The organism is Leptospira perolatii (assembly GCF_002811875.1).
GTDB lineage: Bacteria > Spirochaetota > Leptospiria > Leptospirales > Leptospiraceae > Leptospira_B > Leptospira_B perolatii.
In genome coordinates this window covers 1-57,126 of record NZ_NPDZ01000016.1, presented here as the reverse complement: position 1 = coordinate 57,126, position 57,126 = coordinate 1, and the positions used below count along the sequence as shown (strand labels likewise).

Genomic DNA, 57,126 nt, shown 5'->3' with positions numbered 1-57,126 from the left:
GATGAATTGGAGCAAATTAGAATTCTATCGAGGGCGGCGACCGGAAAGATCAGAATACTTTATGTATCTCCGGAAAGAGCAACTTCTAGATCGTTTCTGGATCTACTTCCAAAGTTTCCCGTACGATTGATCGCAGTCGACGAGGCACATTGTGTTTCGCAATGGGGTCACGATTTTCGCCCAGAATATCGCAGGTTGTACACTCTAAGGAATCACCTTCCTGCGAGCTTGCCTTGGGTGGCGCTAACAGCTACTGCAACGGACCGGGTCAAAAAGGATATTTCTGATAGCCTGGGTCTGGTCTCTCCGGTTGGTGTACAAGGCACTTACGCAAGACCGAACTTACGTTTTCAGATCCGATTTCCCCAATCGGAGAGAGAGAAAGAAGCAGATCTTTTGAGTATATTAGAATATAGTAATTTTAGAAAGCTTTCCTCCGGAAAAGCGATTATCTATTGTTCGACCCGAGCCAAAGTGGATTCACTTTACGAATTGCTCAAGAAGTCGGGTTATAAGATTGGAAAATATCATGCAGGCAGAACCGATTCCAGTCGGGAAAAGACACAGGACGGTTATTCTTCGGGGAAAACGAATGTACTTGTTGCGACGAATGCATTTGGAATGGGTTTGGACAGTCCGGATGTAAGACTAGTTTTACATTATCAAGTTCCTTCTTCTTTAGAAAGTTATTATCAAGAAGCGGGCAGGGCGGGAAGAGACGGCAAACCATCCGATTGCATTCTGTTTTTTCATCCGAGCGATTTGAATGTGCAAAATTTTTTACTTTCCAAAGAAGCGAATTACAAGGGGGGAGATACGCTGCTCTCACATGTAAAGTCGTACGCCACTTCTTTGGAATGCCGACAAAGATCCCTTTGCGGTTATTTTGGAGAAGAAACCGAGCCTTGTAATCAATGCGATATCTGTTTGGAAGCGAGCAGAACCGAGTCCGGAAGAGAAGCGTATATAGAAAGAGAAAGAATCAAATCAGAAAAGAAAAGAGAAAAACAATCTCACGAGTTTAGTAGCGAAGAGATACAGAATATAGAAGGTTTATTAAGCGAATACCCGGCAAGATTCGGTAAAAAAATAGTTTCTAGTGCTCTAAGGGGATCCAAGTCCAAAGAAGTACTTAGAAGGAGACTAGATCGATCTTCTTTTTATGCAACTCTTTCTCACGTGCCGGAAGAATCCATTCAACTCATCTTGGAAAAATGGCTTTTTGAAAAAAAGTTATTAGTGAAAGGGCAAAAGTACCCTAAGTTGTATCTCGCGAATCTAGGAAAAAATTTTTCAGGCAAAAAGCGAAAATCGGAAATCGCTGACCAGAAATCGCCTTCTACTTTGAAAAAGGCAAAGTCTTCTTCCCCTACAAAAGTACTTCTCAATGAATTGAAGAATTTTCGAGACAGAACCGCGAGAAGACGTAAGTGGAAAAAGTTTATGGTTTTGCAAAATCCGGTTCTAGCTAGAATCGCGGAGCAAATGCCGGACTCACTGGAAGAACTGAAATTGATCAAAGGGATGGGAGAGTCGAAGGTGGCTCAGTATGGAGCTGAGATCTTAAAGATCGTCGAAAGCCATAGGTTCTAGAGTTTCTTCCTCAAAATGAAACAAAGAACCTGCAAAACCATCTTCTAAATCTTTGTTCGAACTTTCTGGATGAGACAAACTCAAACCCAGTAGGCGGATCGGAACCGCAGAAGTTCCGTTCTCTGTCAAAAATTCTTCGAGCATTTCGAGAGAGACTTTTAAGAATGCTTCTTTTGTTCTAGGAGCTTCTGTAAAAGTTCTACTTCTGGACTTCACGGTAAAATCCTTGAACTTGATTTTTAAGCTGAAGGTCCTTGCACTAAAATTGCTCTTCAATAGTCTTCTTTCCAATTCTTCGGAAATCGCTTCTAACTCGCTGACCAAATCTTCTTTTTGGATCAGGTCTTGAGAGAAAGTAGATTCTGCTCCTAAGGATTTTCTCAGGCGCGAAGATTCCACTTCTCTTTCGTCGATTCCTCTTGCTACATTGTAGAGCCAGTTTCCCATTTTTCCGAAATGTTTGAGCAATTCTTCTCTAGAAGTCTTTTTCAAATCAGTTCCGTTCCGTATTCCAATCTCTAGCATTTTTTTGTGCGTGACTTTTCCGACTCCGGGAAAGCTTTCGATAGGCAAGGATTCTATGAATGATAGCGTATCTTCTGGTCTTACCACTGTCATTCCGTTCGGCTTATTTCGATCCGTAGCAACTTTCGCGACGAATTTACTAGTTCCTACTCCTGCAGAGGCTGTTAGGTTTGTGCTCTCAAAGATTCTAGATCGTATTTCTTTTGCGATGGAAGTAGCGTATTGGATTCCTTTTTTATTCTCAGTGACATCCAAGAATGCTTCATCCAAGGAGAGCATCTCCACTTTGTCTGTGTATTCCAAAAAGATTTCTCGAATTTGCCGAGAAACTATTTTATAAATTTCGAATCTAGGTCTTACGAAAATCGCAGATGGACAAAGTCGATATGCCTGAGAACAAGGCATCGCGGAACGGATTCCGAATTTTCTTGCTTCGTAACTTGCTGCGCAAACGACTCCTCGGGAATTCGGAGGACCTCCCACTACGATCGGTTTCCCTCGGTAGTCCGGATTGTCCCTTTGTTCCACCGAAGCATAGAATGCATCCATATCAATATGAAGGATCTTTCGAGTCATGTGGAGCCGAAATGCAATACTATACGCTTATTAAGTTTGGTCAATCTCATTCGAGGGTGCGAAGATAGGTTAGGACTAGAATTTTTTCCGCCCCGTTGTCTCTTAACAATCTGGATACTTCGTTTATACTCGCTCCGGTAGTAAATATGTCATCTAGCAACAGGATATTCTTCGGGATCTTACCGATCCAGTTTGTTTTGATTTTCCAAGATTTTCGCGCGTAAAAAAATCTTTCCGAGTAACTTTTGCCAGCCTGCCTTTCTCGGTTCAATTTTTCTAAGACATCTAACTTCGGAATTTGTAATATTTCTTTTGCCCGTTCATACAATTCCGTGCATACGTGAAAGGGACGGGTGGAAGAATTTCCCCACCATTTTGCAGGAGCACTCGGCAAGCAGATACACGCATCCAAATTTTCCGGCATCCATTTTAAGAATTGTCTTCTAGCTCCAGTGGATAAGTAGATGCTCGGGCCGTAAGAATATTCCTTCTTAATTCGATTTAGAATTTCTGCATGAAGTTCGTCTCTGTTTCTGAGAAAACGAGCTTCGGAAAAGAATATATTTCTAGTAGAGCAAATTCTACATTCTTTCACATTCAAAGGGGAGGAACAGACCCTGCATCTTAAGAGATCTTTTTCCTGATTGGAAATTGGCTTTTCGCTACAAGGGCGGCAGATCCCGATCGTTCTCGCAAAGAAATCTTCTTTTCCGCAAATTCCGCAACAGAGCGGAAAAATGGTTCCGGTCAGGGTTCTGGTTAGTTTTTTCCAAATTCTGGGTCTCATTTCCAGTAACAGGTTCACCTTTCCGAAACTCGCAGTACTTTTTTCGAAAGTTTGCTATTTTCCGATTTGGATTCGGTTGATTTTAGAAAATTCACTCTATAGAATCATTTTTTCATAAAGTGGTATATATGAATAAAATCGATTTCAGACTTGGGGTTCTTTTTACCCTCTTAATTTTCTTCGTTTTCGATGCTGGGGCACAGACATTCAAAAAAGAATCTGCATCGCAATTTAGCATCATCCTCGATATTACGAATCCTTTGGAAGTCTATTCGGAGCCAAAAGTAGACAAGGAATCAAGGCTGAACTGGAATCAGTTTCCTGAAGAAGTTTCTCCTACAAAAATTTTCCCGGTAAATTCGACTTCGCTTAGCAACAAGGAGTGGAGGGATTCTTGGTTCGAGATTAAATACGGAGAAAAATCCGGTTGGGTGCAGGGGGCTGATGTCTTGGCGTTTGACATAAAGCCATTGGAAGGAAAGGAGAACATTGGCGATCTTTTGCTAAAGTCAGAGTGGACAGGCACAGAATCACCGAGTCAGGATCCATCTCTAAAACAATCCAAAATCTATTTTTCTAAAAACGGAAGCGCATTCGATTTTCATTATATCACTAGAGCGGGAGAGGAATTTGCGACGAAAGGATTGAAGCTAAGAATCAGCAAAAACGTATTCTTCTTTGAGCCACCTGATCCAAAGGAACGATTTTCTAGCATGGTTCTACAATACTTTCCCGAGAGTAAGATCCTCTATGTCAGAAAATCACCGATGTACAGAGATTTCGGCCAGTCACCTGCCGGCGCAGTTAACTTTGTTTCTTTGGGCAAAGACAGGACTTATATTCGAAAGTAACACAGATACTGCGATTTTGCACCAGTTTTCTTTCTAGATGCAAGAGACTGTAGAATATCTTGCATCTGGAAATCTGGAGATAGCCGAAGTCATTCTCCTCCGACTAACACTACGATGGTGGTTAAAAACCATGTGCCGCAAAAAGTGTAGAACTTCCAGTTAAACGTATAATCTTCTTCTCTTAAAAAACTAACAAAGAAAAAATCAGGAAGCAATGCGCCTAGTACCAAAAGCAATCCTAAGAATCCTTGCGAAATTCTCAATGCTTTGAAAAGCCATTCACTTCTCCAAAATCCTCCGAAAAAAAATACAAAGGCGGAAGGAAGGATAAAAAAGATATTAGAAGCTACTCGGATACTTTCCGTTTCTTCCATGCCGAGATAGATTTGGTAGCTGATCCAGCTTGTTAGGCTGAAGCCCAGCTGAAAGAAAGAGACCAGGAATAGTGACTTTTCTTTTCCATTCTTATTCGACCAGAATTCCGCGAATCTACCGAGCAATTCCTTGTAGAAACGAATCCACGCTTTGAGCAGGATTGGTATTGCGGGGAGAGCTATTGTCAGATCTTTAAGTAACGATTTTATCATGTATTAGAACTGTCATTTCCACTTCGATTGGCGATCCGAGAGGTAACGCAGAGCAACCTACTGCGAATCTTGCGTGCCTTCCTGCTTCTCCGTAAATTTCTAAAAGCAAATTTGATGCATGATTTGCAACTAGGTGTTGTTCGGTAAAAGTAGAAGCTGACGCAACATAAACTCCAATTTTTACAATTTCCTTAATATGTTCCACGTCTCCGACTACACCAGAAATAGCGGCCAACGCATTTAGGGTAGCTTGCACCATGGAGTCCTTTACGTCGTCTACTCCCAGATCCTTTCCCAGAATTCCGGTTTGCATCAGTTTTCCATCTTTTAGAGGCAATTGCCCGGAAGTAAAAACAAGCTGTCCGGCTTTTGATGCAGGAATATAGGCGGCGATTGCCTTTGGCGGTTGAGGCAACTCGTAGCCTTTGGATCTGATTTTTTCGAGGATACTCATGAAGACAATTATTCCTTTTTCTTCGATCTACGCTTCAATCGGAGGTACCCCTGTGTTTTTTTCAAGCAGTTTCAAGGCTTCGCACTTTAGGAATCAAGGAATCACAAATAGCTTTACGCGACTGTTCCTCCGGATATTCTAACGAATAGCACCCGTATAGAATGAGCGCGATTTTCGACCTGGTTCCACATCCTAAGTTCCCGGAAACCTATCTGGTATGCCGAAAAACTGGAGTGCACTTTTATCTTCCCGCAAAGGTTCGAAAATATGAAGATTCCTATTTTCAAGAGGAATACAAAAATCAGTACAAAAAGACTTACTATGAGGACGAGCCCCAGCTTCGTGAGCTGGCAAAACGTAGAATAAAGATCCTTCGAAAATTTCAGGAACCGACCAATAAGTCCTTGTACGAAATCGGCTGCGCTTCCGGATTCTTTCTAGACGAGGCCAGAAAAGAAGGTTATTCTGTAAGCGGTATAGAGCTTTCAAAAACAGAAGTTCAGTTTGCAAAGAAAACTCTTTCTCTGGATGTAGTTTCCGGTTCATTTTTAGAGACCGAATTTTTGCCAGATTCTAAATTTGATACTGTATGTGCTTTCTTTGTAGTGGAGCATTTTCCCGAGGCAGAAAAGGCATTTCAAAAAATTGCGGACCTAGTCAAACCGGGAGGTTTTCTATTTTTAGGATTACCCTCCATGCAAGGACCTACCTACGTAACTGATCCTAAAGAGTGGTTGAAGACTCACCCTTCGGACCATTTTTGGGATTATTCACCAGAGTCTCTGAAAAAAATGTTGAAATTGTACGGTTTCACTTCGGTATATAAGAAACCCATGTCCTACCACCCTAAAAGAGATAAGGGCTGGAAAGGAAAATACCTGAATCACCGATTGTTTGCCTTCTACGCGGACGTTGCCTGCTACGGTGACACATTTCATTTTCTCGCACAAAAAAAACTATGAAGTTCAAAGAATTACAGCTCGAGCCGAAATTACAAAATGCAATCGAAGAAGCCGGTTTTGTCGAGCTCACCCCCATTCAAGAAAGAGCGATTCCATTTGGGATCGAAGGAAAAGATATCACCGGTCTTGCACAGACCGGAACTGGAAAGACCGTCGCATTTTTGGTCCCAGTCATTCAAAATCTGATCAGTAAAAATATCACCGGAATCAGTACGCTCATTTTAGCTCCTACAAGAGAATTGGTGATTCAGATCGCCGAAGAGGCTCAGAAGCTGTTAAAAGGATCAGAGCACAGAGTAGTTTCGATCATAGGTGGTACTGATTATAAATCACAAAATCGTGATTTAGAAAAACTGGATGGAATCATCGTAGCTACACCCGGAAGACTGATCGATTTGGCTCGAAGTGGAACCGCAGATCTGAATGCGGTGGAATATTTCATTTTGGACGAAGCTGATCGTATGTTGGATATGGGGTTTATCAACGATATTCGATGGCTTTTGCATAAATGCAAGAATCGAAAACAAACGATGTTGTTTTCGGCGACTCTTTCAGTGGAAGTGATGAGACTTGCTTACAGGTTTATGAACGAACCTGTAGAAATTCAGATCAATCCAGAAAAAATCATTACGGAAAGAATCGATCAGAAGTTGGCGCACTTGGGAAGAGAAGAAAAGTTGCCTTACATGGTGAACATGATTTTGCTTTCCGATGTTGATGGACAAGGAATCATATTCACGAATTTTAAAGCGAATATTCCAAGAATCGTTCATACTTTAAGAAAATATGGAATTCCTGTCACAGGGATTTCGTCCGACCTAGACCAGAAAAAAAGACTCAGATTAATGAGGGACTTTAAATCCGGAAAATTCAAATATATGGTCGCGACGGATGTGGCGAGTCGAGGAATCGACGTAGAGAATATCGGAATCGTATTCAATTTCGACCTTCCCCAGGATACCGAAAACTATGTGCATCGAATCGGAAGAACCGCGAGAGCAGGCCGAATGGGAAAATCCGTAAGCTTTTGCTCTGAGTCGGATTATACCGAGCTCGAAAAGATAGAGAAATACTTAAAACAAAAAATAGAAATTATACAAATAGATGAGAAATTACTAATGTTCCCAGAAGGCGAATTTCAAGCATTTGTGGGCGGAGACGCCTACGATCATACGTTCGGAGAAAAACACGAACGAAACGGCAAAAGACCTCATGGCCGCGAGGACAGAGATAGATCTCGAGATAATAAGAATGGCGGCTATCAGAAAGGAAAAAGCAGAGACCGCAGAAACGATTCTAAAGGTGCTAAAGGTGCCGCGCCTCATCCTCACAGAAGAGATAGGTTTGGTAAAAAGAGACCAGAAGCTGCAATTGAAGAAGCGGAACAGTTCCTTCAAAAGGCGGATTCTATGTTGGGCGGGCCTTCGGACAGGAGAAAATCCGAAAACCAATCCCAAGGAAGGAAGAAAGGAAAACCTAAGAGTCACGGAAAAGAGAACTTTCAACCTTCAAATCAAAAGCAAAGAAATTACGATAAGAAAAAGAGAAATCTGTTCGATATCAACGAACACAAAGTGAAACAACCGAAAAAGAAGGAATCGCTTTGGAAAAAAATCAAATCCTTCTTTGGCTCTTAGCGGTTTCTTTCTTTTTTTATGTTGGCCCAATTCTTGGGCAGGAACGGATACAAACGATCGGAAAGTATCGTTATGTAAGGTTCAAAGAAATTAGAGAAAAGATTCCGACTTTAAAATCCGAGTTCGACCCTGCCACAATGGTCGGGTCTATTTTGCATTCCAAGGGAGAGATCCGTTTTAGAATCGGTTCCACCTTTTACACAATCAACGGCTGGATCGAAAAGACAAGCCTGCCCGTTTTGTACTCCGATAAGGATTTTGTGATTCCTCCGGAAGTGGTGGAATCGATTTTTGTTCAGTTGCTCCCCGAAGATGTAAAATACGAGTTTCTGGAATCGGAGCTTGTTTTTGAAGTTAGCAACACTCTGGAACAATTGCATATCTCCACAATAGTGATCGATGCTGGGCACGGTGGAAAAGATCCGGGGACTTCCTCCAATTACGGAATCCAGGAGAAACAAGTTTCGTTAAAAGTAGCTCGTGCTCTTAAGAAATTTCTAAATAAAGTATATCCCGAAATCCAAGTGGTTCTTACTCGTTCGGAGGATGTATTTATAGAACTGGAAAGAAGATCCGAACTTGCCAATTCGCAATTAAAGAAGGGTGGGACAGCACTTTTTTTGAGCCTGCATTGCAATGCGTCTATTGCGGAGGATGTAAACGGTTTTGAAGTCTACTATTTATCCCAGACACCATCCAGTGAATCAGGAAGAGAAACAGCTATTTTAGAAAATAAGATCGGCGGTCTGAAGGGTAGGAACACCTACAAAAAAATACAGGCCGGAATGTTGTCCTCTCTTATCCAGAGAAGGAGTCGTCTCCTGGCACACAGAGTGGAAACGGAGATGAAAAAAAACCTTGGTTCAAAGATATTGTCAAGAGGGGTCAAAAAAGCTGACTTCTCCGTATTACGGGGAAGCTTAATGCCGGCTATTTTGATTGAAATGGGGTATTTGACTCATCCTCGGGAAGCTAGACTTTTGGAAAATCAAGCCACTCAGGTTCGGATTGCCAAAAGCGTTGTGGAAGGTATTAGAGCCTATGAATTGGCAAAAGATTAAGGAAGGTTTTCGAAAAGTTTGGGATCCGATCTCGGCGAGATGGGCTGCTCTTTATGGTAAGATCTTTCAGATTGCAACTCTTCCTGTTTCTAGTCCGGAAGGAAAAAGAATCCTTTTCTTAACCTACTCTTGGATCTTAGTTTCATTATTTATTACGGGCTTCGTTCTCGCCGGTAAAAGTCCTTTTAAACTTCTAATTCCATTCTCTTTGTATGACCTTCCGAACTCGGATCCTAGAAAAGAAGTGACACTGTACGGATCGGATGGGGAAGGAAGTGTCTCGCCGATTCGAAGAAAAGTTTTATTAACCGGAGACGACTTCAGACATGATGCTCTTTCCTTAATCGGAGAGGTCGGAGAATCTAGCTACTTTGATCACACGGTAGGTCAATCTTCGAATCAGTTCAAAAGTTTGAAAAAACTTCCGAATCTCCAGTTTTCAGTCATAGCCCTTTGGAAGAGAGGAAATGTGCTGATCATCGATTTGAGAAAGTCCAGCTTAGAGGATATTCTTTCCGAAATGAAATTCCGAATCGACTATACGTATGCGAGCCAGATGACTGAGGAAGCGAAAAGTTCCGAAATCAATCGCAGAAAGCTAGCCTTGCTCTCCTCCGCCTTTCTTGCCGCGGAGAAGACCTTATTTGAGAATTTTCCCGATTTGCAAACGATTGAATATCGTTTGAGCGGTCAATTGGACCAGATCTCTGGATTATCGTATTCATTAAACGAAAAACACGTTAGGTAAAATCCTGATACTTCGATATCTCCACTTGTTTCGGGCCTTGATTTGGCCGATAAGAAGTACCGGATGTTGTCGGAGTTTTCTAGAAAAATCGGCTTTTTTGCATTACCATTCCTGAGTCTTAGTCAGGTTTTGGGGGTGGATCTGCAAACTTCCCCGGATGTAACGAATATCACTGATTTTCGCACAGATCGGCTCGCATTTCATTATATACAGCTAGTGGATTCGGAGGGAAGGTCTCTTCCTGATCGCAATTTATCCAAAGACAATTCTTTAGCAACCTTGGTAATCATAGACAGAGGCCAACTCACTCTCTTGAAGGATGGGTATGACGATCCATCTCAGGTCAAAGGAAAGGAAAAAGAATATCTAGGCAAGATCTACAGGTTTACTCGACTAAAGGAACTGGACGAAGAATATTACAAGTTGCCCGAAGGAGAAAGATCCATCGGTAAAAAAAGTCTGGATGCGCATCCGGAGCCCGGCGGAGCTAAGACTCCTGAGACGCAAGGCGAAAACCCACAAAACAATACTGCACCGATTTCCGAACCTGAGCCAAAGTCCAAGGAATTCGATCTGCTTCTAAAATATGACGACGATTTGCTAAAAGCGTATGCTGCAGAAAAAGCTGCTTATGCGGAATATTCGCGCGCGGAAAGAATCTACGGCAAGGACTCACCTCGAACTAGTGCATTACGAAATCGTTTTGTAGAATTTGCTTCTAAAACTAGAGAAAGGAAGAATGTACTGCTTCAATTTTTGAGAAATCCAGGTCCGGAGACAAATCCCTACCCTGGAGACCGAAAGGACCAAACCTTCTATACAAATCAATTGAATGGGCAGCCGGATTACTATTTGCACTCGACTAGCCCTAGGGAAGTCGATGGGCAGATGCGAGGAGAAGAAGAAGTCGGGAAAAAGTACGGAGATATTTTTCGAAAAGGAAGAGACAGACTCTTGGAAACTCACATCGAAAAACTCTATTATTATCTTTGGAACCGGGACATGACCAATACTAGGATCAAGGTGGAAAATTACCTGAAGGGAAAAAAGGTCACAGTGATCACTGGGGATTCCACTGTTTATACGATGATGGACAAGGAAGGGGACGGGATTACCGAGTCATTCTTTGTAGATTCTCCCGGTCTTAGATTTTCCTGGGACAAAGAAATTCCGAATATTATTTCCATCTCGAATTGTACCGATCAATCTATCCTTACAAAGATCAAAGGTCTTGCAGATGATGTCGCCATGGGAAGAGTTCCTAGGAAAGTGGACAAGCTCGACCTTACGATTCCAGAAGAACAGGTTTTATCTGAGTTAAAACCTCTATTAAAAAATCTTTAAATTTAAGCTTCGTCTATCTCTACATTTTCAAGAGTATCAAAGAAACCGGTCTGGAGTAAAGGTCCAAAATCTACCATATCCTCTGCAGAAAGCTTAAGTCCGTTCTCCATAGAGTAAGCTTGAAGAAGCGAAGCACATGCAAGATGACTTTCACCTAATTGTGCATGTGCTCTTGCTTTGATGACCAGAATGTCGGCGTCTCCATCTCCGAAATATTTAATATATAGATCAATGAATTTCAGAGCGTTCTTATGATCTCCTACCTTCAGATAACATTGGGCCACCATATCGTAATGTAAGAAATGTTCCTCTTCGTCCATTCTCATGGCGGTCTTAAGAGAGGCCAAGGCAGAGTTATAATCACCTCTTTGGAAATATAAATATCCAAGTTCCGCCCAGATATCCTTTCTTTTGATTCCTCTACCCCTGGAAAGTTTCTCTTGAGCCAAGGCTTGTTTGAGCACAGTAATCGCCTCGTTGGATCGATCTGTGTCCTTTAACAAACTTGCTAATGTAAGATAAAGTTCTAGCTGGTCCGGAAATGCCTCTACCGCCTTTCCCAAAATTTTTTTTGCCTGTTTGTAGTTATGGACCTTGATCAGGTAGTTTGCGTAATGCAGACGACTTTCAGGATGGGTAGGGAAGTTATCCATCAGTTCCTGGAAGAGGTTTAAGGTTTCGCGCGTGTTCCCGATGAAATACTGACACCAAGCTTGGCGGTTCTTAATTTTTAATACAGTCTTTGGATTACTGGTATGACGCAGCGATTCTTTGTATAAATTGAAGGCTTTTGTGAATTCCTTCTGCCTTTCTCTTTGGATAGCGCTTCTAATGAGTTCCCTAAATCTCACGACCTGGACAGACTAAAAAAAAAGGAAATTTTATCAAGTTTTACGCGGTATTACCGATGATCGGAATAGGGGGAACAGAAAGAGAAACTACCCGAAAACCTTTAGGAAAGTGTGAATATGGAAATCACAAGCCAAGCCAATCAGTCATTAATTCTGGAAAGAGTGGCAAATTTACCACGAGAAATCTTCCAGGCTCAAGCAGATCTAAATTCCAAACTGTTGAAGTTAGGCGTAGAATCGCAATTACAAGCTAAAGAAAGCGAAGGCAGATCCAGACTACTCGATTTGTACGTTTAAACTTCCGTTCGTATTTTTATTGAATTCTGGCCGTCTTCTTTCTCTGAAAGAATACATTGCTTCCCTGAAATCCCGGGAATCCATAAAGCTGGAATTCCACACTGCGACGTAGTTTAGGCCCGCATCAAGAGGTTTGCCTTCCGCGAAGTTTAGGACTTCCTTCGCACCTTGGACTACAATCCTAGGATTCGCTGCAATTTCAGAAGCAGTTTCCAACGCTCCACTCAGTAATTCTTCATAATTAAGAAATACTTTGGTGATCAATCCGATTCGATACGCTTCGTCTGCGTCTATATCTTTTCCAGTATAAGCGAGTTCTCGTGTATGACCCTGTCCTATAATCGATGGCAATCGATTGATGGACCCCATGTCTGCCACGATTCCTACTTTTGCCTCTCTCAGAGAGATTGTCGCGTCCTTAGTCGCATAACGAATATCGCAAGCCGAAATCAAATCCAAGGCGCCTCCGATACAATGTCTATGAACCGCCGCAATGGACGGCTTCGGAGATTGATAAATCGCGTTGATTCCTTTTTGCATTCTAAGAATCAGCTCGTAAAATACCTTTCGATCGTCCCCGAAAGTACCCTGAACAACTGTGCCGAATTGTTGAAAGAAGGAATCTAAATCGAGTCCAGTGGAGAAGGATTTTCCTTTCGCGGCGATTACGAAAGCATTGATCTTCGGGTTCGAATTGATTTCTTCTACCACGAAAGGTAGGTCTCTCCAAAAGCTCCAATCCATTGCGTTTCGTTTATCAGGACGGTTTAAATAAACGATCGCAGTGCTATCTTCCCTTGGTTCGATCTCAAAGAATTCAAACGATGTCTTCATTAGATCAGATTCCGACCACGAAGAACCTAGGGAAAGGACTTTTTACGGCGATTTTCGAGATATAGAAAGATAGATATGCTCGGATAAGTTGTCAGCCGCCTAAGCATGGTTTGGGTGGAAAAGGCGAACCAGAGATAATTTCAGTTTTATTTGGACTCTACTTCTTTTTTTATCGGAAAGCTTAGTTTCACCAAACAACCGGAATCGTTCTTGATTTCTAATTTTCCTTGTAGCAGTTTTACGAAAGAGTCTACTAAAGATAGCCCGAGAGACCCCGGGGATTTGGTTCTATTTTGCGGGTCTGGTAGTCCTACCCCATCGTCTTTTACTTCTAAGACATATTGATTCTTTTCTTTATAGAATCTGACAATGATTTCGCCACGTTCTCTTCCCAATAATCCGTGCTTAAATGAGTTAGTGAGAAGTTCGTTAATAATAAGTGCACAGTTCATTCCCGCCTCGCTGGGAATTTTGGCTTCACGAATATCTAATATAAGTTTGATTTTGTTTCTGTCTACTTTGTAAACTTCGAAAAGAAGATCCGTCAGCTTTCGTACATACAAATCGAAACTAATGGAAGACAGATCATGATTTTCGTAAAGCACCTCATGTAGCAATGCTACCGCGTGTATTCTATGCTGACTCTCCCTGAAAATTTCCATGCTCTCCTGATCTTTCAAATTGGAGGCATTCATGCTCAAGAGGGAAGAGATGACTGTTAGGTTATTCTTGATTCTATGATGAATTTCTTTTAGATAAGCTTGTCCTGGTTCATTATTCGCTGTATTCGGTGATCTTAATACAGTGATTGAACCAGTTGCGATACCTGAGGAATTCAGGATAGGAGAGGAACTCACCGCAACTGGATTTCTCTTTCCGTTTGAATCTGTGAGAAGTACTTCTCCCCATTCCAACATCCGATTTTCACCCAGGATTTGATCGATAGGAAGTTCTTTTGGACCTCCGTCCTTGGATTCCAACTTTAAAATTTTGGAAATTGGTTTTCCGACACATTCTGAAATACTATAACCTGTAAAAATTTCTGCGGCAGGATTCGAAAATAGCACCAAGCCTTTTTCGTCCGTGGTTAGAATCCCGCTCTCGATTTGGTTCAGAGTGGATTTTAGATTTTCTTCGCTCTTCCTGTGCTGAAATTCTACTTCATTTTTATATAATGCAACCTCTATAGAGGAGCGTAGTTGGTCCGACTCGAAAGGTTTTACAATATAGCCCAAGGGCTGGGTTCTTTTTGCCCTGTTTAGAGTGTTTTCGTCTGCATATGCAGTGAGATATATTACAGGAGTTTGAAAGCGATTTCGAAGCACTTCTGCGGTTTGAATTCCGTCGAGGTTGCCTTCGATATTGATATCCATGAGCACTAAATCTGGATGATTTTCCTCTGCCTTTTGAATTGCTTCCTCCCCGGAAGAAGTGATGCCGACTAAATCATAACCTAATTTTTTTAGCTTTTGGCCGAGGTTGACTGCTACTATGATTTCATCCTCTACCACAAGTATTTTAGGTTTTGTGAGCATTACTATAATCTACGAAAGAAACCTCGAGTTTCAACCATATAATTATGGAATGATTCACAATTTTGTGTCGAAACTGCGGCACAGAAAAATTACTACTCGTTTCGTCCAGAGAAGCGAATGGAAAAAAGAAAAATCTCGTCTTCGGATTTGCCAAATTCGAAAACGAACGTCTACCGAAAACAAAAAAAGTGTATTCAATTTTTGTAATATCGAACAAGCGTTATTTTAACGCCGATTGTTAAATCATGCTAGTTCCGAAGTACGTAATTTTCGTTTCCTAAAGATTTTCTAATAAAGAGTCTCTTCTCTGCACTCATTCCCAAGAGTAATTGATAAAGATCGGTAAGAATAGGCCGAGAGGAGTAGTATCCGTGTCCTAGAGAAATGATCGAGGAATCGATTGGATTTACGTTGATTACATCCACTCCTGGAAATTTGGAACAGGTGCCTAGGCGTCCGGTTTGATGGATTTGAGAAGAAGCGATTAATGCGGAGTCTCCGGGCGAACAATACAGAGTAATCCTTTCTGCTGATTTCTTAAGGGCATCCATGAGCATGATAAATTCTCCAGTATCAAAGTCCGGAGCGTTCAGGATCAATTCCTTAAGTAATGGAGAGCCGGATTCCTTTGCTAATTCTGCAATCGCAGGAAGTACCACTTGGTGGCCCATGGAATGAACGATTAGATGGAGTTTTTTATCTGTTTTGGAAATTCTGCGTAGGAAGTTTTTAAACGATTCCCGGCTGCTCTGGGCAGAAACCAAATTTTTTTCATAGGTGGATTTTAGCATGAGCTGGCTGAGAACTCCTACATCTCCGCCCGCCGGCCAAGAGTACGCGATCATTCTTCCAGGAAATTTTAGATCAAACTGTATCTGAGCCGCTCTTAGGATTGCTTCTTCGAATCCTACATTGAATCCATGAACGAAAATTAATATCTCCTGGCTGGCGTCGGACTCTACTTTTTTCCACCAATTTGCTTCTTCCGATCCGTCAGGGGAAATTCGATGATCTAAGAATTGAAATAGCTTTTCACGATTTCCTAATCCGAAAGGGATCGCTCCGACTGTGTGATCTACGGGCACGTTTACGATGCAGGATCCAGTCTTTGAAGTTTGATTTCCGAACACCATAAAATATGCGTTAGAGCACGCTACCTGGGAATTCGAATTCGTCGCCCTTGTGGTAGAAAACATGATTTCCAAGGATTGCGTGTTCGCATAAGAATTTGAAATTCTTGTTTCTAAAAGTTCTCCTACAGTTTTGCTGCAGGAAAAGTAGAATAGGAAACAAAGTAGTACGGCAAAACGAATCAGTTGACGGAAGCGATTCTCGGAGAGCGGAGACAGTTTCATAGAATTTACCTTAAGAATCCGGCACAATTCTGCAAGTAGAAAGGTCTATTCTAATATTTGAAAATTGTTAGGAGAAAGACGTCTTTTAGTGGTTCGGTTTGGAACCTTTTTTGTAAGCCAATCCCTTCAAATATTTCGCAGGATTTACCGATTTGCCTCGGTGGATCACTTCAAAATGCAGATGAGGTCCAAAGCAATATCCGGTGCACCCGGATGTCGCGATTTTCTTTCCTGCAATCACATAATCTCCGCGCTTTACGCTCAATCTTGAGTTGTGGGCATACAAAGTTTTGAATTCGTCGTTGTGTTCGATCACGATCGCGTTTCCGTAACCGCCCATCCAACCGGAAAAGATCACTTTCCCGTTTCTGGCAGCTGCGACCGATTCGTAGTTTGCTTTTAAATCTAAGGCTTCGTGGAACTTGTGCTGAGGGTAGGTTCTCCATCCGAATTTTGAAGTTACAATTCTGGATTGTACTGGCACGACCCATTTAGGAGCCGGATCCGGGATAATTGCTCCTGGCAAAAATACTTTTTGGCCAGGTCTAAGAATATCCAGATCATCTAATTTATTTTCTTCTAATATTTCATCCAGATTGACTTTGTACAGAGTTGCTACTCTGGCGATCGTATCTCCGGTTTTGAGTTTGTAAAGTAAGCCTGTTTTATTCGGTATTTGTAAAATTTGTCCCGGATACAAAGTGTCGTCAACATTGATCGAAGAAGAGCCCGAGATGGATTCCATCGATACCTTAAATCTGGTCGCAATCTCAGAAAGTGTTTCGTTTCTTTTTACCTTGTAAGTAGTAACCTTTAACTGCTTCTTTTTATCGCCTGGAGTTCGGATTTCGTTGGCCATGAGAATCGTCAGCTTGGCCTTTTCAGATTCTTCTAAAAATTTCGCGTCTCCGGATTTTGCCCTTCTATCTTCGGAGTCGTTTTCCTGTACTTCATCCGGCTGTGATTCTATCATCGCATTCGAAGGATTCATCCAGATTCCGAGGAAGAGTAACAGCAAAAAGACGGAGGCAAAAACAGGAATCATTCTGAATTTTCTTCTGCGAAAATCCAAACTTCCGTGGTAGAGGTTTCCCCTGAAATAAAAGGAATAGTGAATATGGAAAGAGCCCAGGTAAATTAAAGTGAAATTATCCGTTCGGAGAATTTCCTTTCCTGCAGTCAGCTTCCTGGGCTTTTTGAAGATCATACAGTTTAATTATCGGCCGCCACCTTATAGCGAATCGAGATTTTCGGAGAAGAAAAGTCTTAGATTTTCGGAGTACCTAGAAGATTTGAAGTCCTTCTTGTTTCCGAATAGGTCTTTATTCTTCTTTTCCGTTGTCCAGGGTCCGAGTACCTCCGAAGGATTCTTCTACGATCTTTTTCACATCCTTCTTTTGACCCCCGGTCACTGTAATATTTCCCTTTGCGACCACTCCTTTGGCCAAGGTGAGCGCCGGAGCGATAATATCACCTAATAGTCTGCCTGTTTCTTCCAAGCGGACTTCACTCTCTGCTTTTATGTTTCCGATTAATGTGCCTGCAACGACTACTTCTCGGGCAGAAATGTTGGTACGGACCTTTCCGGTTTCTCCAATAAACAGGGCGTCGTCGGTTTTGATTTCTCCTTCAAACTTCCCATCGATCCGAAGAGAACCAGCAATATAAAACTTCCCTTCGAAGATGGAGCCAGGTCCGATTACGCTATTATTATTGTCCTTGCCGATCGCCATCTGTTACTCCTGAATCAGAAAAACACCCAGTATCGTGGCCGGAGACTCACGCAGAAAGACTCGAAATTTCTTTTGATTCGATCGCCTTTCAAAAGGGGGGTTTAATCTATTTGGCTGTCCGGTGCGAAATCGACAACTCTTTTTGCAGGAAAGCTCCTAGCGAATTACATCCTCGTCGCCTTCAAATAGGTTCGGCTTCTTCTTGGAACTGGGTGGAGTGTTAGTTTCGGGGACTACTTCGGGAGCTCCTACACCCTTGTGATCATCGCAGATTTCCGTAGGTACGGTCGCTTTATCAAAAACTTCTTCTTCTGTTTGGTAACAATGACTTCCAGGCAATTTACCGGAGATGGAACAAATCGTCCTTCGTACAATTTTTGCGTCTCCGAAATCGAAAGGCTTGGATTTTTCCCCTGAGAGAGCGTTTGCCATAAATCTACCCCAGATTGGTGCAGCTACGATGGCCCCCGACATTCCTCGACCTAAAGATAAAGTTCCGATATCATAGCCAACCCAGACCACTCCTACTAATTCTGGAGTATATCCCGCAAACCAAGCGTCTCTGAAATTGTTGGTCGTACCTGTTTTTCCTGCCGCTGGTCGAGTGAGTCCGTAAGCTCTCGCTCCAGTTCCAGTTCCTTTGCTGATAACGTCTTGCATCATCGAAGTAATGATATAACTTACTTCAGGGGAAACTAATCTCTTTCTTTCCTTGGATTCCATTTCCTTTCTGAAATCCTTTATTAGATTTCCCTTATCATCTTCTACATAAAGTACGCTAATTGGAAATACTTGTTTGCCTCCGGAAGCAAAGACAGCATAGGCTCTTGCCAATTCGAATGGAGATACTTCAAAACTTCCTAATGAAAGCGAAAAGTCTCTTGGCAGATTTCTGTTCTCGATCTGAAGAAGTTTTTCTAAAGGAGGCAATAGATTATTGAGCCCGGTATGTTCCAGAAGTCTTACGGCAACACTGTTTCTGGACAACTCCAGAGCCTGTCTTAATCTTATAAATCCTGAATATTCTCCGGTATAGTTGGTGGGGTTCCATTCATCTCCATCTTCGAGAACGTAATGCAAGGGAGAATCATCAAACAATGATGAGGCGGTCACATTTTTTTTCGGATCTGGATGTTCATGGAAATACTCCATTGCCGAAGCGTAAATGAGAGGTTTAAAGGCAGATCCTGGTTGCCTGTAAGCTTGAAAAGCTCTGATCTGTTGGTTGTCAGATCTAAATCCAGAACCACCGACCATAGCGGTAATAAAACCTGTGTTAGGGCGAATTGAAATAATCGCGCCTTCTACAGGTAAAAGATGGTCTTCTGTTTGTTGGCTCCGATAATTTCCTTCAATCGCTTCTCCCGTTCCGTCCGCACCGGACATTAAACTAAGGATCGAAAGTTCATCTCTAAGATCTTCTTGCCAGGCTCGATTGAAGGTTCTATAAGATCTGGAGATTTTGAATTTGAATTCTGGGATATCGTGAAGCTCGGCTAAAAGCTCGTAGATATCTCCATAGGAATCCTCGAATGCATCGATTTTGGTAAAGGCTCTTTGATTAGAGATTTGGGTCTGCTGCTTCAGTCCGGCATAGAGAGCCTTTTCGGCTTGGGTCTGGTGCTGAATATTCAAGGTGGTATAAATTTTTAGACCACCTTCATAAAGCTGCTCTTGCGGAATGTACCGCGAAAGGTTTTTACGAACGTATTCTGTAAAATAAGGGAATCGGTTCAAGCGATCTCCGAAGGCAGAATCGTTCGGAGATCTGTTTAGAGTAATATAATATTCTGCGAAAGCGTCGTATTCTCTTTCGGCGGTTTGTACATCCAAGATGCCGTTTTCAACGAGCTTTTTAAAAACAACTCGGACTTTATTCGCCGAAGTATTCGGGTTTACGAGTGGAGAAAATTCTTTCGGACGGGTCGTTAAGCTAGCTAGAAGCGCGGCTTCTCCCCAGCCCAAATCTTTTACGTCCTTACGAAAATAAAATTTTGAAGCAGCTCCTACCCCGATCGTGCCGTGTCCCAGCGGGATCTCGTTTAGGTAGATCTCCATCAAGGTTTTCTTGTCAAAAACGACTTCCAGAAGCAGAGCCAACCAAGCTTCTCTTGCTTTTCGAAGAAAGGATCTTTCAGTATTCAAAAATTTTAATCTAGCTACCTGCTGAGTGATGGTGGATGCTCCTTCCTTCACTCTTCCCGCGATCAAATTGACCATCGCGGCTCTAAGAATACCGCGTATGTCCAAGCCTTTATGACTGCGGAAATTGTTGTCTTCGGTGGATTCAAAGCAGCGAATTACTTTGTTTTCCCATCCTCCGGGTAGATCATTTTCAGTCAGAACGTTTCGGGAAAATCTGTAGAACTCGGCGATCGGTTCGTAATTTCCCGAAGAATTTGTGCCGTACAAGATCGAAGGCTTTTCGTACAAATTCGCCTTCGGAATTCTCCATAAATCTTTGATCGAAAATACGAACAGAAATCCGTTTAAAAACAGAAGTCCTAGGCAGAGATAGGCGAGCTTTCGAATCGGATCAGAAGAATCCAAATATTTTTGGATTCGAGCTCGAAATAGTACGATAAAATAGCGAGATAGAAAGTCTGCGGGTTCGTATTTCATATTATGAATTTATTCGCTCGGCCTTTTTATAAGGGTGAAAATTGCCTCATTTTTTCAATCCCATGATACCTTAGCCCAGTGTCCAGGTTATAACCTTGGTACTCTTTAATAAGAGACGATCTGGATGCTTTATCATGCACATAATTCCAGGCGATCGTAACTGCATCTTTGGCGGCTTCGCAGGATCTATTGATCAATTCCACAAATGAATCGTTGCGGATGATCGAAGGATCCGCAGGATAGGACCAATCCGTCTTTTCTTCATTCATAATTCGTTTATCAATATGTTCCTTTAAAGGAAGCATGAGGACTGAAGACTTTACTTTATGAAAGGTGATTTTATCGATAAAACTCAGAGTCGCCCGGATAAATCTATTTCTGGAATCCAGGTAACGATGAAAGTCCAAATATCCTAAGAAGGATTCGTTTAATATATCACCTGGAATAATCTTTTCCTCTGAACCGATATATTCCGTTTTATAAACTTCCGGAAAAGTTTCTTTGAGGCCTCTTAGCCAAAAATGCCAGAGCATAGGATCCATTTTCTTTTTACCATCTTTTGCTCTGAAAATCAAATCCACATGCTGCACAAAATCATAAGCTTTCGGGGTCATTCCCCAACGAAAATGAAGCAACCAGGAGTCTAACGCAAACTCGACCCGCATGTGTTTGTATTGGGCTTCCGAACTGATCTTTTTGTCCTTATTATAAAAATCTCCAGAGATAAAAAAGATATAAGGATGAGTAATGATATCTACTGCGCAGTGACAAATATAACCTAAAGTGAATGCAAGGAATCTATCTCTGTACAAACCTTCTTCGGTTTCTAAAATTCGATCTAGAAAACTGAGCACGAGCTCTAGTACACTTTCGTGATGGCTTAAATCTCCCCAGATTGTAGCTTTCTTTGTTTTGCGGGGGGAAAGCACATGATAAAAATAGAAAATATCTGGAGCGATTGCTCCGATGTTCGCGTACTTTCTTGTGGATTCTTCTCTTAATAACTTCGCAATTTTCCTTTGCTCTGCGGTTCCATGGTCTAAGTGTTTGCAGACCTGAGAAAGAGCTTCCAAGTGAGTGATTTTGCCAGCCATAAATCGGAAATTTGCCTTTGAAAAAACCCGGACACCTTGGGAAGATGGCCTTAAACTATATAGAAACTCATCAGTCAGTATGCAATCAATAGAAAATCTAAAATTTTTGACGAAGGAACAAGTCCGAAACTTAGCGAGTACCTTCGGAACTCCGATCTACGTTTATTCTCGCAGGGGAATAGAATTGAGCTGTGAGAAAGCTCTGTCTTTTCCGAACGCATTCGGCATTACCGTTAGATTTGCGATGAAGGCAAACCCAAGTCGCACGGTACTGGAAGTCCTTCGCAGGAAGGGAATACATATCGACGCATCTTCCGAACACGAGGTCCGAAGAGCTATTCTCGCAGGATTTAAACCCCAGGAAATATTACTCACTTCTCAGCAATTGGCTTTAGGATTAAAGGATCTGGTCCAATCTGGAGTCCAGTTCAATGCATGTTCGTTGAAACAACTGGAAGAATTTGGAAAATTATTTCCAAGTGGCGAAGTCAGCATTCGATTTAATCCCGGGCTCGGCTCCGGGGCGACAAAGAAGACTGACGTGGGAGGAAAAACTTCTTCCTTTGGAATTTGGCACGAAGATCTTTCAAAAGTGCAGGACATCGTACAAAAGTATTCGCTTAAAGTGATCCGAATCCATACTCATATTGGCTCTGGTTCGGATCCTGAGGTCTGGAAGGCCGTTGCTCATTATACACTGGAAATCGCAGCTAAATTTCCGAATTGCCATACCGTGAATTTGGGAGGTGGCTTTAAAGTAGGAAGAATGGCCGACGAGAAAACAACAGATCCCCAGGTGATCGGAGTTCCTGTAAAAGAATTATTTCAAAAGTTTGAAAAAGAACATGGAAAGAAACTAAAAATGGAGATCGAGCCAGGATCCTTTTTAATGGTAAACAACGGAGCCATCGTCTCTAGAGTTGATGACGTCGTCTCGACCGGCGATGGCGGTTTTACTTTCGTAAAACTTGATATTGGAATGGATGTGAATACTCGGCCAGCTCTCTATGCAGCAAAGCATCCGCTTGTAGTTGTATCGAAAGAAGAGAATGCGACTAGAGCAAAGGGAGAAGTCGTTTATGTCGGACACTGTTGTGAGAGCGGAGATATTATGACGCAAGAGGAGGGTGGAGGCCCAAGGACTGTAGTAACCGAGATCCCGAACATAGATGACTTCGTTGTAATGGAAGGTGCTGGTGCATATTGTTCCTCTATGTCATTAAAGAATTATAATTCTTATCCAGAGACACCAGAGGTGCTTTTGGATTTGGAAGGTAAATTTCAGTTAATTCGCAAAAAGCAGACTTTGGAGCAAGTCGTTCAGAATGAACTCCTGGTTCCCCTCTGAGAGCATTCGTGTTTTATTGTTAGCCGGTGGGTCTGGGACCAGAATGGGCGGTTCCAGACCGAAACAGTTTCTAGAACTGCAAGGAAAACCGATACTGCTTCACAGTCTTTTAAGTTTTCTAGAATGGGGACTAACGAAAGAGATCATCATTGTCACACATCCTGACCATATGGAAGAGACGGAAAAAATCTGCTCTCCTTATTTGAGGGAAAGAGATCGAATCGTAGAAGGAGGTCCTACTCGACACGAGTCTACGCTTCGGGGATTAGATAGCATACAGATCGGTTCGAATGACCTAATTTACATTCACGATGCAGCCCGACCATTTGTGCATTCAGAAGATTTGAATCACCTGGGAATGGAAACGGAGAGATCTGGATTAGCGACACTAGCTACTCGCAATCACGAGACAGTTTTGCAAAAGGAAGATAACAAAAATCAATTCTTGGATCGTGAAAGAATTTGGTTCATGAAGACTCCTCAAGCAATTCGAGGAGATTTATTAAAAAAACTTCCTCGGACTCCCGGGAGCTTTGAAATTACGGATCTATGTACCTGGGGCCAGCATGCTGGATTAAATTTTGCGCTTGTAGAATCGCATCCTTATAATCTGAAAATCACTCGCCCGGAGGATTTGCCCTTAGCAGAAGCGATCTTACCTCTTTACCAGGAACTGATTTCATCCTGAAAGGGTTTCTTTCTGACGAGAAGTAACTCCGGAATTTGCGAACAAATGGTGTAGGAGGTCCTACGCGCGCTTTCGAGAAAAAGGAATCGCCACGTCAGGGTTTTTCTGAAAATTCGGTTCGGAGGAAGCCACCGCTGCCGCTCCGGCCCCCACCCCGGGCGGGGTACTCTAAGAAAAAATGCGCACTTTAATTGGTTCTGCCATTCCGCTTCCTTCCTCCAGCAATGCTTTTTTGATAAATTTCGCCTTCAATTCCGACGCTCATTACACTTGACCTATGACCCAGTTTTGAAAAATTGGAACTCTACGCGAGTGTGGTGGAATTGGTAGACACGCCAGATTTAGGTTCTGGTGCAGTAATGTGTGGGGGTTCGAGTCCCTCCACTCGCAGCAAATCTCTCCTTTAAACCGATATAAGATAATTCTAATAAAGAATGCTGAGGGACTCGAACGCGAGAGTCTGAGAGGCTTGGTAGCGACCCATAGGGAGCGTAAGCCAAGCCGACCAGAGCACAGGATGTGCGATGGCAGACGCGAGACGCCGCGGAGCCAAATTCCGCAGGAAGCGGAATTGCGTAGCGGTCAGGACCTCCACTCACACAGTCGCGCCCCATAGGAAGCGACTGTTATTCAAAGTGTCAGAATCTCTCCTTTAAACCGATATAAGATAATTCTAATAAAGAATGCTGAGGGACTCGAACGCGAGAGGCCTGTAGCACCCTCGCTTTAAACTTATTCCTCCGGATTTGCGCTGTTCTGTTCCACGCAAAGGATTCCTAACTTTAAGTTCTGAAGGGGTGAAATTTTAGTCCCACACTGCAGAGTCCCACCAATTGAAGTACCTGCGACTTGATTCATTAGAGAATGACCATCTAATGAATTCGCATTTCCGAAGACTCCGTATAGGGGCAACATACTTGTGGTCCAGCCTTGGCAATTAACCGGAGTTCCGACTGTCCACACGGTCCAGTCTTTGGAATCCAGTCCGGTCCAGATTCCAGTAGGGATGTTCGGGACCGCGAAAGAATTTTGCAACTTTGCATTATTAAAGAAATCGATCAATCCATCCGAATTGCTGGTGAAAACAATCGCATTATCGGCAGCTCTGCGATACTCTGTATTTGGTCGGAAGACCCAATCGATTTTGCCGAATTCCCCGCCTGCAGCGGAACGATATACTCCGTCAACGACCATTGCTTTAAAAGGTTTTAAATCACTAACGATGCCATCGGCTATAATGCCACCGTCCCCTCCGGTAATATTAGATGGTACATGTGAATTGCAAAAAGCGTCAGCTCCTGCGATTCCTCCCCAGTTTGCATCATGACCCGTTTCGTTTGTCGCCACGAACAGATACTTATAGTTTCTTGGCCCTGGAGTCGGTGAAGAAATTGATAAGGAAAGTTTAGAAGCCGAAGACCCACTTACGACATTCTCTAAAAGTTGTGATGTGGGAACAAGCTTTGTCGAACTCGAATTGTTCTCACCTGGAGAACAAGCAGACATTAAAAGAATTAAAAGCAATAGTATTATGTGAATCTTTTTCATATGAAAAAGGACATCCCAATAAAATGCATTTTTCAAATTTCTGAAAAATTTTTTATTTATCATAAAATATTAAGAATCTTGAGTTTAGCAAAGTGGTTTTCGCATAGTTCTAGTTAGTTGCCTTCCTTAAAAAATTCTATTCCGAAAGTTTTGTATTCAACTTCGTGAAGAAAAGATTAAATAGCTGTTAAAAGTTTCATAGGTTTTAGATCAAACAGAATAACAAGATGTAAATTTCGATTTTCAAAAGGAAATGAAGTGCCTATCGGTTTGATATCATACTATTTTTTCGAGTTCAGCCTTTGGTTGGTTTAAACTTCCACCTTAACAATGAATAGTTAGCATCTGTTAGTTGGATGAGATAGGAATTCTTTTTGAGTCCAACCAACCACCTATCGCCGCAATTGCAAAATATCCGAATAAACCTTGGATTCCAAATTCAGTGATTGTGGCCGGAATGGGGAGAAAAGGAGTCGCGACTGCTAGGACAAAAAGGATTCCGATGAATATATGCATTCCATATTTACCGCCGAACGAATCTTTAGGCTTTGTGTTAGTGAAATAAAGATAAGCACCGATGCCCAAGAGCAATACTTCTAGTGAAATCGAAATAATTCTATAGTTCCAAAGACCGAATCCAATCTTTAAACCATCATTTGTAAAGAGAGGGAGATCTTTCGTGTGCATAGGTAAATCCAAGAAGAAATGTGATGCAACCGAAATTGCTACCACAAGCGACACTCTATTCTTTATTTTCGAATCTATATTTTTTAAGAATAGAAACTTGAAGAGAAAGAAGGTTAAAACAGACCAAAAGACTGTAGCCACCAGGCTGTGAGTGTAAGGCATGAAATACAAATCGAAAGGATTCACCTCTGTAAATCCTGGGACCAATCTCATTTTTTCGATTCCAAGTAGTATAAAGGACATGAATAATACATCTACGAACTGCACGCCAATGAGCAACGCCCAGAATGGCGCTTTCGGTTCCGCTTTCTTTAAAGCGTAAGAAACTCCGTAGTGGCCTATAAACATGTTTTCCTTCCTTGCTAAACTCTGAAGTTTAGGGAAGACTGTGCGAATTAGCTGAGTTCTTGCAACCTAGATTCAGGGAAGGCTATGTTAAAAGTGTTCTGCACCTTGTTCTAGTTTGGTGATTAATCGGTTTTCTCGATCTACAAATGCATCCACAAAAGGGCCCAGGTCCTTTATTTGATTCGAGAGCTTGTAGCCCGCTTCCATTGTATCCACGAGAGAAGTGGCTCCTACCATGGAAGCGGCAACTTTGATCGGCGCCATAATCAGTTTTACCATTGGTAATTTGGAAAGTGAAAAGAAAAATTTGAGGGTTTCTCCGACCATAACGATTTGAGTTCTTCGGTCCTCAAATCGTTTCACTTCTCCGATCGCAGCATACAGATTGTTCCTGGAAATTTCGCCGTCTTCTAGTAGGTTGTTATCGACTACAATTTTTGCGGTATCAAAATCTAAAGAGTCCGTAAGATTGTTTAGCATGATAATCTGCCGGATATTGTCGGTCATTGCTTTTCCGGCGACAGTCTTTAGTTTTTCGTAAAGACTTTCGAGCGCATTATCTCTCTCTTCTTTGTTCGGTGGTGAATACAGATGGTTTTCAAAAAAGTGCGGTATACCATCATAACCTTTGATGGTAGTTAACAAATCAGAATAAGTAACTCGCAGTCGTTCGATCGTAGATCTGACGACGGCGATACGAACTGGTTCAAGCCCTTGCAGATCCATTTCTCTCTGCGACGAAAGTGTCTGTCTCATATGTAAGGGTCAATAGAAAAAAAATCATAGTACTGTGCAAACAGTCCTATCAAATTATTCCTTTGAGATAATAGCTCCTTCCTTGAGCTGAGTGGGAAGTCTCTTGATCGATCGATCTGCTTCCTCTTTAGAGGAAAAGTTTCCCATCCGAACTGTAAAATAACCGTTTGCAGTTTTTTTCACAAAGGATTTTCCGCCCAAGCTAGATTTCAGTTCATCCGCTTTTGATTTACTCTTAAATGCAGCAACTTGCACAAAAAAGTTTTCGCTAGATATATGCTTTTTCCCTTTTGTTGCAGTCTCAGCTGACTTATGATCTTTTGCTTTCCGTACAGATTTTTTTTCCTTTTGAGGCCTTTTTATTGTGTCCGAGACGACTTTTTTTTCGCTTTCTTTCGTCTCTGTTTCTTTTTTTGTCGTTTCAACTTTCAGATCTACGATCTCAGAATTTGGCGGAAGGTTTCTGAACCGAATCTCTTCTTCTCTGTTCGTAGAATTTGCAACGTTAACCGAATTAGTATTTTCGGATTTACTTTCAAAGGAGTCTAACGGAATTGCATTTAGAGTACTGCCTCCCGAACTTTGTTCGGAGCTGATTGAAGTCGCGAGCGCAAGATTTTCTTGGACCTGGCCCCTTTTCCTACCGATTGAAACTCCCAAAAAGAAAAATGAGAAAAGGAGTCCGATAAGAAACAGAGATAATAAAAAGATTCTCTTATTATCTAGATTAATGACATAGAATATTTTTTCTTTCATTTCTTATCCTCTTAGCTGCTTAAAGATCCTTTTGCATTCCTGCTCTAATTCTCGTAAGGTTCCTAGATTTCTAATGACATAATCGGCTCGTTTTGCCTTTTCCTCAATAGGTAACTGGCTATTCATGCGAGCAGTTGCTTCTTTGAGCGAGATTCCATCTCTAGAAACTACCCGTTTCAAAGAACTTTCGGGATCGGAGAGTACGCATACTGTCTTATCGCATATCTCAAACGCATCCGTTTCAAAGAGAAGTGGTACTTCCCAAATCACGAGGGTGTTCTCTGTAAGTCCCTCTAGAACGGATTGAAACTCTGCGCGTACCCTTGGATGAATCAATCGATTCAGTGCTTCGAGTTTCTTTGGATCTTCGAATACCACCTTTGCGATTTTTTTTCTGTCCGGTTTGCCAGATTCGCTTAGAATTTCCTCTCCGAGTTCTCTGACTAATTCGTCTCGAATTGGAGAATCCGGGTCCGAATATTTTCTCGCGATCTCATCCGAGCTGATTCGAAACGCGCCTATACTTTCCAGAATCTTTGCAGCAGTAGACTTTCCACCCCCGATAATTCCGGTGAGCCCGACCAAGAATGCCTTATCCATCCTCTTTGAGCTTCCGGACATGTAGGAAGATTAGATCGAGTGCCAGAAAAAGTACAAGCAAAAAAGAATCGCTATCGAACTCGGAAAAATGAGCTGAGGTTGTAGGAACTTGTTGTAGAATGGTCGGAAGGTTCGGCGTTCTATCCCTGAAAAAGGGGAATCTCTGTCACGAGTCCGGAAATTAGGAGCAGCATGAAGTATTTGGAAACCTCTCAAATCATCCCGTCCAAGGGGATGTCTTACACTATGTACGAAATCGAGGGACTCGATCAGATTTTGAGAATGATGACCTACATTCCGGATACGGACGAAATACATATTTATCCGAAGCCTCCGGTCAAGAAACTGTATAAGCCGGAACTTTGCAAGGAAGTAGATCCGGTCGTTTTTACGGAACTTTGGAAATTGGGGGAAGAGAGGAAGGCGGGAAATTAGGCAGTGGCTCCGGGTGGAATCGAACCACCGACACAAGGATTTTCAGTCCTCTGCTCTACCGACTGAGCTACAGAGCCAAACCCAGTGCCAGGATATGAACGCGACCTCGAGTGTCAATGGAAAATAAAAGTTCTGACCTGCACGTTCCAGTTGTTCATCCGCTCGAAACTTCGGGGCAAAAAAAAGCTAGGGATCTGATGGTCCGAACACAAATCGAAGCGAGAGGGATTCAGAATTCTAAAGTTCTAGAGGCGATGCGGAAAGTGCAACGGCATCTTTTCCTTCCGGACGATCTTCAAAAATATTCTTATGATGATAAGGCAATTCACGTGGGCTGGAATCAGACGATTTCTCAGCCTTATATTGTCGCTTACATGTCAGAGCGGTTGGCGTTAGAGCCGGGGATGACTGTTCTGGAAATCGGTACTGGAACTGGATACCTGACTGCAATTCTGAATGAGCTGGGGGTGAAAATCGTCTCGGTAGAAATCGTTCCTGAATTGCATAAAAAGGCAATTCAAAACCTCGAAACTTGGATTCCGTCTTTTTCAAAATTGCAGACTGTACTTTTGGGGGATGCGTATGAGGTGGCAGAAAAATTTGGAGCTTTTGATCGTCTGGTCGCCTCTGCTTGTTTTCCTACTGTTCCTAAGTCCGAGAGTCCTTTCTTCAGACACTTAAAGGACTTGGCAAAGGCAGTTCTGCCGATTGAATACAATTCCGAATTTCAGTATTTATTGACGCTGCAAAAAAAGGAAAACAGTTGGGTGGTTCTGAATCGACTTCCAGTCAAATTCGTTCCTTTAGAGGGGAAAGGGAAAGTTTCTTTCTAACACAAATCTAATATTCTGAATATTTAATGTACATAAAAAAAGGTCCTCTATACAGAGGACCTTTTTGCAACTTATACACTTGATTTAAAGAATTAAATCTCGTGTTTGTATCCAAAGCGATACTGGGTTCCTCCCAGAACGATCGGATAAGCAACGCTAGGTGCTAAGGACTGTGCTCCACCAGCAGATTGTGGGTGAGCAATACCGTATTTGAAGGAATACAGAGTTTCAGCTTCAAAGTAAATATGTCCTTTGTCGGAAATCCGAGCTTGAGCTCCTACCAGCCAGTTTGGCGCAAGACCAGCTACGTGGAATCTAGTATTTTCGAAATTGGTAGTAGGGTTGGTTCCATCAGCCAATAAGTTCGTGATTGTAGAGCTTCCTAAGCCGAGTCCAATCAATGCTTGGTGCACGTCTTCCACTCTTGAGCTACCTGCAAGACTCCATCCACCATTAAAATAGTGTAATCCAGCACCAACGTAAAGAGCAGCATCTTCAGAAACTGAAACTTTGATACCTACGTTGACTGGAATTTGGACCGCATTATAATCCCAAGTAATATCATAGAATTTGTATTCTACAAATTTCATGGATGATTGCCCACCGGCAACTTTTCTCGTATAGTGAGCGTTTACCCTCCAGAAGAAAGCCTTTCCGAAATCGCGCTCATAGCCAGCGGAAATAGTCATACCTGACATTGCACCACTTGTTTTTGCTTTGATGATATTCGCGGTAGTATGCTGCAGAGAAAGCATGCGGTTTTCCGGAATAATTGCGCGACGAACCGCGACCCCAGCGTTTGCGTTTGCTGGAGCATTCGGTGCAACGTCAAAGTAGTTGGACGCATCCAAACCATCGGTAGCGATTGTTTCGCCGAGTTGTCCTAAGTCGAACTGAAGACCCAATCCTCCGGTAACGTAGGACTTAGCACTCAGATTTGCTGTAGTGAACAGGAAAGCTGCCACTATCAGCGCCTTGCTGATATTACGAACCATTTATATAGCTCCTTAAACTTTTCGTATCGTAGAGTGGAAATTACCCGAGCATTTTATGTCTATAGTGGGCTCAAGCATAGGACAGGACTCTAATTTTGTAGGGACCCTTGTCAAACAGGATATTCCAAAATGGCAAAAAAAGTAGGAAAGGGTCCATTTTATTTCGAACAAAAGTTAGGAGAAGGTTTTTGAGCAGAGAACATTATTTATATTCTGAGTCACCGTTCATTCTGTGAAAATGTCTCTTATATTTCGTTTTTATGAAAAAGAAACTCCTTGCGAATCCTCTCGAACCAGAATCTCATGGAAGAAGCCGTTGGGGGTGGGAGAGGAGAATTCCAATCTCTGAGAGAGTCCCTGGAACCTGATCAGGATAATGCCTGCGAAGGAAAACGGAGGAAAGCGATAGATTCTTCGAGAATTCAAATTTTTCAGAAAGTTAAGTTTGAGTTTTATTTTCGATCATCAGTAAAAGCTGATTGAATCGAAAATTTCCCCCCAGATTTTCACAGTTTCGTTCCAGTCAGGATTTTCTTTCCCAATCGTCGGAGGAAAATATGGATCCTATCCAAGCAGAATTTGCCGCCAAGCATTCAATACCGAGTAAGAAAATCAATCTAACTGATGGAACTTCTTATTCTACCTATTCAACAGAAGGACCCTGGGGTGGCGATAACCTAACAATAGATATGCGAGTCGGAATTCCGAAGCTTCGTGAGGAATGGATTCGAAAGAGGGTGGAAAGAGGTGATCAGAATCACTCGCAAATGTTTTATGCAAAACGAGGAATTTTGACCGAGGAAATGAGATACGTTGCCTTGAGAGAAGGCATGGATCCTGAATTCGTACGGAGCGAAGTCGCCAGAGGAAGGGCGATTATTCCATCGAATCGCAAGCATCCTGAGTTGGAACCGATGATTATCGGAAAAAATTTCTTGGTGAAGATCAACGCAAATATCGGGAATTCAGCGATTTCTTCTTCGATCGAAGAAGAGGTGGAGAAACTCAGATGGTCGGTTCGATGGGGAGCGGACACAGTCATGGATCTTTCCACCGGAAAAAATATTCATGAAACCAGAGAATGGGTGATTCGGAATTCACCTGTTCCAATTGGCACTGTCCCTATCTACCAAGCATTAGAAAAAGTGAAAGGAAAGGCCGAAAATCTTACGATCGACGTCTTTCTGGAAACTCTGGAGGAGCAAGCAGAACAGGGAGTGGATTATTTTACGATTCATTCAGGAGTACTGTTACGTTATATTCCGCTCACAGCAAAAAGAACTACGGGCATAGTATCTAGGGGAGGCTCCATCATCGCGAAATGGTGTCTTGCGCATCACAAAGAGAACTTTCTGTATGAAAGATTCGATGACATATGTAAGGTCATGAAGAAATACGGAGTTTCTTTTTCACTCGGTGACGGACTTCGTCCTGGAAGCATCGCAGACGCGAATGACGAAGCCCAATTTGGCGAATTACGTGCGTTAGGCGAACTTACCAAAAAAGCCTGGGAAGAAGATATCCAGGTAATGATCGAAGGTCCCGGACATGTACCAATGCACCTCATCAAAGAAAATGTGGATCTGCAAATGGAAATTTGTCAGGAAGCTCCCTTCTATACGCTTGGACCTCTTGTGACAGATATTGCTCCCGGTTACGACCACATCACATCTGCAATCGGAGCTGCGATCATTGGCTGGCATGGTACAGCGATGCTTTGTTATGTGACTCCGAAGGAACACCTCGGATTGCCAGATAAAGGAGATGTAAAAGCAGGAGTGATTGCGTATAAGATCGCGGCGCACGCTGCAGATCTTGCCAAAGGGCACCCGGGTGCGATGGAAAGGGATAATCTTTTGAGCAAAGCAAGGTTTGAATTCCGCTGGGACGATCAATTTGCGTTATCTCTGGATCCGGAAACAGCGAAATCCTTTCATGACGAAACCTTGCCACAAGATAGAATGAAAACTGCTCATTTCTGTTCCATGTGTGGGCCTCATTTCTGCTCTATGAATCTTACGCAAGAACTGAGAAAATACGCAGATGAGAAGGGTCTCAGTGAGTCGGATGCTGTGGAAGAAGGATTGAAGGAAAAATCCGAGGAGTTCCTGGAGAAAGGCGCTTCGATTTATGTTGCCCCTTAAGGGTTAAGTCCGAATCAGGGTTGTGAAGGCCCGGGCGGGAGGCCCGGGCGCCTCCGATTCTTTCTTTGTGAACTCAATACTTATCAAAACATTTCAGCCTATCATTCAGATTCTAAATCTAAAGTTTTACTTTGTTTAGGTTAAGTATTTAAGAGAAAAGTTATTCGCCTTTCCTTAAACGAGAGATTTGTGCAAAATTCTGAATTATGTGACAAAGCAGTAGCAGAACGATGGGCGACTCTTAGAAAAAGCGGAGATGATTCGATAGAAATTGATTTTCGAATGACAAACTAGACTCTTCCTTCAAACTTTTTCGCGGCTCCTCGATAGGGAGAAAAAGGAAGGTCCTAAATTTGTACGAGTTTCCGCTTGAAGATCGAATCTCTATCTTTGCAGCGAGATTTTCTCCCGACCAAGGAGAATTGAATACTTGGTTAGAGGAATTGCACCTTCACGGAATAATCGAAGTGATTTTTTGGGGAAGCCAAGGTGACGCATCTAACTGGAAGTCCGCCGAAAAATTCAGGGAATTCGTAAAGATATTAAAAGAAGAGAATATAGCAATTTCTACGATCGACGGATCTAGGTTTCGCGCCTCAGGAAGCTCGGCGGATAAATTAGAAGCTTATTTTCGAAAGAGCGCTAAATCCGGATCCGTGATGGTCTTTTACTCTGCGGATTTTAGTCAGGAGCTTTTGGTTCTATTGAATGAAAGATTTCCCGCAAAAAAAATAGAGCACAATAAATCTGAAAAAACCCTCGAGCCAGAACCGAAAGAGGAATTAGAAAAACAAGATATTCTTAAGGATGAGATATCATCCGAGGCGCACACCGAGGAAGCCCACAAAGGCGCAGCGCTCGCAGGAGGAGAAAAGGGGGGTGGTCTTTTCAAGGCATCTGCGATCACGATTCGAGTTAAGCTACTTTCGATCGTAACTGCGATCGTTGTCTTGAGTATGGGACTTGTGATCGGTTTGGCGACTACTCTGTTTCGTAATTACACCGTATCACTGATTCAAGAATACAATTTGAGTTTGGCCAGATTGACTGGATTGCAAGTCGGTTTGAGGATCCGAGAATTGAGCTCCAAACTGGATCAGTTATACTCTCAATCGAACACCCCAATCGCTCCAAAATCGAGTGGTCAAAAATTATCCGTACCAAATTTCCTTCAGTCTTATTTTCAAAATAATCCTAGAATCCTGGCTTGGGGCAAAGAAAGGGGAGGAGTCTCTCTCATTTACTGGAATCCTAGATTTTTACAAGATCTGCATAAGGATGAAAAAGAGATCAGCAAGATTTGGGATAGTACATCGCAGGAAGAACAGTCAAAATTGTTTGTTTCAAACGGTGGACATTTACTTCTAGCGAATCTAAGTATTCGATTCGGTTTTCCTTTAGTTCTTTTCTCCGATAGAAAGAAGGGCGGTGCGGAAGCTAGCTTTTTTCTGATTGCACCCGGAGAACTTTGGGAATCGGCTCGCTCCGCCTTGCAAACAGATTTGTTTCGGATCTGGGTCGTAGATGCTCAGGGAAAGTTAGTAGCACATACTGACGAATCAGAGGCTCTATCAGGAAAAGATTATTCAAAAAATCCTCTAGTTCAGTTTTTACTTCGAAATCCTGCGGATAACGGTTCTCAGACCGCGGAATTTGAAGGAAAGGAAACTCTTGGCTCCTTTCAACAGTTAGAGGATGGAAATCTAGCTGTGGTTTCCTCACTCGAAGCAGATCGCGCTTTTGAAGCGGTCTATCGGATTCGTCGACAAAACCTGTACATTCTGCTTTCTGTTCTTTCACTTGCGTTCTTGGTTGTGTTTTTCTTTTCGAGAACATTGACTGTTCCCATTATAAATTTATTAAGTGCGACTCGACAGATAGAGAGAGGGAACTATCGAGTGGCAATTAAACCTGTAACAAGAGACGAGGTCGGAGTGTTGACCAACTCTTTCTTGGCAATGGCGAAAGGGCTGGAAGAAAGGGAAAAGATAAAAGATACCTTTGGTAAATTTGTCAACAAAGAGATCGCAGAACGCGCGTTAGCTGGTGATATTTCACTCGGCGGTGAAACGAAAGAAGTGGCGGTATTCTTTTCGGACCTTCGGGATTTTACCGGTATGGCAGAAAAGATGCGACCGAGTGAAGTTGTCGAATTTTTGAATCAGTATTTCACCGAGATGGTGGAATGCATTTATTTGACCCAGGGCATCGTAGATAAATTCATCGGAGACGCGATTATGGCGCATTGGGGAGCTCTTTACTCCGATGGGAATGACACTCGTAATGCGGTCAACGCAGCCCTGTTAATGAGAAACGCATTATTAGAATTTAATAGAATCGGCCTACAAATGGGCAGACCGAAGGCCCGTTTCGGTTGCGGGATCAATACAGGCCCGGTCGTTGCAGGACAGATCGGTTCGGAAAAGAAGTACGAATTCACGGTTATCGGAGATACTGTGAATCTTGCTTCTAGAATCGAATATATGAACAAGGATTTCGGAACCGATATCCTTGTTTCGGAATCTTCCTACCTGAAAGTGCAAGAAACTTTTTATTTTGAAAAGCTTCCTGCAATTTGGATCCGAGGCAAGGAAGAGCCCCAAACTTTGTACGCTGTCCTGGGGTGGAAGAGCGATAAGGAATCACCGAAGAACCTAGAAGAGCTCCGCAAGATTTGCGGTATCCCGACTCCGACTTCTCCTTCTAAAGCACTTGCCCAGTAGGTACAACCGTGAACTGGAAATCCTACAAAAGAGAAATTCAAGTCGCAGTAGCCTGCTCCATTAGTTTGGTGCTTTCTCTGAGTTTACTATATCTAGAATCCAAATCCAGGGGAAGTTCCGGAAAAGAGATCATGGGGACAGTCTCGTTTCGATATAAAACGGCCCAGAGAAAATTTCCTGACAGAATGCTTTGGGAAGATTTGGACCAAGGCATGGCCGTACACGATAAGGACTCCATCCGAACCGATGAAGCATCCGAAGCGATCGTTTATTTAAATTCTGGTACTCAAATCGAATTGGATCCTCAGTCTATGGTGGTTCTTCAGTTAAAAGAAAATAAGGAAAATCTAGAATTAGGAGAAGGCAGTTTACTCGTAATTAACGGGAAAAAAGCACTATCCGTTTTGACAGGAAGCGTGGGCCTAAACCCGAAATTGGATTCTGTCTTCCGTACTACCAAGTCCAAAGACGGAGTTCGGGCAGAGGTTCAGAAGGGGGAGATAGAATGGACCGAGGAAGGAATCGTCAAATCTACGTTAGTCGCTGGTGAGTCCGCACTTGAAGGAAAGCCATTTAAAAACGAGCTAAACTTAATTTCTCCTGAAGATTCCAGAAGATATTTTCCTGTCGGCAAGGATGAAACGGTGGAATTCAGCTGGAACGACTCTGATAATGCCTCTGATTTTTGGTGGGAAGTCTCGACGCAAAGGGACTTTTCTGCTATCCGGCATAAAAAGAGAGTCAAAGGAAAATCGATCAAAGAGAGATTCAGCGAAGGAATTTTCTTTTGGAGAATCCGTACCTTTGACGGAAAGAGTATATCACAAATACATAAATTTCGAATATTGCCGAATCCTCCTCCTTCTTTGCACTATCCTGCTCCGGGAAGTAAACACGACGAGAGAACAGTTTCGTTTGCGTGGTCCAGGCTAAAAATTGCGAGCGGTTATCGATTACAAATTTCTACAGATCCAAACTTCGCAAACTGGCGTGAGTCTCAAGTTTTTAGAACGAACTTGTCCTTAACATTGGATCCAGGCACTTATTACTGGAGGGTTGTTTCATACGCAAATTTACCAGGCACTGATTCTGCTTCCGAACAAAGAATGCTTATCGTAAACGCTCAGGCTCCGACCATTTCGGAAAAAGAAGAGCAAATAAGCTCGGGGCAAGCCACTGAGGAAAGTAAAGTTGCAGAAAATACGAAGGTTACCGAAGCCACGAATAGTCTAATTCTCGAGTACCCCAAGAATAACACAATTGTAGACATGACCGGAAAAGATTCTCTCGTGTTTCGATGGAAATCGGATCTTCCTGAAGCTAAGAGCGAATGGAAGTTTCGATTGTATTTGCAGAAGGGTGGCGGCAACGAGCTTGTCTATGAACGAAAAGTTAAAGGTAAAAAATTCGGATTTAGAGATTTAGAAAAATTGGATATAGGTAAGTTCGTTTGGTCTTTGGAATTAGAAGGAAATTCTCAGATTAACTCACAAGCTGAATTCAAGATATTATTAAGGGAAGAATTGGAAGCACCGGAAACAAAATCGAGCGGCGCAAGACCTTAAGGAAATAGATCGATCTTGGATAGAAAAATAATGCGTAGGTGTAGGCAAAGTATCCCTTATATAGCGATTCTTTTGTTCCTTTTCGGCAGATCTGTATTTGCCGAAGAAAGAGAATTCATTTATTATATAGAGTGGAAAGAGGTAAAGGGCAGTCGCGGATATTTAGTAGAAGTGCGAAAGTCATTCGAGGAACCTCAGGTTTCAGAAGCACTTGTTTTGGAGAGGAAGGTCCAAGAGAACGAGATAGAGTTCAAAGTTGCCTCCGGGGTTTACGAATTCAGAATCGCTGCACTCAATCGATTTGGAAAGCCATCTGCATTTACAGCGTGGACAAAATTTAAAGTGGAACAGGACAGGCCAAAGGCAGTTGCGATTGCTGAAAAAGAAGGAAAGCAAGTTTCAGATCAATCCTTCGTTTGGGTGCCTGGATGGGGTTTTTACAAGAACGATCAAAAGTGGAAAGCAAGCGCGGTTTGGCTTTGGTTCGGAGTATTGGGAGTTGTAGGTAACTCGGAAAGAATGGCCGGCAATCGTTTGGCAGATGATTCTATGAATGATCCAAAAGTGATCGGGCTTTTGAGCCGAAATATTCCAACGGTTGGTACGTTTGCATTGTTAGAAGCGAGAAATCATGATAAAGCGGAATATCATACACATCAGCAAAATCAGGCATTGATTGGTGGAATCGCAATCCTCAGTTTGGCCTACATCTTATGGTGGGAGAATCGGTCTATCGCCGGTTCAAAGATTAGCTTGCGTGTAGTGCCAGAAATACAATCGAATGCTGGAGCTTATTCGGCTTCGAGCTTTTTAAGCGGTAAGTCCTCCCGAATTGAAATGACATTTTCTTGGAGCTACTAGATGCACTATGAAACTATCACACAAAAAAACAGATGTATCGGGTCTAGGTAATTTATTATTTTTGCATAATATATCTAAGTTCCTTTCGATTGGTATATTTTTCTCCACCAAAAAGAAGGAACTTCGTAGAAGGAACGTGTCTTCAGGTGGTTTTTTGGGATCACTGAAACTTTTTATTTTAACACTTATAGTTGTTTCTTGTTCAAAACCTTTTCCAAGCGGAGATGAAGCGATTCTGCTACTCAATCCAAATTTTTTGGGGGCAATTGCAGATCCTGCTCTGAGTTATAAGTACATATTTGTTACTGTTACTCCAAGGACCGGGGGCTTGAGCGGAGTCGCCGGTGCAGACGGAATTTGTGCCACCGAGAAGGATACAAATTTTGCGACATACCCAGGAATAGGAACCGACTATCAAGCGTTAGTTGTCGGGACTGGAAGAGTTGCGTGCACGACTGCATTCTGCTCAGGCGGTTCTGCAGAAAATTCAGGTTGGCCTTTATTACCAAGTACCGCTTACTATCTTAATTATCCGGCTCCTGTAAGAGTGTTCCTAACAGGTACTCACGGAATTCCAGGAACAACTCCCGGAGTGAGTGGTTTTCCGCTAGATCAGCCTTTCAGTTCGAACGGAGCTCTGCAGTGGTGGACAGGTCTCGCCGCGGATTGGACTTCTTCTCCCGGAGAAGATTGTTCGACCTGGGGTGATGGTACAGGAGGATCGTTTGGCCAATTAGGAACCGGCGGATTCACGAATGACCAAGCGATTAATTCTACATTTTCTTCTGCCTGCAATACATCTCCAGTGCAGTTGCTGTGCGTGAGGAAGTGATCCATGAGAAAAGTTGTTTTTGGGATTAATATTAGCGCTGACGGGTACTGCGGGGCCGTGCGCCAGCATCCTCGCAAATCTTTTGTTTTTCAGAACGACTAAATTTCTTCACAAATCGATAGAATAACTTATTGACATGGGTATAACTCGGGTTATACCAGCATTATGAAGACAGCTGTTTCAATTCCCGATGCTTTATTTAAAGCAGTAGAAGAAACTGCTAAAAGGCTAGGAATTCCTAGGAGCCAACTTTTTGCCAAGGCATTAGAAGAGTTTATTCGATCACATAGCAAGCAATCAGTTACTGAAAGACTAAATGAAATCTATGGAGATCGAAAAGATAACTCAAAAGACAATATCAATAATCTATCTGTCGAATTGCTTCGCAAGAGTTTAAAGAATGATTCGTGGTGAAATTTGGTGGGTGGATTTAGGTATTCCATTTGGAAGTGAGCCCGGTTTTAAGCGTCCAGTTTTAATAGTACAAGACGATTCTTTTAATGAGAGCAATATTAATACGGTAATCGTAGTTTCAATTACATCAAATTTGAATTTAGCCGAAGCCCCAGGCAATGTTATTCTCTCTAAAAAAGATTCTAACTTGTCAAAAAACTCAGTCGTAAATGTTTCTCAGATAGTAACTTTAGATCGAGAAAGGTTTATTGATAAAGTCGGCAAATTGAAATCGAGCAAGATGACTGATATTGAAGAAGGGTTACGGCTAGTTACTGGCCTTAATTAATGCACATCGCCTAACAGTCGATTCTGACGCTGCACTTTAGCTCGCTAATACAAAATGTAATCGAGTCCTCGTTGTTAGGTGAACACAATCAAACTTTGTTGTTAGTTCATGAGCAAAGTTTTAAGATTCACGAAAAGGAAAATTTTGCAAATGAATAAAATAGGTTTAATAACTTTGATTCTGCTAATAGGCAATTGCTTCTTAATTTCTAAGAAAGAAAAAATAAATATTAGAACAACGAAATATCAGGTAATCGTAAAAGAAGGTGCAATTAGAAAAGAACCAAGTATAAAATCTCCAACTTTAGGAAAGGTTCTGGAGAATGAAATGGTCGAAGTCATTGAATTCTTGGATAAAAAAGAAACACTTACAATTAAATATGGCTTTAGAGATAAATGGGCCAAAGTGCTTTTCAATGGTGACGAAACTGGATATATATTTGGATCCTTAATTCAACTAGCTTCTCTGAATGATTATCAATGTCCTCAACCGTTAAGACTTTTGAATGTTAAGATTAAAGGCGAAGGTTCCTACTTAAAAATTTGTTCAGACGGGTCCTATGAATTATCTGAATATTATAATTGTGAGGGGTATAATTGTTCGGAGCATGGATGTTTTGACGCTACGAAAAAGAAAATAACATTGATTCCCAAAAAAGAATTTTATTACAAAGGCGTTGGTGAACCAGAAGTGTGCACTCATGGCTGTACATATTCGGTCTATTCAACAATAAGTAAATTTTCAAGTCGTAAGCCTCACGATTTGAAGGATACTTTCGAATACGGTGATTTAAACTTAGAAAAATTTAATCCAAAAGACTCTCGATTTGAAATAACAGAATTACCGAAAGGATACAATTGTCGGTATAATCAACTATTTTAAAGAGTTGTGCCTAACTACGGCTTCTCGTTTCGTTTTAGGGTGCCAAGACGATCCTCGCTCCAACTCAGCAAATTATACGGTAACTTTGAAGGAGAAGATTTCTTGACCAGTCTAAGCAAAACGTAATAGAATTCCAACCGGTACAACTCATGGAAAAGAATCGGCTCGAAGCGTTTTCTGACGGCATAATTGCTATCATCATTACCATCATGGTGCTGGAATTAAAAGTTCCCCACAATCCCACTTGGCAAAACTATATTGATGCCTATCCTCTTTTCGTCAGTTATGCACTTAGTTTTGTTTTTGTCGGCCTCTACTGGAGCACTCATCATCATTTGTTCCATAGAGCAAGAACGGTTAACAACAGAATTCTCTGGTTCAATATGCTTTCTCTATTTTGGCTTTCGCTTATTCCGTTTACAACCGCGACAATGGGCGCTAGTGCCTTTGCAGATATCACCGTCGCATTTTATGCTGCAGTATTAGCCTTAGTCACCTTATCGTACGTTATTTTAGTGCAACAGCTGTGTCGTCTACATGGGGCGGACTCTGCTTTCTCCAAGGCATACACAGGCCATTCCAAAAGTTATGTTACGATCGGGCTAAATACTTCTGCTGCAATCATCTCCCTCATTGGCTTTCCGAAAATTGCTTTTATCGCGATCTGCCTGATTGCTTTAATATGGTTCGTACCAAACTTTCGGATCGAAAACAATCTTAAGGAAGAAGAATAAATTTGTACGAACTGTTTCGGTGCTAGCGCTATTAAGCATTTCCGGCAATTCCGTTGAATTCTGGATGGGGATCCAGGATGAATATGAGGTTCGCGAGCAAAGGGAGCGGATTTCAAGTGAATTGAAAGAGATAAAAAATTATAAAGATTGAATTAGCGCGTAGCGCTTAAAAGCCGACTCAACGGCAAAACGCAAATGACGTTCATGCAATGCACTTAATTTAGAAACTAAGATTGGCGATCGACCTTAATTTAGGACACATCGCCTCTCGCTCAGCTCTCTACAATTCCAGCGCGGATCGCGTACACGACTAGGTCTGCTACTTTGTGCAAGTCTAGTTTTTTCATAATATTTGCCCTGTGTACTTTCACTGTGGCAGGAGAGATATGAAGTAGCTTGCCGATCTCTTCGTTGGAGTTCCCTTCTGCTATCAATTTTAGAATCTGTCTTTCACGATCGGAAAGTACGGAGAAAACTGAAGGACCTGCGTTCAATCCATCCTCTGGTTGGTCTCCGCCTTTCTTACGATTCATACCAGATAGAACTCTAGTTGCAATTCTTGGGCTAAGATAAGTTTCTTTTCTACGTACTGCATCAATCGCTCTGAGCAGATCTTCACCTGCATCATCTTTCAGCACGTAACCGTTGATTCCGAGATCTACCAGTTTTTGGATATATTCTTCGTTATCGTGGCGAGATAAAATAATAACCTGTATCTTTGGATAATATCTTTTGATTCCTTTTACAAGATCAATGCCGCTGACTCCCGGCATGGAAATATCTGTAATTACAAGATCGGGCTCTAATTTTCCGATCTCATCTAACGCCTTTTCTGCGTTAGCGTTTTCTCCAACGATTTCTAAATCACTCTGGCCAGATATAATCAGCCTTAGCCCTTCACGAAGAATTGCATGGTCATCCACCAGATAAAGTTTACAAACAGAAGGTTGAGGGTTCATACTTTCTCCTTTGAAAGTTGGTAAAGTGGAATCCGTAGAACGTAATAAGTCCCTTTACCTGGTCGCGATTCCAGAAAGAGAGTACCGTTCAAGTCTTCGGTCCTCCTCCTGATATTTTCCAATCCGAAACCTGTCGCTTTCAGTCTTGCCTCCTTCTCTTCAAATCCCTTTCCATTGTCCCTAGCGCTCACCACCAGATAACCGTTCTCTGATAATAGACGAAGTTCCACCTTGTTTGCTTGAGAATGTTTCAGAATATTTGCACAGATCTCTTGCAGAATTCGATAGGTTTGATTTTGAATATGCTGTGGTATATTTTCGGCGATATGGAAGTTAGTCTTAACTTGTATCTTTTGCAACGGAAATATTTGGCTTGTTAGGGATCGTACCGCAGCTTCCAACCCTAGTTCTTTTAGAGAAGAAGGTTGTAAATTTGTGTAAATTTCGCGTAATTCTTGGCTTGCTCGATCGATAAGTTCTAATCCAGCTTTGAATGATTCCGGGTGCTCCGATGGGGATCTTTCGTAAGCCTGGAAATGCAACTTAGCGGCCAGCACTAATTGTCCTACACCATCATGCAGCTCCCTTGACAATCTGGACCTTTCCTCTTCTTGGGAGGCCAGAACTTTTGTATGCAGGGAAGCTACCTTCTTTTCGAGCTTTTTGTTATGGCTGATATCTTTCAGAATCATTCCGATGTAAGACTCGAAATGAAATAACGAATATCCGTAGAATTTCTTCCCTTTCCGAAATTCCTGGTTTTGCACTCTCGTGAGTGTATTTTTGGTCTTTTCCAGATTCTCTTTTAGATTGGCCTCTTCTTTTGAATCCAAATCTAGAAGCAAAAATAGACTTTTTCCGATCGGACTGGATCCAAGTAGGAACTCCTTCTTAAAGCAAGTATTGGCATATCGAACCATGTAGTCTTCATCCAAGGCGATAATCGGAGAGATCTCATCTACTAATGGTAAGAAATATGCAAAATTTTGCTCTGACTCGGAGCCGAAGGAATTTGGATCTGGGGATTTCAAGGAGCCTGAACTCACATGGATCAGCATAGGCTAGATCTCGTGACTCGAAAAGGAAAAAAAAGCCTTCCCCCGGCCGAAGGGGGAAGGCTTGGAAGGATGCTTTTTACTCTTTCAGGAGTCCTTAGGGCGTTGCTGGAAATACATCCGACAGATTTGGAGTTCGGAACCAATCCAAATCAGTAGTTCCAAGTGATTCATACCAAGGTTGGAACTGTGAATAAGCGGTTCTTATATTGATTCTTTCGTAAGGCCAGAGGAAATTTCCCGGGATGAGTAGAGCCCAAGGGAATCCAGTGCTGTCTCTATACAAATCCTTTCCTGCTGAATCAAAGAACCGATTTGCCATATGGATATCTTTTCCAGTATTGATCACATGGATAAATGTATCATAAGGCGCAGAACCCAGCGCAATTTTGGATATTGGTTTGGAAAGGATCACTTCTAACTTGGCCGATTTTCCGATTTGGAAAGTCGTATTCTTTTTGCTCGCGTTAGAAGAGGTGATCGTCGTATTACTGCTAGGCAACACTTCCAAGCTGTCCATTGCAGGGCCTGTGCCTTCTAGATTGGCTTCGACCGTGCTTCCGTCTGTACTGATTCTTTGGAGAGTGTAGTTTGCAACTTCTGCATGTGGTAAGCCGATTTTCAGAACATGATTATAGGCTGCACCTTTTGCGACGTGTGTAAACCTTCCTCTGACTCGGACGACTTCTCCGTATTTATTCAGATCTTCTTCAAACACTGCGCGGATTACGTAGTCGTTGAAATCTGAATCTCCCTGTGCTGGGTATAAATCTTCGAATGCGATGGAATAATAATCCGTTGCTGGAATCCGAATCGTGCTAACTCTATTCGGATCCGTTGGATAAGAGTCTGCGATATCAGGCACACCGTCTCCGTCAGTATCTGGAAGTTCGATCACGTTTCCGTTAAACGAAATCGAGATACGTCTGCTGATCTTCGTAACCTTTATAATATCAATATCTGCTTCGTAAAGTTTTCCGAACGCCTCTACACGTAAGTGGACGCAATTCGTATCAGCGTCTACGGTAAAGCTACCTTGGACTTCTCCGTTCGGGTTTGTGTACGCTGAGAAAATCGTTTTAGTACTGGGAAGGCTTGGGTCCGATGAAGCCATGGTGACTTGTACGGAAGTTCCGTCTAACGGCAAACCGGTAGTGCCGTCCAATAGAACTTGAACGTTCACCAATATGGTTCGAGTCGTATCAAAGACAAAATCTACAGGAGCTGTTTCGTCCTGTATATCAATTCCAAAGTCTTGAGATCCTGTGGGAGCAGGTGCAGCAGGATTTCCATCTACCAAACCTAAGAGCCATTGGTAAGCAGGATCTTGTTGGGAAGAGCAGGAAACGCAAAGCACCAGTGAAAGAGTAGCAAGTAGTTTTGTTGTTTGTCGAGTTATGCGCGACATGTTTTAAATCCCCTCCGGGAATGCCTTGATTATGTGTGCATAACGTGCTCTTTCACAATACGCCCGAAGGTATATTGTTTTGAATCCTTGGGTAAATTAGAAAAACTTTGAATAGCGTTCGTTACAGATAGTCAAATGCCCATTTGTCGGCTTACACTGTTCGGAAATCAGTATACGGAATTAAAACTTTCTGCAGCCTTTGTCCGGAAGGAATGAAAATCTCCGGAAGAAAGAATATTACAAAATTTGAGTATATCCTCTGGAATTTCAGAAAACTTTGCTTCTCCTTCTCCGATTTTGATCATCATGTCTGCCAAGTAGATTGGATAAAGAAATTCCTTGTTCCCTTCACTGTGAGCTAAAGGTCTGTGATGATACTCCATAACGTCAGAGTATAGTTGAGGAAAATGCCATTTTTCCGCGATCAGAGCGCCTAACTTTGTATGAGTAATTCCAAGGCTTGCCTCTTCCATTGAGATTGCAGAAGCGATTTCCTTGGAGGCAGAGTAAGTATGAATTTTTTCCATACACTCCGGTTCTAGGGATAAAAGGATGATTTCACCGATATCGTGCAAAAGTGCCGCAGAGACTAGATTGCTCGTTACATCCTTGTTGAGTCCGATTCTTTGAGCGATGAGTTTGGAATAGTACGCGCACTGGTTCGATTTTTCCCAAATCATCAGGAATGCAGGATATCTTTTTTCCAAAATTTCCTTTGTACCTAAGGAGTAGAGCAGGCCTTGCAGTTCCTTTAGTCCGATTAACTGGACTGCTCTATCCAGAGACTCCACTTTTCCCCCTCTTCTGAACGCTGCAGAATTGGCAAGCTTTAGGATATTTGCGGAGAGCGAAACGTCTCGTTTGATCATTTCTGCGATCTGATTAATACTCGAATTCGGCTTATCGATCATAGTTTGGATATCTTGTATCGCCTTCGGAAAAGTGGGAAGCTGATCGACCTCTTTGATAATGGTTTCGACTTTTTTGAGCTGAAGGTTTTCTTTCTGAATGTTCAGAGGGATATCGATGATAATAGAAGTATTATTTCCTTGGCTTTCTACTCTATAAGAACCTGCTCCGAGTCCGTCATTTTTTAACATCATCAGAATCATTATTAGTCCTAACCCGGCTCCTTCTGTTTCGTCATTGTTCTCTAGAAAAGCTTCCGCTAGATCCGTATAAGTTTTAGCCTGACCGATTCTCTGGTTAATGCGCTCGGTTTCTTCTAAACTAAGTTTGACATTATTCATGACCCGGATTCGAATCATTTCTTTATTATGAATAAATGAAACCACAATCACATAGTTGTTTTTGTGAAGTAGGCTATCATACTTATCTTTGTTTTCCAAATAAGTCTGTTTAAAGCCTACGATGTTGCTGCGATACTTCAGAGGATCATGAATGTCGGCTTGTAGCTCTCTGAAATAGATTCTTTTCACATTCGCTTTTACTGTATTGGACACGGTCTCTTTTAATGCGGCAAAAACTGAATCTCTAATATAAATAATATCCAAATGCAAGAGGAAGCGATCCAAAGTTCTCGCTAAAATCGTATCAATGTCTTCTGTTAGTGTATGAAATTTGAAATGGAACGGAACATTTTCTTTGATTGGTTGATTTAGATCCTTTAAGTTGCTGAAGAGTCCAGCATCCTTGTGGTGGTATAGTTCAGGTGTTGCCACTTGGCTCATACAAAATCTCTTTTCGAATTTTTAAAATGAAGCGTGAGCAAAGATAGGCATTCAAAGTCACGCTTAGATGATTTATATATACGAAAAATGTTGAAAAAAATGTACGTTAGTGGCGCTTTCTTTTTAAAGTTTTTTACTGGAGTGAACGTTTGATTACATGACCGCTATAGAAAGATTGGAATTATGAATCAAGAATGGCGACTAACGTTTCATAAAACAGACGACTTTTTTAAAAGTTGGTTCTCCGAACGATTGGTTGAAAAACCGACCCAGGTGCAGTTATTAGAGGGGGCTCACTGCTTGTTACGGAATGATCGTTCAATAAAAGGGTTGCCTATTTCTCTGAAATAGAGTTTGATAATCCTTTAGATTCTGACTCGTATTCGAGCCCTGTGCAAAAGGAGCACACCTAAATGCAGACCACCTTAACGCAATCCCGCCAAACTACACCGGCATCGGGTTCCACTAGCGCATCTTTTCCGCCAGCTAATCCAAAGGAAATGGAAAGGGTCTTTCATAGCCAGCAAAGGCATTTCCACAAAGTATTGAAATTAACCAAAGCAAAGGAAAGAATCCAAAGGCTTAAAAAGTTAAAGGCAGCGATCGAGCGCTTAACACCGGATATTAAACAAGCATTGCAGAGCGATTTCAAAAAGGCTCCGCACGAGACTGACCTTACCGAAATTATGCCAAGCATTGCAGAGGCGAACGATGCGATTCGACATGTAAAAGGTTGGATGCGCCCAATTCGAGTGAGTACTCCGATTTCCTTGTTCGGAGCATCTAGCAAGGTTATATATGAGCCAAAAGGTGTGACCTTGATCATTGCGCCTTGGAACTATCCGTTCTATTTAGCGATAGCACCACTGGTAGCGGCGATATCCGCAGGCAATACTGCGATCATAAAGCCTTCTGAATTTACTCCAGAAACTTCTAAGCTGCTGACTCGATTAGTAAAAGAAACTTTTCCAGAGGACGAGGTTGCGGTCTTTGAAGGAGATCACACGGTTTCTACCGCACTGATGGAGCTCCCGTTCGATCATATCTTCTTTACCGGAAGCACTCACGTTGGAAAAATCGTGATGGCCGCCGCGGCAAAACATCTTTCTACCGTAACCCTTGAGTTAGGTGGTAAATCTCCTGCGATTATCACTCCCGGAGCGGATCTGAAAAAGGCCGCCAAAAAGTTGATGTGGGGAAAAATCATGAACGCGGGCCAAACCTGTGTCGCTCCTGATTATTTACTGCTTCCGGAAGGTAAGACGGATGAATTCGTAAAATACGCTACCGAAGCTGTAAAAAGCTTTTATGGAAAGGATGAAGACAGTGTAAAATCCAATCCCGATTTTTGCAGGCTGGTAAATCAAAGAAACTTCCAAAGAGTTGCCGGGTACATTCACGATGCGACCGAGAAAGGAGCAAAGGTAGTTCTAGGAGGACAGACAGACTCTTCTCAGAATTTTATCGCGCCAACTTTGATCTCTAACGTTCCAGAGAATGCTAGGATTATGGAAGATGAGATCTTTGGACCTGTAATGCCTATCGTGTCGTATAAAAATTTAGATGATGCAGTGGAGAAAGTTTTATCCAAGCCTAAGCCTCTCGCACTTTACATTTTCGGAAAAAGCAGAAAAGCGATTTCCAAGGTGCTTAGAGAGACTTCCTCGGGCGGAGTTGCAGTGAACGATGTAATCATCCATCTGGCGAATCCGCATCTTCCTTTTGGTGGAATCAATCAATCCGGGCATGGTAGTTACCACGGCTGGTGGGGCTTTAGAACCTTTTCGCATGAAAAAGCTGTGTTCAAGCAAGCAGCCGTTAGCTCGATCAATCTAATGTATCCACCTTACACAGGTTTTGTGGATAAGCTCTTGAAGCTAACTAAGAAATTCCTGGTCTGAAGACACAGGAGTTTGGACTCTCCTAGGTGTGGAAATCTGGTATTGATGTTTAGAAGTGATTGAAAATACCGAATATCCGTTTCATATGACCCTCTCCTTTAACCGGGAGAGGGTTTTTTCTTTTCGGCAGATTTTATAGAAGCTTTTTGGCTTCTCCAATTGCAGCCTCATAGTTGGGTTCACTAGCGATTTCAGGAACCAGCTCCACGTACCTTATTGTATCATTTTTATCTAATACAAATACAGCCCTTGCCGATAGGCCTTTCATTCCGCCATCAGCGATATGAGTGCCGTACGCTTTCGAAAAAGAGAAATCTCTGTATTGCGACAAAGTCACCAAGTTCGGCGAATTGATGCCTTCCATTGTACAGAAGCGTTTCATCGCGAATGGTAGATCTCCCGAAATCACGACAGTTACTACTCCGTCCATTTTGGCTGCTCTTTCGTGAAACTTTTTCGTTTCCATTGCACAAACCGAGGTATCTAAACTGGGAACCCCTACCAGTATTTTTACTTTTCCAGTAAAATCGGATAAGTTCATCGTTTTGAGATCTTGTGCGATTCCGGAAAACATAGGTGCTTTGCTATTTAGAGAAGGTAAATTTCCTTCCAATTGCACTGAGTTGCCTTTGAGAGTAACGCTAGCCATAAGGATTCCTTTTCCATTTTTCAGAAATCTTAACTTCTATATAGGTATCTTTAAAGATAAATTTAAGATCTTACCAAAATCTATTTCAAACGAATCTATTACGTTTTAACACGGGTGTGAATCGAATTACTGAAAAATAATACTAGCTCAGTAAAAAATGATTGCATTCTAAAATTAAGTATTTCCGAATGTCGACAGGGCAATCTGCCCTTTATATTATTCATGAATTCTCGCGGAATACAGTCTAACCTCACTCTTTGGGTGGTCGTTTGGATGGTAGTAGTTTTACTACCAAGGGCTGGCTTTACGCCGTAGGGACGATTCACAGGCAATCATGCAGAAAAAGCCCCTTCCGGTGTAAAGCCGGAGGGGGCTTTTTTTTGTTCTGATCCTTTTTGGGAGAAATATGGAAACGAAACTGAAAGAAAAACAAAGGAGCACTGGATCAGCCTCTGTATGCTTTGCTTCTTCTGGTCCCGGAGTTACCAATCTGGTCACTGCGGTTGCAGACGATTACTGTGATTCCGTTCCACTCGTGATTATCACTGGTCAAGTTCCGTTGCATTTGAAACGTATTCCCGATGGTTCCAGCAGGAAAAGGTAATATGGAAATGATATTAACAAATTCAAATATGGAGATGGAAGTAAGATGAGCGAGGACATTAGAGAACTGAAAAGAGAGGCGAATTCTTTTTCGTATCAACCCCACTTTCGACCTTTTCCTCTACGCGAAAACGAGACTTTGAAGTTTCTCGCGCACTTAGAAAGGGAATCGGAAACAGTAGTATTGCTCGAGAGTTTGGGGGTAGAGTCCGACAATTCGCGATACACGTTTATTTCTGCCTTTCCAAAGCGTGTATTAACCGCAAAGGGAAAGAGACTGGAATCCGAAAAGGGTCTAATCGCCGAAGGAAATCCGTATCAACTTCTTTCTGAAATTTTTCCGCCAAAGACCAGTTATTTGGAAGCAACGGAATCGGGAGGGGGAGGTTTATACGGCTATCTTTCCTACGAAGCGATAAACGATATGGAGCCAGGTTTGAAGCTGAAGGAACATCTAGATTTTCCTAAGTTTCGATTTGCTTGGATGGAAGATGGGGTTCTGATTGATAGAAGAACAGGTGAATCGAAATACTTTTTCTATGGAACGGACAGATTTGATATGTTCGAAAGAATATATCATACTTCTTTAAAAGACTATAGAATAGACCGGTTTAGAGCGAATTTTCTGGGAGATTCTCGGACGAAAGAAGATCATCGATTGATGGTAGAAGAGGTAATGGAGGAGATCCAAAAAGGAAATACCTTTCAGTGCCAAATCGGTTTCAAAAAATCTTATGAATCTCAAGGATCGGATATTTCTCTCTATGAATCGCTTCGTAAAGTGAATCCTTCTCCTTTCATGTTTTATCTGAAATTCGGAACGGATACTTTATTAGGCGCTAGTCCAGAGTTGTTATTTCGATTGAAAGACGGATTTATGGAATCATTCCCCTTAGCCGGAACGATTCGAAGGGGTTCGAACGAGGAAGAGGACAGATCTTTGGCGTTGCGTCTTTTATCCGATCCGAAGGAAATTGCGGAACACAATATGTTGGTGGATCTGCATCGGAATGACCTTGGACGAGTCGCAAAATTCGGCACGGTAAAAGTAAGAGATTCTTTTGCTCTAAAGCGTTTCAGTCACGTGCAACACCTTTCCACGGAAATCAGCGGGATTATCCGGCCAGGGCTTAGCATGTTTTCTGCCTTGGCCTCTTCTTTTCCTACAGGAACGTTGAGCGGCGCGCCAAAGGTGGAGACGATGAAAATTATAGAGAAGGTAGAGAATGATCCGCGAGGACCTTACGGTGGTGCGGTCGGAAGATTCGGTTTTGATGGAAACTGCTCATTTTGCATTCCTATACGAAGTTACTTTCGCTCAAGTAAAGGCAGCTTTATAAGGGCGAGCGGGGGAATCGTATACGATAGCGACCCAGAATACGAATACTCCGAAATCATACATAAGATGGGAGCAGTTCTAAAGGCGATGGAGGTGGCAATATGAGAGTTCTTTTGATTGATCATTATGATTCTTTTACATACAATCTGTTCCAGATGTTAGGCGAAATCTTGGAGGCCGAGCTGGGATTTAGATTTCGCTTAGATGTGTTTCGACATGACGAGGTTGATTTTAGGCATTTAGCCAATCAGAAATACGAAAGAATTGTGCTTTCTCCCGGACCCGGAACCCCTGAAGATCCAAGCTATTTCGGAATCTCTTCCAAGATACTTTCGGAACTCGGAAGTCAGATCCCGATTTTGGGAGTTTGCCTTGGAATGCAAGGGATGGCAAACTTTGGCGGGGCCAAAATCGTTCGTGCGAAATTTCCAATGCACGGAAAGGTATCAGAAGTTCGACACGATCAAAAGGGTGTCTTTCAAGATTTGCCGAATCCGATCCGAGTAATGAGGTACCATTCATTGGTCGTAGAATCTTCATCGTTATCCGAAGAGTGGGAAAAGTCTTGCTTTGCTGGCGAAGAGCTGATGGGTATTCGACACAAGGAATATCCTATGGAGGGGATTCAGTTTCATCCGGAGTCTTTCGCTACTGTCGGTGGAAAGCATATGTTAAGGAACTTTCTATTTGGAAAGCAAGAAGTCTGATGTGAGCAAAACTTACTATGAAGGGAAAAAGAATCCCTAAATTAGGCAAGTACTCTGTCCAAGTATTATAGTAGGATAAACTATGAGTCTTAGAAGAATAGCAGGTACAATCATTTCTGAAAAAACAATCGAAGGAGGAGGATTTCCAGTAAGGAGACCCTTTCCTACTCGGGATATCTCCTTTTGGGATCCTTTTCTATTACTGGACGAGATGGGTCCGGTAGAATATGCTCCTGGTAAAGCGGTTGGAGCACCCGATCATCCTCATCGAGGTTTTGAAACTGTCACCTATTTGCTGTCAGGTGAAATGGAACACAGAGATTCCTGGGGGCATGCCGGAAAGCTGACACCTGGTGGTGTTCAATGGATGACAGCTGGATCCGGATTGATTCATTCTGAATTACCTTCGAAAGATTTTCAGTCGAAGGGCGGAAGAATGCATGGATTTCAGATTTGGATCAACTTACCCGGTGTAAAAAAATTCATGAATCCGAATTACCAAGAGTTGGATGGAAGAGCTATGCCCACTGTGGAAAAGGATGGAGTTTGGGCTAAGGTGATTGCGGGCGAACTTTGGGGAACTTCTGCAGCGATTAGTACACAGACTCCTATTCTTCTCTTCCACTTAAAGTTGTCTAAAAATTCCAAAGCAGAAATTCCTGTGCCGAAAGGATTTAATCTGATCGCGTATCCATTTGTAGGGAATGGAAGCGCCACCGATGAAGAAGTAGAACTTCATATACAAGAAGGCGAAACTATTTTTTATGACCAGGAAGGAGATACGATCTGGCTGAAGGCTCCTACGGATTCTGATTGGGAAGTCCTACTTCTCGGAGGAATTCCGATTAATGAACCTGTCGCAAGGTACGGACCGTTCGTAATGAATACTGCTGAAGAAATACAAAATGCGTTCACTGATTTCTCTGCCGGAAAAATGGGAAAAATATCCTGAAAAGGTCTGAGATTGCATTCGAATAATTCTCCGAAAAAGGTAGCAATTATCGGAGGCGGAGCCGCTGGTTTTTTTAGCGCGATCCATATCAGAAAATTATCGGGAAACCAAGTCGGAGTTGTGCTCTTTGAAAAATCTCCTAATATTCTAACGAAAGTCAGAATTTCCGGAGGAGGACGTTGTAACGTAACTCATTCTTGTTTTTCCCCGGAAGATTTGGCAAAAAATTATCCGAGAGGCGGCAAGGAACTGAGATATGCCTTCGAGCTTTTTCAGCCCAAGGATACAATCGATTGGTTTTCGAATAAGGGAGTGAAACTAAAGACAGAACTCGACGGCAGAATTTTCCCCGTAACAGACAATTCAGAGACCATCGTTAATTGTTTGTTAGGTGAGGCAAAAAGTTTGAATGTTTCTATTCGCACGAAAGTTCCGATAACCGGAATTTATCCGGCTCAAAATGGTGCTGGATTTATTGTTAAGTGGGAAGGAAACGAGGAGAACTTTGATAAGGTGCTGATCGCGAGCGGTTCTTCCCGCAAAGTTTGGGAATGGGCTGCTAATCTTGGTCACAAGATTGAACCACCTGTTCCTTCCTTGTTCACCTTTGAAATTGATTCTGTATTGTTAGAAGGATTGTCAGGTCTTTCTGTTTCCGATGTGGAGATTTCCTTACCTGATTTTAAGTTGAAGCAAAGAGGCCCTTTGTTAGTGACTCACTGGGGATTGAGTGGGCCGGCCGTTCTGAAATTATCCGCCTGGGGTGCTCGAGAATTGTTCGACTCTGATTACAGGACAACCGTACTTTTGGACTTGATCCCAAATATTTCGAGAGAAGATTTGAGATCAGAATTACAAAAAAGAAAATTAGAATTTCCGAATCGAAAGCCAGAATCTAGGTCCGAATTTGGACTTCCTTCCAGACTTTGGGAAAGATTGTGGGGGTTAGTACTAAAGGGAGAAAAGAGATGGTCCGAAGTTTCTTCCAAAGATTTGCACGAGATGGTGGAAAGTCTAAAAAGGTATTCTTTCCAAATGAAAGGAAAAGGCCTCTTTAAGGAAGAGTTCGTAACCTGCGGAGGAGTCAGAAGAAAAGAAATCAACTTTCAAACCATGGAAAGTAAAATCATTCCGGGTTTGTACTTTGCGGGAGAAGCTCTAGATATAGACGGAATCACTGGCGGATTCAATTTTCAGAATGCATGGACCACCGGTTATATCGCGGCGCTCGGAATTTGCGGACTCGAGCCTATGAAGATTTCTTGATATTCTAATTCCAGGGATCTGGATAGGAGCTGTATCCTATTTTATTTCCATCTGGATCTCTAAAGTAAACCGTGTAATCGGTTCTTGATTCGAAGCTTTTTCCGAACGTAAGCTCTACCTTTTTCCTGAGTGATTTATCCGAACCGTCAAAAATCAGTGCGTAAGGTCCTTTGCATTCGATTTCTTTCTCGATCATGATCCTGGAATTTCCAGATTGAAACCAAGTAGAACGAAGTTCTCCCAGTTCGGTTACTTGGTCCCTCTCCCAGTTCAACCCGGGAAGCGACAAATAATATTCTCTTAGTGCAGAAACATCTTTTGTCGCGATTGCTATGTGATGGATCATTCGTTGACCATGAAAGAATATTCAGGATTTCTTTTTAGAAAAGTTTGCACATACGAACAAGTAGGAATGATCTGCTTGGATTCTGATTTAGCTTTTTCCAAAATTGCATGCACCAGGTCGGATGCGATTCCGTGTCCTCTCAGCTCAGGAGGAACATATGTAGAGTAAATGTTCCAAACCCCATTCTCCTCGTCTTGATAAAGAACATGTGCTTCTAATCCAGAATCCAGTTTAGTATAAAACTTTTTTGCCTGAGGATCGTGTAAGATTGAGTTCATAGTATTTAGATTGGTTCCCGAATAGGACTGGAAGCTTTTTGTTTGAGTTTTTCAGAAATAGGAAGCGAGTCAAGTTTTTGGGAAGGACATAGTAACTTCGGTCCCATTATCTACTTTGACTCGAATTTCTGCTTTGAGCTGAGCCAAAAGAGACTTTACGATCATCAGACCTAAGGACTCAGGTCTGGATCGATCTACTTTTACTGTCTGCTTTTGTTTGACGATCGGAACCGAACGAATCGTGTGGATGATCCCCTGCAATTCGTATGGCATCCCCACTCCATCGTCCCGGATAGTGAGCAAAAGATCTGAACTTTCCTTTCCGGATTTCAAGCTGACCTTAATGCTCCCTGCCAAACCGTTCGGGAACGCATGCTTTAGAGAATTGGAAATTAGTTCGTTTACGATCAAGCCACAAGGGATTGCTTTCTCCATCGGAATGTGCAAAGGATCGATATCCGTATAAAGAGTGACTCTACTATCCAGAGATGAGTAAGAAGAGACCAGTTGTCGAACGAGCGCACCTAAGTAGTTTTTCATGTTGATGCTCGAAAATTTGTCCTGCTGGTAAAGATGATCGTGAATCAAAGCCATGGCCTGTATTCTGTCTTGGGCCTTTCCCAAAACCTCGGAGGTGTCCATGTCGGAGGCATATATATTTTGCAGGTTGAGCATGCCTGAAACGATCTGAAGATTATTTTTGACTCGATGGTGGATCTCTTGGAGTAACACCTCTTTGTCTTTTAGGTTCTCTGCTAGCTCCTTCTCAATTTCCACTCTTTGTAGTATTTCTTTCTCCAGATTCTTTTTAGATCTGCCTATGTGGAAATTCTTCGCTTTTAGAAATCTGAGATATTCATCTTTTCGTTTAATATTTTCTTGAAGACCTCTCATCAGGATCATGATCGAGACGCATACTAAGGCGTTGGTGATCATGAAATTAAGTCCTACGACCCAAAATCTTTCCTGAGGCATACTCCACCCTAAAGGTTGTAACATTAGGAATGTGGAAACTATAATAAGAGAAACGAAATTTAGCCCAAGTGAAAAGACTGCGTGTTTAAAATTAAAAAGAATGCCGGCTAAAATTGGAAACGGAAACAACCAAAGTAGACCACCACCTTCCGTGCCGATTGTCATGAGCAATCCTGTCCCGAGCAAATAATTCAATCCTAGAACAGTATAAGCTTTTATAGAATAGGGGATTTTTTTTCTAAAGAGAAGTAGGTACACAACGAACAGCGCGATCGTATCCATCCAAACGATCGCGTAGCGTCCTTCTTTTGCGGCAAGGTTGATACTCGGAAAATACACCAAGGTTCCGAGAACGGTCATGGTGAAAAGAACCGAGGCAAGAACCAATTCTTTCCAATAGTTGATTGTGGAATGTAAAGATCGAACGGGCAGTATGTACCTTAAAAGTCGTCGCCCGATGAGAAGAATTCTTGTAGAGTTTCTCGCTCCTCGCATATCTGAGTTAATAGACTCGAAAGCGAATCGAATTCTACGAAACTATGTTGCAGGAATTTCAGTAAAATCTGACTCTCAAGTGGGAAATATACAAACAACGAATTAAAAATTCTATTCTGCTAGATTAGAAAAAAAAGGGAAGTTTCCTTCCCAAGTCAGCTGGTAACAGGTGCATTGTGTCTTTGCGCGTTTTCCTAAGAGAAACATAGCTCTGGTTGAAAAGTTTCTAGGCGCGGAGAAATAAAACTTACGCGGTTCGTTTTTGTTCTGCTAAGACTCCATCCAAGGAAGCAAGGCCGCCCCCCTTGATTACTAAAGCAGCGGCGATCGCGATTGCTAGTAAATGAAATTCGTAACCTTCGCCTTGTTGGTTACCGAACCAATTCATAAAGAGTCCGTTTGGAAGATGGACCAAAGCTGCAACACTCATCGCGACTCCGATCCCTAAAGCAGAAACTCGTGTGAAAAGTCCGAGTACCAAAGCGATGGGGCCCAGAAATTCCGCAGCGAAAAGCAGAAGTACAAAAATTGTAGGAATTCCTTGTCCTTGGAAATACTGAAGTGATCCTGTAAAGCCGTAGCCACCGAACCAACCGAGTACCTTTTGAGCACCATGTGGAAAGAATACTAACGCTAGTATTAAGCGAAGCACGAGCCCCGAGGTGTCCTTATTTGTTTTGAAAATCGCCTGAATCATGATTATTTCCTCCGAATGATTCGAGAACTAATAGTAATTGAATAAATAATTCATTCATAAAGTATATGGGCCAAAAAAAGACCATTTGCATCTATACATCTCGAACTCCAATCGTTTTGCAGATTTGGCCCAAAGTGTCCAGGTCTGTATCCGAGAGTTGGGACATCTTTTCCTTTAGATAAGAAAGATAAACCGGAAATACCTGATTGATCAGTTCCCTTCCTGTATCGGTAAGATGGACGATGAAATATCTTCTATCTTCTTCCTTCCGGATTCTTTGGACCAAACTTCTCTTTTCGAGATTATCTACAATCTGGGTAATATTTCCTTCGCAGGAAAAAAGTTTTTGACCAATTTCTTTTTGGCACATTGGTCCTACGTGAAACAAGGTCTCCAAACATCCGAATTGCCCACTTGTCAGACCATACTGAGCAAGCACCTTATCTTCCATAGAGCGAATCGAGTCGGTGCATCTGCCTAGCTTGATATAGGCATCCAGCACCTGTACTTCTCTCGTTTTCCCTTTGAAATGACTTCCCATATTTAGATAGTTTAAGAATGAACTATTTAAATATATGACTCCCGGATTGGGGAAATAGCAAGTTTTTTTCTGGGGAAAAGGTAAGATCTTTCACCGAAAGTAAGATTTGCCTCCGAAAACTGCGAAAGAAGGCGAGGGGAGCCGCCTCGTAGGAGCTCCTACAAGGCCCCTCTTGAAGAAACCCACTTGCCTCAAGAGCTAATCTATGATATCTGGCTTTTTGCCGGGCGGGGGTACCCACCACCAGCCCCCCCGCCCAATACAGTGAAGAACCGGGAACATAGGTAACACTTTAAACCGGAGACATGGGTTACACTTTTGGTTGTTGAATTAACCTTTTT

Annotated in this window: 54 protein-coding genes, 2 tRNA genes, 1 pseudogene and 1 riboswitch (1 of these 58 only partly in view); of the genes and pseudogenes, 28 read left to right on the top strand and 29 right to left on the bottom strand. The window is 42.3% G+C overall.

Annotation, left to right across the window (positions count from 1 at the left end; genetic code table 11):
• Positions 1 to 1,593, top strand: partial view of a RecQ family ATP-dependent DNA helicase gene (locus CH373_RS17070; protein WP_100715429.1) — the 3' portion only. 309 nt of this gene lie to the left of the window's left edge; only the last 1,593 of its 1,902 coding nucleotides appear in the window; the start codon falls outside the window, past its left edge; its stop codon occupies positions 1,591 to 1,593.
• Here the strand turns inward: CH373_RS17070 and dinB are convergent.
• The gene (gene dinB, locus CH373_RS17065; protein ID WP_100715428.1) at positions 1,564 to 2,694 is read right to left on the bottom strand and encodes a DNA polymerase IV; all 1,131 of its coding nucleotides are present in this window, start codon (positions 2,692 to 2,694) and stop codon (positions 1,564 to 1,566) included. The two genes, CH373_RS17070 and dinB, sit on opposite strands and share 30 nt — an antisense overlap.
• A 46-nt stretch (positions 2,695 to 2,740) precedes the next feature.
• Positions 2,741 to 3,481 (bottom strand): ComF family protein, encoded by a 741-nt coding sequence (locus tag CH373_RS17060; protein ID WP_100715427.1) that lies wholly within the window; start codon positions 3,479 to 3,481, stop codon positions 2,741 to 2,743.
• A gap of 128 nt (positions 3,482 to 3,609) precedes the next feature.
• Between CH373_RS17060 and CH373_RS17055 the strand changes: the two genes are divergently transcribed.
• The gene (locus CH373_RS17055) at positions 3,610 to 4,332 is read left to right on the top strand and encodes a hypothetical protein (protein WP_100715426.1); all 723 of its coding nucleotides are present in this window, start codon (positions 3,610 to 3,612) and stop codon (positions 4,330 to 4,332) included.
• Between the two features lie 89 nt (positions 4,333 to 4,421).
• Here CH373_RS17055 and CH373_RS17050 read toward each other — a convergent pair whose 3' ends face one another.
• Together CH373_RS17050 and CH373_RS17045 are read right to left on the bottom strand one after the other, a co-directional pair.
• Positions 4,422 to 4,919 (bottom strand): hypothetical protein, encoded by a 498-nt coding sequence (locus tag CH373_RS17050; protein ID WP_100715425.1) that lies wholly within the window; start codon positions 4,917 to 4,919, stop codon positions 4,422 to 4,424.
• Complete coding sequence (locus tag CH373_RS17045; RefSeq protein ID WP_100715424.1) at positions 4,900 to 5,373, bottom strand: RidA family protein; 474 nt, start codon at positions 5,371 to 5,373, stop codon at positions 4,900 to 4,902. Before CH373_RS17045 ends, CH373_RS17050 begins: the two co-directional genes overlap by 20 nt.
• Before the next feature lie 161 nt (positions 5,374 to 5,534).
• On the opposite strand from CH373_RS17045, the gene CH373_RS17040 reads away from it, so the two are divergent.
• From CH373_RS17040 to CH373_RS17020, 5 genes are all read left to right on the top strand, one after another.
• Positions 5,535 to 6,335 carry a class I SAM-dependent methyltransferase gene (locus tag CH373_RS17040; RefSeq protein WP_100715423.1) on the top strand — a complete coding sequence of 267 codons (801 nt, stop codon included), beginning with the start codon at positions 5,535 to 5,537 and terminating at the stop codon, positions 6,333 to 6,335.
• Positions 6,332 to 7,972, top strand: a complete 1,641-nt coding sequence (locus CH373_RS17035; RefSeq protein WP_100734109.1) for a DEAD/DEAH box helicase — start codon at positions 6,332 to 6,334, stop codon at positions 7,970 to 7,972. Before CH373_RS17040 ends, CH373_RS17035 begins: the two co-directional genes overlap by 4 nt.
• Complete coding sequence (locus tag CH373_RS17030; RefSeq protein WP_100715421.1) at positions 7,939 to 9,033, top strand: N-acetylmuramoyl-L-alanine amidase family protein; 1,095 nt, start codon at positions 7,939 to 7,941, stop codon at positions 9,031 to 9,033. The genes CH373_RS17035 and CH373_RS17030 overlap by 34 nt, the downstream gene beginning before the upstream one ends.
• Complete coding sequence (locus tag CH373_RS17025; RefSeq protein WP_100715420.1) at positions 9,014 to 9,781, top strand: LIC_10740 family protein; 768 nt, start codon at positions 9,014 to 9,016, stop codon at positions 9,779 to 9,781. The genes CH373_RS17030 and CH373_RS17025 overlap by 20 nt, the downstream gene beginning before the upstream one ends.
• Positions 9,782 to 9,844: 63 nt before the next feature.
• Complete coding sequence (locus CH373_RS17020) at positions 9,845 to 11,125, top strand: hypothetical protein (RefSeq protein WP_100715419.1); 1,281 nt, start codon at positions 9,845 to 9,847, stop codon at positions 11,123 to 11,125.
• Positions 11,126 to 11,127: 2 nt separating this feature from the next.
• Here CH373_RS17020 and CH373_RS17015 read toward each other — a convergent pair whose 3' ends face one another.
• Positions 11,128 to 11,976, bottom strand: a complete 849-nt coding sequence (locus tag CH373_RS17015) for a tetratricopeptide repeat protein (RefSeq protein WP_100715418.1) — start codon at positions 11,974 to 11,976, stop codon at positions 11,128 to 11,130.
• 117 nt (positions 11,977 to 12,093) lie between these two features.
• Between CH373_RS17015 and CH373_RS17010 the strand changes: the two genes are divergently transcribed.
• On the top strand, positions 12,094 to 12,273 hold the full coding sequence (locus CH373_RS17010) for a hypothetical protein (protein ID WP_100715417.1): 180 nt from the start codon (positions 12,094 to 12,096) through the stop codon (positions 12,271 to 12,273).
• Here CH373_RS17010 and CH373_RS17005 read toward each other — a convergent pair.
• The 7 genes from CH373_RS17005 to CH373_RS16970 form a co-directional block, all read right to left on the bottom strand.
• Entirely contained in the window at positions 12,253 to 13,107 is an 855-nt protein-coding gene (locus CH373_RS17005) for a crotonase/enoyl-CoA hydratase family protein (RefSeq protein WP_100715416.1), read from the bottom strand. The two genes, CH373_RS17010 and CH373_RS17005, sit on opposite strands and share 21 nt — an antisense overlap.
• Positions 13,108 to 13,253: 146 nt before the next feature.
• Entirely contained in the window at positions 13,254 to 14,642 is a 1,389-nt protein-coding gene (locus CH373_RS17000; RefSeq protein ID WP_100715415.1) for a histidine kinase dimerization/phosphoacceptor domain -containing protein, read from the bottom strand.
• Between the two features lie 248 nt (positions 14,643 to 14,890).
• Positions 14,891 to 15,997: an alpha/beta hydrolase gene (locus tag CH373_RS16990; RefSeq protein WP_100715413.1), complete on the bottom strand. Its 1,107-nt coding sequence runs from the start codon at positions 15,995 to 15,997 to the stop codon at positions 14,891 to 14,893.
• Positions 15,998 to 16,082: 85 nt separating this feature from the next.
• Entirely contained in the window at positions 16,083 to 17,204 is a 1,122-nt protein-coding gene (locus CH373_RS16985; protein WP_100734108.1) for a peptidoglycan DD-metalloendopeptidase family protein, read from the bottom strand.
• A gap of 115 nt (positions 17,205 to 17,319) precedes the next feature.
• A complete protein-coding gene (locus CH373_RS16980) occupies positions 17,320 to 17,730 on the bottom strand; it encodes a bactofilin family protein (RefSeq protein ID WP_100715068.1) in 411 nt (136 codons plus the stop codon).
• A 156-nt stretch (positions 17,731 to 17,886) separates the two neighbouring features.
• Positions 17,887 to 20,352 (bottom strand): penicillin-binding protein 1A, encoded by a 2,466-nt coding sequence (locus CH373_RS16975; RefSeq protein ID WP_100715069.1) that lies wholly within the window; start codon positions 20,350 to 20,352, stop codon positions 17,887 to 17,889.
• A gap of 26 nt (positions 20,353 to 20,378) precedes the next feature.
• A complete protein-coding gene (locus CH373_RS16970; protein ID WP_100715070.1) occupies positions 20,379 to 21,446 on the bottom strand; it encodes a zinc dependent phospholipase C family protein in 1,068 nt (355 codons plus the stop codon).
• A 79-nt stretch (positions 21,447 to 21,525) separates the two neighbouring features.
• On the opposite strand from CH373_RS16970, the gene CH373_RS16965 reads away from it, so the two are divergent.
• The 3 genes from CH373_RS16965 to CH373_RS16955 all read left to right on the top strand — a co-directional run bounded on the left by CH373_RS16965 (position 21,526) and on the right by CH373_RS16955 (position 23,872).
• Positions 21,526 to 22,794, top strand: a complete 1,269-nt coding sequence (locus CH373_RS16965; RefSeq protein WP_100715071.1) for a diaminopimelate decarboxylase — start codon at positions 21,526 to 21,528, stop codon at positions 22,792 to 22,794.
• Positions 22,772 to 23,482, top strand: coding sequence for an IspD/TarI family cytidylyltransferase (locus tag CH373_RS16960; RefSeq protein ID WP_100715072.1), 711 nt, complete (start codon positions 22,772 to 22,774; stop codon positions 23,480 to 23,482). The genes CH373_RS16965 and CH373_RS16960 overlap by 23 nt, the downstream gene beginning before the upstream one ends.
• A 308-nt stretch (positions 23,483 to 23,790) precedes the next feature.
• Positions 23,791 to 23,872, top strand: a tRNA-Leu gene (locus CH373_RS16955).
• Between the two features lie 342 nt (positions 23,873 to 24,214).
• Here the strand turns inward: CH373_RS16955 and CH373_RS16950 are convergent.
• The 5 genes from CH373_RS16950 to coaE form a co-directional block, all read right to left on the bottom strand.
• On the bottom strand, positions 24,215 to 25,030 hold the full coding sequence (locus CH373_RS16950; protein WP_165778864.1) for a DUF1554 domain-containing protein: 816 nt from the start codon (positions 25,028 to 25,030) through the stop codon (positions 24,215 to 24,217).
• 348 nt (positions 25,031 to 25,378) lie between these two features.
• Positions 25,379 to 26,065, bottom strand: coding sequence for a hypothetical protein (locus CH373_RS16945; protein ID WP_100715074.1), 687 nt, complete (start codon positions 26,063 to 26,065; stop codon positions 25,379 to 25,381).
• An 87-nt stretch (positions 26,066 to 26,152) separates the two neighbouring features.
• Positions 26,153 to 26,791: an FFLEELY motif protein gene (locus tag CH373_RS16940; RefSeq protein WP_100715075.1), complete on the bottom strand. Its 639-nt coding sequence runs from the start codon at positions 26,789 to 26,791 to the stop codon at positions 26,153 to 26,155.
• An 84-nt stretch (positions 26,792 to 26,875) separates the two neighbouring features.
• A complete protein-coding gene (locus CH373_RS16935) occupies positions 26,876 to 27,577 on the bottom strand; it encodes an SPOR domain-containing protein (protein ID WP_100715076.1) in 702 nt (233 codons plus the stop codon).
• Between the two features lie 3 nt (positions 27,578 to 27,580).
• Entirely contained in the window at positions 27,581 to 28,198 is a 618-nt protein-coding gene (gene coaE, locus CH373_RS16930; RefSeq protein ID WP_100715077.1) for a dephospho-CoA kinase, read from the bottom strand.
• Positions 28,199 to 28,369: 171 nt separating this feature from the next.
• Between coaE and CH373_RS16925 the strand changes: the two genes are divergently transcribed.
• On the top strand, positions 28,370 to 28,612 hold the full coding sequence (locus CH373_RS16925) for a hypothetical protein (protein WP_100715078.1): 243 nt from the start codon (positions 28,370 to 28,372) through the stop codon (positions 28,610 to 28,612).
• Between the two features lie 4 nt (positions 28,613 to 28,616).
• Here CH373_RS16925 and CH373_RS16920 read toward each other — a convergent pair.
• Positions 28,617 to 28,689: transfer RNA gene (locus CH373_RS16920), tRNA-Phe, on the bottom strand.
• Positions 28,690 to 28,728: 39 nt separating this feature from the next.
• Here CH373_RS16920 and CH373_RS16915 point away from each other — a divergent pair.
• Entirely contained in the window at positions 28,729 to 29,445 is a 717-nt protein-coding gene (locus tag CH373_RS16915; protein WP_100715079.1) for a protein-L-isoaspartate O-methyltransferase family protein, read from the top strand.
• Positions 29,446 to 29,537: 92 nt separating this feature from the next.
• Here the strand turns inward: CH373_RS16915 and CH373_RS16910 are convergent, their stop codons facing one another.
• Entirely contained in the window at positions 29,538 to 30,440 is a 903-nt protein-coding gene (locus CH373_RS16910; RefSeq protein WP_100715080.1) for a porin OmpL1, read from the bottom strand.
• 308 nt (positions 30,441 to 30,748) lie between these two features.
• A riboswitch (TPP riboswitch) is annotated at positions 30,749 to 30,848 on the top strand.
• 149 nt (positions 30,849 to 30,997) lie between these two features.
• Between CH373_RS16910 and thiC the strand changes: the two genes are divergently transcribed.
• The 9 genes from thiC to CH373_RS16865 all read left to right on the top strand — a co-directional run bounded on the left by thiC (position 30,998) and on the right by CH373_RS16865 (position 40,923).
• Positions 30,998 to 32,584 (top strand): phosphomethylpyrimidine synthase ThiC, encoded by a 1,587-nt coding sequence (gene thiC, locus CH373_RS16905; RefSeq protein WP_100715081.1) that lies wholly within the window; start codon positions 30,998 to 31,000, stop codon positions 32,582 to 32,584.
• A gap of 353 nt (positions 32,585 to 32,937) precedes the next feature.
• Positions 32,938 to 35,307, top strand: a complete 2,370-nt coding sequence (locus CH373_RS16900) for an adenylate/guanylate cyclase domain-containing protein (RefSeq protein ID WP_100715082.1) — start codon at positions 32,938 to 32,940, stop codon at positions 35,305 to 35,307.
• Positions 35,308 to 35,315: 8 nt separating this feature from the next.
• Positions 35,316 to 36,872 (top strand): FecR domain-containing protein, encoded by a 1,557-nt coding sequence (locus CH373_RS16895; protein ID WP_100715083.1) that lies wholly within the window; start codon positions 35,316 to 35,318, stop codon positions 36,870 to 36,872.
• A gap of 15 nt (positions 36,873 to 36,887) precedes the next feature.
• Positions 36,888 to 37,733 carry a fibronectin type III domain-containing protein gene (locus tag CH373_RS16890; protein WP_243393454.1) on the top strand — a complete coding sequence of 282 codons (846 nt, stop codon included), beginning with the start codon at positions 36,888 to 36,890 and terminating at the stop codon, positions 37,731 to 37,733.
• A 7-nt stretch (positions 37,734 to 37,740) separates the two neighbouring features.
• Positions 37,741 to 38,565, top strand: coding sequence for a DUF1554 domain-containing protein (locus CH373_RS16885; RefSeq protein ID WP_100715085.1), 825 nt, complete (start codon positions 37,741 to 37,743; stop codon positions 38,563 to 38,565).
• A 165-nt stretch (positions 38,566 to 38,730) separates the two neighbouring features.
• Entirely contained in the window at positions 38,731 to 38,979 is a 249-nt protein-coding gene (locus CH373_RS16880) for a ribbon-helix-helix domain-containing protein (RefSeq protein WP_100715086.1), read from the top strand.
• Complete coding sequence (locus CH373_RS16875) at positions 38,966 to 39,307, top strand: type II toxin-antitoxin system PemK/MazF family toxin (protein WP_100715087.1); 342 nt, start codon at positions 38,966 to 38,968, stop codon at positions 39,305 to 39,307. The genes CH373_RS16880 and CH373_RS16875 overlap by 14 nt, the downstream gene beginning before the upstream one ends.
• A gap of 150 nt (positions 39,308 to 39,457) precedes the next feature.
• Positions 39,458 to 40,189, top strand: coding sequence for an SH3 domain-containing protein (locus tag CH373_RS16870; RefSeq protein ID WP_100715088.1), 732 nt, complete (start codon positions 39,458 to 39,460; stop codon positions 40,187 to 40,189).
• Positions 40,190 to 40,338: 149 nt separating this feature from the next.
• A complete protein-coding gene (locus CH373_RS16865) occupies positions 40,339 to 40,923 on the top strand; it encodes a TMEM175 family protein (RefSeq protein WP_100715089.1) in 585 nt (194 codons plus the stop codon).
• Positions 40,924 to 41,195: 272 nt separating this feature from the next.
• On the opposite strand, the gene CH373_RS16855 is transcribed toward CH373_RS16865, so the two are convergent.
• The 4 genes from CH373_RS16855 to CH373_RS16840 form a co-directional block, all read right to left on the bottom strand.
• A complete protein-coding gene (locus tag CH373_RS16855; protein WP_100715090.1) occupies positions 41,196 to 41,882 on the bottom strand; it encodes a response regulator in 687 nt (228 codons plus the stop codon).
• The gene (locus CH373_RS16850) at positions 41,879 to 42,940 is read right to left on the bottom strand and encodes a sensor histidine kinase (protein WP_207761497.1); all 1,062 of its coding nucleotides are present in this window, start codon (positions 42,938 to 42,940) and stop codon (positions 41,879 to 41,881) included. The genes CH373_RS16855 and CH373_RS16850 overlap by 4 nt, the downstream gene beginning before the upstream one ends.
• A 94-nt stretch (positions 42,941 to 43,034) precedes the next feature.
• Entirely contained in the window at positions 43,035 to 44,345 is a 1,311-nt protein-coding gene (locus tag CH373_RS16845) for an LruC domain-containing protein (protein WP_100715091.1), read from the bottom strand.
• 167 nt (positions 44,346 to 44,512) lie between these two features.
• Entirely contained in the window at positions 44,513 to 46,036 is a 1,524-nt protein-coding gene (locus tag CH373_RS16840; RefSeq protein ID WP_100715092.1) for an HDOD domain-containing protein, read from the bottom strand.
• 413 nt (positions 46,037 to 46,449) lie between these two features.
• Here CH373_RS16840 and CH373_RS16835 point away from each other — a divergent pair, with 413 nt between their 5' ends.
• Entirely contained in the window at positions 46,450 to 47,937 is a 1,488-nt protein-coding gene (locus CH373_RS16835) for an aldehyde dehydrogenase family protein (protein WP_100715093.1), read from the top strand.
• 133 nt (positions 47,938 to 48,070) lie between these two features.
• On the opposite strand, the gene tpx is transcribed toward CH373_RS16835, so the two are convergent.
• Entirely contained in the window at positions 48,071 to 48,586 is a 516-nt protein-coding gene (gene tpx / locus CH373_RS16830; protein WP_100715094.1) for a thiol peroxidase, read from the bottom strand.
• Between the two features lie 433 nt (positions 48,587 to 49,019).
• Here tpx and CH373_RS18845 point away from each other — a divergent pair.
• The 5 genes and pseudogenes from CH373_RS18845 to CH373_RS16805 all read left to right on the top strand — a co-directional run.
• Positions 49,020 to 49,154, top strand: a pseudogene (locus CH373_RS18845) (thiamine pyrophosphate-binding protein); the annotation flags it as partial.
• An 81-nt stretch (positions 49,155 to 49,235) separates the two neighbouring features.
• Positions 49,236 to 50,633, top strand: coding sequence for an anthranilate synthase component I family protein (locus CH373_RS16820; RefSeq protein WP_100715096.1), 1,398 nt, complete (start codon positions 49,236 to 49,238; stop codon positions 50,631 to 50,633).
• On the top strand, positions 50,630 to 51,235 hold the full coding sequence (locus CH373_RS16815; RefSeq protein WP_100715097.1) for an anthranilate synthase component II: 606 nt from the start codon (positions 50,630 to 50,632) through the stop codon (positions 51,233 to 51,235). Before CH373_RS16820 ends, CH373_RS16815 begins: the two co-directional genes overlap by 4 nt.
• 82 nt (positions 51,236 to 51,317) lie before the next feature.
• Entirely contained in the window at positions 51,318 to 52,187 is an 870-nt protein-coding gene (locus tag CH373_RS16810; protein WP_100715098.1) for a pirin family protein, read from the top strand.
• Positions 52,188 to 52,199: 12 nt separating this feature from the next.
• Positions 52,200 to 53,453: a BaiN/RdsA family NAD(P)/FAD-dependent oxidoreductase gene (locus CH373_RS16805; protein ID WP_100715099.1), complete on the top strand. Its 1,254-nt coding sequence runs from the start codon at positions 52,200 to 52,202 to the stop codon at positions 53,451 to 53,453.
• A gap of 4 nt (positions 53,454 to 53,457) precedes the next feature.
• Here the strand turns inward: CH373_RS16805 and CH373_RS16800 are convergent, their stop codons facing one another.
• From CH373_RS16800 to CH373_RS16780, 5 genes are all read right to left on the bottom strand, one after another.
• A complete protein-coding gene (locus CH373_RS16800; protein ID WP_100715100.1) occupies positions 53,458 to 53,799 on the bottom strand; it encodes a VOC family protein in 342 nt (113 codons plus the stop codon).
• Positions 53,796 to 54,077 (bottom strand): GNAT family N-acetyltransferase, encoded by a 282-nt coding sequence (locus tag CH373_RS16795; protein WP_100715101.1) that lies wholly within the window; start codon positions 54,075 to 54,077, stop codon positions 53,796 to 53,798. Before CH373_RS16795 ends, CH373_RS16800 begins: the two co-directional genes overlap by 4 nt.
• 69 nt (positions 54,078 to 54,146) lie before the next feature.
• Positions 54,147 to 55,547, bottom strand: a complete 1,401-nt coding sequence (locus tag CH373_RS16790) for a sensor histidine kinase (RefSeq protein ID WP_100715102.1) — start codon at positions 55,545 to 55,547, stop codon at positions 54,147 to 54,149.
• Positions 55,548 to 55,794: 247 nt separating this feature from the next.
• The gene (locus CH373_RS16785) at positions 55,795 to 56,244 is read right to left on the bottom strand and encodes a DoxX family protein (RefSeq protein ID WP_100715103.1); all 450 of its coding nucleotides are present in this window, start codon (positions 56,242 to 56,244) and stop codon (positions 55,795 to 55,797) included.
• A gap of 91 nt (positions 56,245 to 56,335) precedes the next feature.
• Positions 56,336 to 56,785, bottom strand: a complete 450-nt coding sequence (locus tag CH373_RS16780) for a MarR family winged helix-turn-helix transcriptional regulator (RefSeq protein WP_100715104.1) — start codon at positions 56,783 to 56,785, stop codon at positions 56,336 to 56,338.
• Between the last annotated feature and the right edge of the window lie 341 nt (positions 56,786 to 57,126).

Excerpts from the sequence above, each read along its gene's own strand:
- CH373_RS16970 (WP_100715070.1), bottom strand. The coding sequence starts at position 21,446 with ATGGCTGGCAAAATCACTCACTTGGAAGCTCTTTCTCAGGTCTGCAAA.
- CH373_RS16795 (WP_100715101.1), bottom strand. The coding sequence starts at position 54,077 with ATGAACTCAATCTTACACGATCCTCAGGCAAAAAAGTTTTATACTAAA.
- CH373_RS16990 (WP_100715413.1), bottom strand. The coding sequence starts at position 15,997 with ATGAAACTGTCTCCGCTCTCCGAGAATCGCTTCCGTCAACTGATTCGT.
- CH373_RS16835 (WP_100715093.1), top strand. The coding sequence starts at position 46,450 with ATGCAGACCACCTTAACGCAATCCCGCCAAACTACACCGGCATCGGGT.
- CH373_RS16875 (WP_100715087.1), top strand. The coding sequence starts at position 38,966 with ATGATTCGTGGTGAAATTTGGTGGGTGGATTTAGGTATTCCATTTGGA.
- CH373_RS17035 (WP_100734109.1), top strand. The coding sequence starts at position 6,332 with ATGAAGTTCAAAGAATTACAGCTCGAGCCGAAATTACAAAATGCAATC.
- CH373_RS16880 (WP_100715086.1), top strand. The coding sequence starts at position 38,731 with ATGAAGACAGCTGTTTCAATTCCCGATGCTTTATTTAAAGCAGTAGAA.
- CH373_RS16985 (WP_100734108.1), bottom strand. The coding sequence starts at position 17,204 with ATGATCTTCAAAAAGCCCAGGAAGCTGACTGCAGGAAAGGAAATTCTC.
- CH373_RS16840 (WP_100715092.1), bottom strand. The coding sequence starts at position 46,036 with ATGAGCCAAGTGGCAACACCTGAACTATACCACCACAAGGATGCTGGA.
- CH373_RS16785 (WP_100715103.1), bottom strand. The coding sequence starts at position 56,244 with ATGATTCAGGCGATTTTCAAAACAAATAAGGACACCTCGGGGCTCGTG.
- dinB (WP_100715428.1), bottom strand. The coding sequence starts at position 2,694 with ATGACTCGAAAGATCCTTCATATTGATATGGATGCATTCTATGCTTCG.
- tpx (WP_100715094.1), bottom strand. The coding sequence starts at position 48,586 with ATGGCTAGCGTTACTCTCAAAGGCAACTCAGTGCAATTGGAAGGAAAT.
- thiC (WP_100715081.1), top strand. The coding sequence starts at position 30,998 with ATGGATCCTATCCAAGCAGAATTTGCCGCCAAGCATTCAATACCGAGT.
- CH373_RS16780 (WP_100715104.1), bottom strand. The coding sequence starts at position 56,785 with ATGGGAAGTCATTTCAAAGGGAAAACGAGAGAAGTACAGGTGCTGGAT.
- CH373_RS16960 (WP_100715072.1), top strand. The coding sequence starts at position 22,772 with ATGAACTCCTGGTTCCCCTCTGAGAGCATTCGTGTTTTATTGTTAGCC.
- CH373_RS17025 (WP_100715420.1), top strand. The coding sequence starts at position 9,014 with ATGAATTGGCAAAAGATTAAGGAAGGTTTTCGAAAAGTTTGGGATCCG.
- CH373_RS17010 (WP_100715417.1), top strand. The coding sequence starts at position 12,094 with ATGGAAATCACAAGCCAAGCCAATCAGTCATTAATTCTGGAAAGAGTG.
- CH373_RS16790 (WP_100715102.1), bottom strand. The coding sequence starts at position 55,547 with ATGCGAGGAGCGAGAAACTCTACAAGAATTCTTCTCATCGGGCGACGA.
- CH373_RS16800 (WP_100715100.1), bottom strand. The coding sequence starts at position 53,799 with ATGATCCATCACATAGCAATCGCGACAAAAGATGTTTCTGCACTAAGA.
- CH373_RS16850 (WP_207761497.1), bottom strand. The coding sequence starts at position 42,940 with ATGCTGATCCATGTGAGTTCAGGCTCCTTGAAATCCCCAGATCCAAAT.
- CH373_RS16965 (WP_100715071.1), top strand. The coding sequence starts at position 21,526 with ATGCAATCAATAGAAAATCTAAAATTTTTGACGAAGGAACAAGTCCGA.
- CH373_RS16945 (WP_100715074.1), bottom strand. The coding sequence starts at position 26,065 with ATGTTTATAGGCCACTACGGAGTTTCTTACGCTTTAAAGAAAGCGGAA.
- coaE (WP_100715077.1), bottom strand. The coding sequence starts at position 28,198 with ATGTCCGGAAGCTCAAAGAGGATGGATAAGGCATTCTTGGTCGGGCTC.
- CH373_RS17040 (WP_100715423.1), top strand. The coding sequence starts at position 5,535 with ATGAGCGCGATTTTCGACCTGGTTCCACATCCTAAGTTCCCGGAAACC.
- CH373_RS16940 (WP_100715075.1), bottom strand. The coding sequence starts at position 26,791 with ATGGATCTGCAAGGGCTTGAACCAGTTCGTATCGCCGTCGTCAGATCT.
- CH373_RS16845 (WP_100715091.1), bottom strand. The coding sequence starts at position 44,345 with ATGTCGCGCATAACTCGACAAACAACAAAACTACTTGCTACTCTTTCA.
- CH373_RS17045 (WP_100715424.1), bottom strand. The coding sequence starts at position 5,373 with ATGAGTATCCTCGAAAAAATCAGATCCAAAGGCTACGAGTTGCCTCAA.
- CH373_RS16935 (WP_100715076.1), bottom strand. The coding sequence starts at position 27,577 with ATGAAAGAAAAAATATTCTATGTCATTAATCTAGATAATAAGAGAATC.
- CH373_RS16855 (WP_100715090.1), bottom strand. The coding sequence starts at position 41,882 with ATGAACCCTCAACCTTCTGTTTGTAAACTTTATCTGGTGGATGACCAT.
- CH373_RS16925 (WP_100715078.1), top strand. The coding sequence starts at position 28,370 with ATGAAGTATTTGGAAACCTCTCAAATCATCCCGTCCAAGGGGATGTCT.
- CH373_RS17020 (WP_100715419.1), top strand. The coding sequence starts at position 9,845 with ATGTTGTCGGAGTTTTCTAGAAAAATCGGCTTTTTTGCATTACCATTC.
- CH373_RS16915 (WP_100715079.1), top strand. The coding sequence starts at position 28,729 with ATGGAAAATAAAAGTTCTGACCTGCACGTTCCAGTTGTTCATCCGCTC.
- CH373_RS17000 (WP_100715415.1), bottom strand. The coding sequence starts at position 14,642 with ATGCTCACAAAACCTAAAATACTTGTGGTAGAGGATGAAATCATAGTA.
- CH373_RS16980 (WP_100715068.1), bottom strand. The coding sequence starts at position 17,730 with ATGGCGATCGGCAAGGACAATAATAATAGCGTAATCGGACCTGGCTCC.
- CH373_RS16820 (WP_100715096.1), top strand. The coding sequence starts at position 49,236 with ATGAGCGAGGACATTAGAGAACTGAAAAGAGAGGCGAATTCTTTTTCG.
- CH373_RS17050 (WP_100715425.1), bottom strand. The coding sequence starts at position 4,919 with ATGATAAAATCGTTACTTAAAGATCTGACAATAGCTCTCCCCGCAATA.
- CH373_RS16870 (WP_100715088.1), top strand. The coding sequence starts at position 39,458 with ATGAATAAAATAGGTTTAATAACTTTGATTCTGCTAATAGGCAATTGC.
- CH373_RS16910 (WP_100715080.1), bottom strand. The coding sequence starts at position 30,440 with ATGGTTCGTAATATCAGCAAGGCGCTGATAGTGGCAGCTTTCCTGTTC.
- CH373_RS16815 (WP_100715097.1), top strand. The coding sequence starts at position 50,630 with ATGAGAGTTCTTTTGATTGATCATTATGATTCTTTTACATACAATCTG.
- CH373_RS16865 (WP_100715089.1), top strand. The coding sequence starts at position 40,339 with ATGGAAAAGAATCGGCTCGAAGCGTTTTCTGACGGCATAATTGCTATC.
- CH373_RS16810 (WP_100715098.1), top strand. The coding sequence starts at position 51,318 with ATGAGTCTTAGAAGAATAGCAGGTACAATCATTTCTGAAAAAACAATC.
- CH373_RS16975 (WP_100715069.1), bottom strand. The coding sequence starts at position 20,352 with ATGAAATACGAACCCGCAGACTTTCTATCTCGCTATTTTATCGTACTA.
- CH373_RS16950 (WP_165778864.1), bottom strand. The coding sequence starts at position 25,030 with ATGAAAAAGATTCACATAATACTATTGCTTTTAATTCTTTTAATGTCT.
- CH373_RS17060 (WP_100715427.1), bottom strand. The coding sequence starts at position 3,481 with ATGAGACCCAGAATTTGGAAAAAACTAACCAGAACCCTGACCGGAACC.
- CH373_RS16885 (WP_100715085.1), top strand. The coding sequence starts at position 37,741 with ATGAAACTATCACACAAAAAAACAGATGTATCGGGTCTAGGTAATTTA.
- CH373_RS17005 (WP_100715416.1), bottom strand. The coding sequence starts at position 13,107 with ATGAAGACATCGTTTGAATTCTTTGAGATCGAACCAAGGGAAGATAGC.
- CH373_RS17055 (WP_100715426.1), top strand. The coding sequence starts at position 3,610 with ATGAATAAAATCGATTTCAGACTTGGGGTTCTTTTTACCCTCTTAATT.